This window comes from Arthrobacter sp. Y3223164, from assembly GCF_059091005.1.
The window spans coordinates 1-42760 of record NZ_JBNHGF010000004.1; the positions used below are offsets into that span (position 1 = coordinate 1).

Consider the following 42760-nt stretch of genomic DNA (forward strand, 5'->3'; position numbering starts at 1 on the left):
ACAGTGCCATCGACAGCATGCCGCGGACCGGGCCCAGCGTGCTGCCGACCAGCAGGACGGCCAGGGTCTGGCCGGTGATCGGGACCGGCCACAGCGGTACGGCCAACTGCGCCATGACGGCGGTCAGGCCTGCCCCGCCGACAACCAGCGCGGTGTTGGCCAAGGCGGTGCTGGGGACCAGGGCGTCGGCCAGGACACCCTGTCGCGCAACGGCGGCTGATGCTGTGCTCATGGTTGCTCCTTGTGTTTTCGGAAAATCATCAAGAACCGCGCCCCGGCGGATTGAGCGGTGCCTCCGCTCAAATCCGCGGTATCCCACCTCTGACACTAACTTGATCGACGATTGTTGACAATAAAATAATGTGACGCGCATCATGGGACGCATGGCCTCCCTTAGCCCTCTGTTGAAGCAGGCGACCCCACTGACAGTCGATCACGCCCTGGGCAGTTGGATCTACGCGACCGATGGAAAAACGTACCTTGATTTCACTACCGGCATCGGGGTGACGAGCACGGGTCATTGCCACCCGCGGGTAGTGGAGGCGGCCCGCGGTCAGGTGGGAAAGATCATTCACGCCCAGTACACCACGGTGATGCACAAGCCGTTGCTGGCGTTGACCGAGAAGCTTGGCGAGGTGCTGCCGGAAGGCTTGGACTCGGTGTTTTATGCCAATTCCGGATCGGAGGCGGTGGAGGCTGCGATCCGTTTGGCCAGAATGGCCACGGGCCGGCCAAACCTCGTAGTGTTCCAGGGCGGTTTCCATGGTCGGACGGTTGCGGCGGCTTCGCTGACCACCGCCGGAACGAAGTTCTCCGCAGGGTTCTCCCCGCTGATGTCGGGGGTGCACATGTCCGCCTTCCCCTACGCCTACCGCTACGGCTGGGATGAGGCGGCCGCCGTGGAATTCGCATTAAAGGAACTGGACTACCTGCTGCAAACCCGCACCGCGCCCAACGACACCGCAGCATTCCTGATCGAACCGGCCCTCGGCGAGGGTGGGTATCTGCCCACTCCGGCGGCGTTCCTGGAGGGACTGCGCGAACGTGCCGACCGGCACGGCATCCGGCTGATCTTCGACGAAGTCCAGACAGGCGTAGGCCGCATGGGCAAGTTCTGGGGGCACCAGTACTCCGCCGCCATCCCTGACATCCTCATCACTGCGAAGGGCATCGCCTCCGGATTTCCGATCTCCGCAATCGCCGCTTCCACCGAACTGATGTCCAGGGGCTGGCCCGGGTCCCAGGGCGGGACCTATGGCGGTAATGCGGTCTCTGCCGCCGCCGGCGTCGCCACCCTCGATGTCATTCGTGACGAAGGGTTAGTGGAAAACTCACGGATCCGCGGCGAGCAACTCCAGGCCGGACTAAAGGAAATCCAGGCCCGCGTCCCCGCCATTGGCGACGTCCGCGGCAAGGGCCTGATGCAAGGCATTGAATTCACCACCGAAGCCGGCGGCCCCGACGGCGCCACCGCGGCAGCAGTCCAACAGGCCACGACCCGCCACGGCCTGCTCACCCTCACGTGCGGGCCCGCAGGCAATGTCGTCCGACTGATCCCCGCCCTTATCGTCACCGCCGAAGAAATCGCCACCGGCCTCGAACGCTTCGAAAACGCCGTCGCCACCGTCACCGCGGCCGTTTCCTCGAAATATTGAGCCCACCCATGACGGATGCTGTTCGCTCCCCCGCAGGCCCGGCAACGGGCACCCGCCGAACAGGCGCACCGGATGCAGGCCTCCCCGCGGTGCTTGCACGCCTGGCATCCGCGGGCGTGGCTGCCGACGTCTCGCCACGCCGCGTGGCGGAATACTCCTATGACGCTTCCAACTACCGGGTACCCCCGCTTGCCGTGGTGTTCCCCCGGACGGTCGAGGACGTGCTCGCGGTCGTTGCTGCATGCCGGGAAACGGCAACCCCGCTGATCGGGCGCGGCGGCGGGACGTCCATGGCGGGCAACGCCATGGGCCCAGGCGTGATACTTGACTTTTCCCGCCACATGAACGCGATCCACGAGATCGACGAGGTGGAGGGCACCGTGAGCGTCGAGCCCGGCGTCGTGCTCGCGGTCCTCTCCCACGAGGTGGAGAAAACCACCGGTGACCGGTTCACCTTCGCCCCGGACCCGTCCTCCAAGAACCGTGCCACCGTGGGCGGCTCGCTGGGCAACGATGCGTGCGGCAACCACTCCGTTCGCTACGGCCGGATCTCCGACCACGTCGTGGAGATTGACGTCGTCACTTCGGATGGCGCGCGCCTGACGGCCACGGCCGGCGGGCTGCGTGCCACAGATCCCGGCGACAACGACTCCGCAGCGCGCGCGGGTGCACTGACCGCCTCCTTTAAAGACTTGGCCCGCAGTCACCTGTCCGAGTTCCGCCTGGAACTCGAACGGATCCGACGTCAAGTCTCCGGCTATCATCTGGCGCATCTTCTTCCGGAAAACGGGTTCAATATCGCCCGAGCCCTCGCGGGGTCCGAGGGGACCTGCGCCATCATTGTCGGCGCCCGGATGAAGCTTGTGCCTAAGCCGGCCAGCGCCCTGCTGGTGTGCCTGGGTTATGCGGACATAGTCGACGCGGCTCGGGACGTCATGACCATCCTGGAGTTCTCCCCGGCTGCCGTCGAAGGTATCGATGAGGCGATCGTGGACACCATGCGCTTCCGCCGCGGCAAGGGCTCGGTGACGGGTTTGCCCACAGGCAAAGCCTGGCTGTACGTGGACCTCGACGGCGGGAATCCGCACCAGGTCAGGGCGGAAGCTGACCGACTGCTCGCCCGACTCAGGGAAAACGGCCGCTTGGTGGATGGGCACGCCGTGCCGGACCTGCAGGAGCGAGCCGCTCTTTGGCGTGTCCGCGAGGACGGCGCCGGGCTCTCAGCCCGCCTCTCCACCGGTGGAGAATCCTGGCCAGGATGGGAAGACTCTGCAGTCGCACCCGAGAACCTTGCGGAGTACCTCTCAGACTTCCGCGACCTTCTGGGCCGCTACGACCTGACGGGCGTAATGTACGGACACTTCGGTGCCGGCTGCATGCACATCCGGATCACCTATGACCTGCGCACCCCAGCCGGCCGCCGCGTCTTCCGCGACTTCACACAGGAAGCTGCCCGGCTGGTGGTCCGCCACGGCGGTTCGCTCTCCGGCGAACACGGCGACGGCAGGGCACGATCGGAACTGCTGCCCCTGATGTACTCCCCGCGCCTGCTGGCGGCCTTCGCCACGTACCGGCGCACCTGGGACCCGGCAAGAATCCTCAATCCCGGATCCCTCACCGATCCTGACCCCCTGGACGTCAATCTGGCGCTCCAAGGCATTCCCGAGCGGCATTGGCGCACGAGCTTCGACCTGCGCCCGGTCAGCGCCGGAGGCGGAGCGACCGCCGAAACCGACACCCCCGGGACCTCCACCGGCAGCGGTACAGACCCATGGGTCCACGCGCTTCAAAGCTGCATAGGCGTGGGACGGTGCCGCACGGACGCGGGCGGCGTAATGTGCCCGAGCTACCGCGCCACGAAGGACGAGAAGGACTCCACCCGGGGCCGGTCCCGGGTACTCCAGGACATGGTCCGCGGCGCCCGCACCGTGGAGGAAGGCTGGAAGTCCGAGGAGGTCCGCGAGGCGCTTGATCTCTGTCTTTCCTGCAAGGCCTGCTCCACCGACTGCCCCACGGGCGTCGACATGGCCACCTACAAATCCGAATTCTTCTCGCACTACTACAAGGGCAGACTCCGCCCCATTTCCCACTTCTCCCTGGGCTGGCTGCCCCGCTGGCTTAAGCTCACCGGCCGCTCCGCGCCTCTGGTCAACGCCGTGATGTCCACCCCGCTGGCGAAGGTCGCCTCCGTCCTGGGCGGGCTGACCACCCGGCGTGCGATGCCACGTTTCGCCGGAGCCGGCGAGTGGCGTCGCGAAGTAGCAGCCGCCGGCATCGGTCCGGCAACCGACCACAGCGGCGGCCTTGCTCCGGATGAACACGGCGTGGTGCTTTTCGTGGACACCTTCACCCGCGGCTTCCGGCCGGAGGTGGCCGGTTCCGCTGCCCGCGTTCTGGCCGGCTCGGGCTCCGTGGAATGCTCAGCCGAGTCCTGCTGCGGCCTGACCTGGATTTCCACCGGCCAGCTGGACACCGCAAAAAAGCACATGGCCTCGGCAGCGGAGGTTTTGGATGACGGGACCGATCGGCCCATCGTGGTGGTGGAACCCAGTTGCGCGGCGGCGCTGCGCAAGGACCTGCCCGAGCTGGTCCACACGGAACGGGCCCGCCGGGTTGCCGCCCGGGTGCGAAGCTTTGCGACGTACGTCGACGAGCTGTCCAATGCCGGATGGAAACCAGCGCCGGCCCGCCCCCTTCCAGAACAAGTGGTACTGCAGACGCACTGCCACGAATACTCGGTCTTCGGAGCCGGTGTCCAGCGCTCGGCACTCAGGGCCGCGGGCGTCAAGAGTGTGGTGGATGCGCCCGGCTGCTGCGGCGTGGCCGGAAACTTCGGCTTCGAGAAGGATCACTACGGCATCAGCATGCTGGTTGCCGAGCAAGCGCTGGCCCCGGCCCTGCGTCAGACCGATTCCTCTTCGGTGATCCTTACTGACGGATTCTCCTGCGCCATGCAGGTGAAACAGATCGATGGCTCCCGGCCGGGTCGTCACCTGGCCCAACTATTGGACCCCGGCGAATGAGCAGCATTGATTTCCCAACGCAACGCCGGCCACAACACCTCCAACCAAGAAAAGGATCGCTCATGAGCATTCAGTCAGCCGGCTCCCGAACGTCACAAAAGGCGCTCAACGCCGTCGCAAAGGTCAGCACGAACCTCTACATTGACGGGGAGTGGACCGAAGCATCGTCCGGTGCCCGGTTCGATGTCGTCAATCCTGCCACCGAGGAAGTCATCGCCAGCGTCGCCGACGGGGGCCCCGAAGACGCGCGCCGGGCGATCGAAACCGCCGGCCGGGTCCAGAAACAGTGGGCCAAGACCCCGCCCCGGGAGCGCAGCGAAATCCTGCGCCGCGCGTTCGACCTGATCATGGCCCGCCAAGACGAACTGGCATTGATTATGACCACGGAAATGGGAAAACCCTTGGCCGAGTCAAGAGGCGAGGTGGCGTACGCCGCCGAGTTCTTCCGTTGGTTCTCGGAGGAAGCCGTCCGCATTAGCGGAGATCTGACCACCAGCGGCGACGGCAAGAACCGCATCCTCGTCTCGAAGGAACCCGTTGGACCCTGCGTCTTGGTCACGCCCTGGAACTTTCCACTGGCGATGGGCACCCGGAAGATCGCCCCTGCCATTGCGGCCGGCTGCACCATGGTCTTCAAGCCTGCCAACCTCACTCCACTGTCTTCGCTGGCACTGGCGGACGTCCTGGCAGAGGCTGGCCTGCCCAAGGGTGTGCTGAACCTGGTCACGACCTCCAAAGCCTCCGAGGTGGTCACCCCATGGATGGAAAGCGGCATTGCCCGAAAGGTTAGCTTCACCGGGTCCACCGGCGTGGGCATCCGCTTATTGGAGCAGGCTGCCAAAAACGTCATGCGTTCTTCCATGGAACTGGGCGGGAACGCCCCTCTCATTGTGTTTGATGACGCGGACTTGGACCGCGCCGTTGAGGGAGCTTTCGCCGCAAAGATGCGCAACATGGGTGAAGCCTGCACCGCCGCCAACCGGATCTTCGTGCAGCGCTCCGTGGCCGCTGACTTCTCCGTCCGCCTCGCCCAGCGGCTGAGCGCCTTGAAGGTCGGTGACGGCGCAGTGAGCGGCACGGACGTCGGCCCGCTCGTGGAGGAAAAGGCTCTCAACAAGGTCCAGGAACTTGTGGACGACGCCGTTTCCAAGGGCGCCAAGGTGGTCTGCGGCGGCTCCCGCCCGGAGGGCAGCGGCTACTTCTACTCCCCAACAGTGCTTGCGGACGTCGGCCCCGACGCCGCGCTGATGAACGAAGAAATTTTCGGCCCGGTGGCGCCCGTCATCCCCTTCGACGCCGAAGACGAGGTGGTGCGGTGGGCGAACGACACCCCTTGGGGCCTTGCCAGCTTTGTGTTCACCCAGGACCTGGACCGCGCCTTCCGCGTCGGCGAGGGTCTGGAGTCGGGCATGGTCGGCCTTAACACGGGCATCGTTTCGAATCCGGCGGCGCCGTTCGGCGGCATCAAGGCCTCCGGTCTGGGCCGCGAGGGCGGGCGCGTGGGCTTGGATGAATTTCTGGAGATCAAGTACATGGCCATCCCGCGGGTCTAGGGATTGGCAACCTCGTCCCACGACGCCGCCTCGCGAATGGCTCCCCCACTCATCGGCGGGAAATATGGAAGGTGAGGGAGCACTGGCGCAACCCGAGGGGACGGCTAGGGGATCAGCCGCATCAGTGCGTCCTCCATGTGTTCGGCCATCAGCTTCTCGGCGAGGTCTGAATCTCCCCTGGAGATGGCTTCCGCGATGCGTTTGTGCTCGGCGATGCGCTTGTCGGCGGTAGCGTACGTGCTTTTCAGGGCATTGAGGCACATCCGTGTTTCCGTCAGGAGAGTGTCGTGCATCTTCTTCAGGCGAGGGCTGCCGGCGAGCTCAACCAGGAGGGCATGGAAGCTCATGTCCGCTTCGGTCATGGCTTCGCCGCGGGGGCTTTCCGCCGCATCCTCCATGGCATGCACGGCTTTCATTAGCCGGGCCGCGCTGTCCTCCGGGTTTGTGCTGACCAGGCGGCGGATGGCGGCTGCTTCCACCGCGGTTCGGGCCAGGTAGATGTCCCGAAAATCGTCCTCGTCCATACTGACGACGAAGAGGCCCCTGTTCCGGTAACTGACGAGCAGCCCTTCCTGGGTGAGCCGCTGCATGGCCTCCCGCAGGGGCCCCCGGCTGACCCCCAGTTCTTTGGCAAGCTCGGCTTCACCGAGTTGGAGGCCTGGAGCGAAATCACCTCGGGCGATTGCATCGCGGATACGGCGGGCAATAATGGCCGGCGTAGACTCCTGCACTATCGGGTCGAGCACTCCCCTTTTCATCCTGATTTCCATCCTCGCTGCCATTGAGCCCCACCAACTCGTTCTGGTCGAACCCGAAACCATCGCTGTCCATGTCAGATGTCTTTAGTCGACAATTGCATAGTTTACTCCGTAGCCCTGAGTTGGCCCGGAAAGCCTGCCGGTCGGCGCGAAGAAAGCGCGATTGACAGGGGTCCACCCGGCCGGCCCGGCGAGACCTGAAGCGCTCGCGATAGGTGCGGCAGGTCCAGGCCGTCCTTCAGCACTGAACTTCAAGCGATGCAGAAACAGCGCGAAAAGTGTTGATGTGATCCCCGTCACGGACTATGCTGGCAACACCCGCTGCAGATTGTGTACAAAAGGCAATCGACTTAATCGGCCTCTGCCGGGCGGGCCTTCGGCTATCGGCGCTGGGAGAAACACATGAAGCTAAACAGGAAAGCCAACACCATCGGCGCGCTTGCACTGGCCGCCACCTTGGCGGCAACCGGGTGCGGGGCAATGGGAGGCTCCGGAGACGGGCAGACCGGGGAAGCCACGGGCACCGGTTCCGCGGAGAACTGGACTACGCCCGCCCTCAATACGGCTCTGAACGGCAAGACGACGGAAACCACCTATGAGCCCATTGCAAACGACAAAATTACCAAGCAGTGGAAGATCTGCGTCCTGTTCCCTCACATGAAGGATTCCTACTGGGCCGCCACGAACTACGGGACGCTGATCGAGGCACAGAGGGACAAGGTTGAGTACAGCATGTTCGAGGCTGGAGGCTATACCAACCTCGACAAGCAGCTAAGCCAGATGCAGGACTGCATCAACGGCGGCTACGACGCGATCGTTCTGGGCGCCATCAACGCAACGGGCGTATGCCCCCAGGTGGCCGCCGCGCTGGAAAAGAAAATACCGGTGGTGGACTTCATCAACGGTACGGACTGCCCCGAGTCCAAGGACAATCCCCTCTTCTCCCACGCGCTCGTGAGCTTCCATGATCTGGCAGTGACGACGGCCGAGTACATCATCGATGACACCAAGGGGTCACCCGCCCTGGTGGGTTTCTTCCCCGGGCCGGAAGGCGCCGGATGGTCCGATGCGGCAGTCAAGGGTTTCCAGGACACCATCAAAGGAACCAACGTCAAGATGGCGGAGATGCGGCGCGCCGATCCGGGCCTGGAGATCCAGCAGAACCTCATTGAGGACACCCTCAAGGTCCATCCCGACATCACCCACATCGTGGGAGTTGATATTGCTGCCGAAGCCGGTGTGAATGCGGTGCGGAACGCCAACATGACGGGAAAAGTTGACGTCTACGCCTTCGACATCATCCCGCCCGTGTACGACGCGATCGTGGCCGGCGACGCCGTAGGTTCGCCAACGGACTTCACCACCATCCAGGGACGTATGGCCGTTGACCAAGCCGTCCGCATGCTGGAAGGCGAGAAGCTGGAGGCGCCCACCTCCGGACCGGTGCCCAAGATGATCACCCAGGAGAACGCCGCCGACGTGCCCTACAACGAGATGTTCGCGCCGCGGGACTTCAAGACGGTGACGAGCTGGACACCGAAGAGCTGATTCATCCACGCGGGGCCGGGCCCCGCGTGGGTTCCCGGTTCGTGGGCACTCGCATCTGAAGGGAGTGAAGCTGGCATTGGAACAGCATCCGATCGTTGCACTTGGCAATATCGTCAAGACCTTCGGGCCCGTGAGGGCACTCAAAGGGATGTCCCTCGACCTTTACCCCGGCGAAGTACACATCCTGCTGGGCGAGAACGGCGCGGGAAAATCCACGCTTGTGAACATCCTCCTCGGTAACTACCAGCCGGACAGCGGCACCATTACCGTCCGCGGCTCGGACGTCGCCCACCACTCACCGGCGAATGCCCGGAAACTGGGCATCAACGTCGTCCTGCAGGATTTCAGTTTGGCTCCAACGCTGTCCGTCACCGAGAATCTGTTCCTCGGCCGTGAGGTGAAAACCTTTGGGTTCGTGAACCGCACCAAGATGCGGGCCATTGCCCGGGAGAAGGTCGGCCAGCTTGGGGCAGCCATCGACCCGGACGCTGAGGTTGGGACGCTGCCAAGGGCCGAACAGCAGCTCGTGGAGATCACGAAAGGGCTGCTCGGGACACCGGGCATCCTCCTTCTCGATGAGCCCACGGCTGCCATCAGCGAACGGGAAGCGGACCGGCTTTTCCGGATCATAGACCGGCTCCGGGACGAGGGCTGGGCGCTTCTCTACATCACCCACCGGATGGAGGAGGTCCGGCGCCTGGGCGACCGGGTCACCGTGATGCGGGACGGCACCTTCATTTCGACCCATACCCTCGACCAAGTTTCCGAAGAGCAGTTGATCACCGACATGGTCGGCCGGGAGCTCGCGGCCGTCTATCCGGAAAAGGCCGAAACCAAGGGTGAACCCCTGCTGGAGATCGAGGATGCATCCACGGCCGACGGCAAGGTCGCCCATGCATCCCTTCGGGTGTGTCGGGGTGAGATTGTCGCCGTGGCCGGGCTCGTGGGTTCGGGCAAAAGTGAACTCGCAAAGGCCGTCCTCGGTCTCATCCCCCTGTCCAGCGGTTCCGTCTCGGTCAACGGCAGGAAATTCAGTCGCCCCAACCCCCGCCAGATGATCCAGGCGGGTATCGGCTTCATGCCGGAGGACCGCAGGCGGGAAGCCCTGGCGCTTGACCTCAGCGTTCAGGAGAACATTGCTCTTGAAGTCAACCGGATTAAGAAGTACAGCACGCTGGGGCTTATCCACGGAGCACGGATCCGTTCCCTCGCGCAGGCACTGGCCGAGCGGCTCGATATCCGGCCGCGGTCCGTAACTGCCGAGGCCCGGGCCCTGTCGGGCGGCAATCAACAGAAGGTCGTTCTGGCCCGCGCCCTGACACGGGAACGGAAGGTTTTCGTGGTGGCCGAGCCTACTTCCGGGGTGGATGTCGGGGCCCGCCAGGAGATATATGCCAATCTCCGCAAACTGTGCAGTGACGGTGCCGGCGTCCTCATGGTTTCCTCCGACCTCGAGGAGGTCGTCGGACTTGCCGACCGGGTCTATGTGATGAACGGCGGGCGCGTTCAGGCCGAGCTCGTTGGCAACCAAATCACAAACGAAGCCGTTGTCGCTGGTGCCTTTGGGCATGCAGTAGGCGCATCAGCATAAGGACTGCCATGTCAACAACCGAAGTCAAGGGCCCGGCGACCGCCGTCCGAGGTACCAAGAAACCAAACCGCCAGTTCTGGCTCAGGTTTTTCAGCAGCGTCGGACCGCTGCCGCCGCTGCTGATCGTCATGGTGGTCGTCTTTGCCGTGGCAAACGACCGCTTCTTGCAGCCCGACAACCTGCTATCCGTCTCCCAGCAATCCGTCACGCTCCTACTGATTTCCCTGGGACAGATGCTGGTACTGGTAACGGGCGGATTTGATCTGTCCGTAGGGGCAACCGTCGCGCTGTCTTCCATCGTGTCTGCCACGATGATGCAGAAAGTCTATGGCGGCATACCGGAATTCTCAGGCCAGTCCATGATCATGGGTTTCGTCGTCTGCATCGCAGTCGGACTGGTCGTCGGGATGGCCAACGGCCTCGGCGTGGCTTTCCTGAAGGTCAACCCGTTCATCGTGACACTTGCCACCGCCACCATCGTCACGGGCATCACGCTGGTCTACAGCGGGGGCGCCACCGTGTCCGGCCTGCCGAGGGACTACATAGTCGGCCTCGGGTCAGGTTTCACCCTGGGCATACCCAACCTGGTTCTCGTAGCACTGCCGATCCTGGCAATTGTTTTCGTCGCACTGAAATGGACAACGTTCGGCCGCCACCTGTATGCCATCGGCGGAAATGCCCTGGCAGCAAAAACCGCGGGCATCCAGGTGCGGCGGAACCTGATTGCCACCTACATCATCTGCGCCGTTCTGTCCTCTATCGCGGCCTACCTCCTGACTGCCCGCAGCGGCTCAGGGCAACCGACCTTTGGGGGAGCATTCGCGCTTCAATCCATCACCGCGGCCGTCATCGGCGGCGCCTCGCTCCAGGGCGGCCGCGGCGGCGTCGGCGGCACTGTCCTGGGCGTCATCTTCATCATGCTGCTGGGCAACGGAATGAACTTCATGCGGCTCGATACCAACATGCAGAGCATCGCCCTGGGGTTGGCGCTCGTTCTCGCGGTCCTTGCAGACCGCTTCCGCGCCTCGGCCAAGGCGCGCCTCATCGCCAAAGGAGTCGTCAAATCATGACCACGCCGTTATTTGAATCCCTCTTGGTCACCAACCGCGGCGAGATCGCCCGGCGCATCATCCGCACAGCGAACGCCCTGGGAATCCGGACCATCGCCGTCTGCTCGGATGTGGACACAGAGCTGCCCTTCGTAAAGGAAGCCTCGGAATTTTTCTCCCTGGGTCCGGCCAATCCTGCCGAATCCTACCTGAACGTCGACAAACTGATGGAAGCAGCCCGTACCGTCCGGGCTTCGGCCATCCACCCTGGCTACGGTTTCCTCGCCGAAAATTCCGGCTTCGCCCGGCGGGTTATCGAAAGCGGCATCACGTGGGTGGGACCTTCACCGGACTCCATGGACATGGTGGCGGACAAGATCAACGCCCGCAACCTGATGCAGGCCGCAGGCGTGCCGGTGGCCACAGGATCGGCCGAACCGGTAAGCGACGCCGCTGAGGCAGTAGAGATCGCCAATTCTGTCGGCTACCCGGTCATCGTTAAACCATCCGGAGGCGGCGGTGGCATCGGAATGATAGTCGCCGACAATGACGAAGACCTGCGGGCAGCCTTCGACACTGCACGGTCGCGTGCAGAGCGCTTTTTCGGGGACTCGCGGATCCTCATTGAACAGTTCATTCAACACGCCCGCCACGTCGAGGTCCAGATCCTCGGACTCGCGAGCGGCAAGGTGATAGCGCTCGGAGAGCGGGACTGCTCGGTCCAGCGCCGTCACCAGAAGGTCGCCGAGGAGTCGCCGTCGCCGGGCATCACACCGGAACTAAGATCCCGCATGCTGGACGGCGCGGTAAGAGCGGGGACTGCTGTCGGTTATCGCAATGCCGGTACGGTCGAATGCCTGGTCGATCCAGTGCGGCAGTCTTTTGTTTTCCTGGAGATGAACACCCGGCTGCAAGTGGAGCATCCTGTCACCGAAGCCGTGTTCTCCATCGACCTTGTCGAGGAACAACTCCGCGTAGCCGCCGGCCAGGACGTCAGCTTCGACGCCGGCAACCTCCAACCGACAGGACATGCCATCGAGATGCGGATCTATGCCGAAGATCCGCAACGCTTTCTGCCGTCGCCCGGGCTCATCAGTGAGTGGACGGAACCCGCAGGAGAAGGTGTCCGCATCGACAGCGGCTATGCAGCCGGCAATACCGTGACCACGGCCTACGATCCGCTCCTGGCAAAACTCATCGTTTGGGGGCAGGACCGGGAAGAAGCACTCGCACGTGCCGGATCCGCCGTCGAAGCCTTCCAGGTGGCCGGGCTAAAAACCAACCTTCCATTTTTCCGGATGCTTCTCAACGATCCGGCCTTCAAGTCGGGCCGCTACAGCACCGGCATCGTGACCGAAGTCCAGCACCGGGCCGCCGAATCAAAAGCACGGGGCGAAACAGGTCAGGAGGAGCACGCACGATGAAGCCGCACGAGGTTTCCAAACAGTACATCTCGGAACGCTGGGCAGGAGTTCCGTCCGCACTTTACGAGCGCCGGGCGGCCACCGATGGCAAACCCGCGCTCACGTACCGCCTCGCCGGCGACAGTTACCTCCTCGCCGAGTTCGGTGACATGCATTTTGACCTGAACCTGAACTTCTTTGTCCACAACATCAACACCGAGGTGAACCGGTCCCGCCCACCTGGACTGGTCGAAACATCCCCCGGTTTCCGTTCCATACTGCTCTCCTACAACCCGGCGGAAACAAACGTGGCGAACCTCGTTTCGGCATTGGACGAGGCCTATGACAACGCAGCCGGTACGGAAAACCTGGTCCTTCCCAGCCGACGAGTGAATCTTCCTGCCGCGTTTCACGATTCGACCTCCAAGGAAGCCGTTGCCCGCTATGTGCGCAGCATCCGCTCCGACGCCCCCAACTGCATGAACGATAACAACGTCGATTACACGATCGCCTACAACGGGCTTCGGGACGTCGACGAGCTGGTCGAAGTCGTCACCGGGACCGACCTCTGGGTCGGATTCATCGGGTTCTTCCCCGGGCTGCCCTTCACGTTTCCTTTGGATCCGCGGAAGGTTCTCTTCGCGCCCAAATACAACCCGACCCGTACCTGGACAGCGGAAGGAGCTATCGGCCTGGGCGGACCGTGCTACTCGATCTACCCCGTGGAATCGCCTGGCGGATACCAACTGCTCGGCAGAACCCTGCCCGTGTACGACATCCAACAGCGCAACCCTGCTTTCGCCCAGTCGCCTCTGCTGCTGCGCCCCTGCGACCGGGTCAGATTCCATGCCGTTTCCGAGCAGGAACTGACCGATTCCTTCGAAGCCGTCCACCGGGGCGAATACGTCTACGACATACAGGACGAAGACTTTGACGTCGCCGGCTATAACGCCTGGTGTGCTTCGCTCGTGGCCGAGGCCGCAGACTTCACCGCCAAGCGGGACACCGCTGCCGCCGCAACCGCCGTCCCGTGAGGAGCCACGTATGTCCATTGAAGTTGCGCAACCCGGCATCCAGACAACCGTCCAGGACTGGCCTGGACGAATCGGAATGCTGTCACGCGGTTATTTCCCCGCCGGTCCGATGGATGATTTCGCGTTCCGGCTCGGCAATGTCGCCGTCGGCAACAGCCCCGACGCTGCGGGCCTGGAAATCACACTGGGCAAGACCAAATTCCGGTTCCGGTCCCCCGCCACGGTGGCCGTAACCGGCGCCGCAGGTGAAGTGACCGTCGACGGAAGCCCGGTGCCACAATGGGCTGCCGTTGACGTTCCCGCGGGTGCCGAACTGAAAATCGGTTTGGCGTCATCCGGGTTCAGGTTTTATCTGGCGGTAAGAGGCGGAATCGATGTCCCCCAAATCCTCGGTTCCCGGTCCACCTACACCATGGGTTCACTCGGAGGAGTGGAAGGACGGGCGCTCGTCAAGGGAGACGTCCTGGACATCGGAAGCTCGGATACCTCATCCATAGCGGAACTGCCGCAGGAACGGATCCCCGAGTATCGGCACGACTGGGAACTGGAAGTAGTGCCAGGGCCATTTGCCTCACCCGAGTTCTTCACGGAAACGGACGTACAAAACTTCTTTGCTCGCTCTTGGACGGTTGACCAGAATTCAAACCGTACCGGTATCAGGCTGGACCCGGTGAGGTTGCAGTGGGCCCGGCCCGACGGCGGGATTGCCGGCGGACATCCATCCAACATCCTCGACACCGGCTACCCTGTCGGCGGAATCAACCTCAATGGTGACACTCCCGTGATCCTCGGACCTGACGGGCCCACGTCCGGCGGCTTCGTCGTCTTCGGAGTCGTGCCGAAGGCGAGCCTATGGAAAACCGGCCAGATGCGGCCGGGGACCGACAGGATCCGGTTCAAGCCCATTTCCATCGACGACGCCTATGCATTGGATGAGGAACGTTCGATGCTCATGTCTGCAGCAGGAGGAACCGGAAAATGAACACAGCCATCGAAATCAACTGCGACATGGGAGAAGGTTACGGCCGCTGGCGCTTCGCGCCGGACGAGGAGTTCATGCCCTATATCAGCGCCGCCAACATCGCCTGCGGCTTCCATGCCGGGGACCCAAGAACCATGCGCCGCACCGTCCGGGCGGCGGTCGACCAAGGCCTCCAGATCGGAGCGCACGTCGCGCTGCCGGACCTTCTGGGCTTCGGACGACGACGAATAGCGGTCTCGGCAGAAGAGCTTCAGGACTACACGCTCTATCAGATTGGCGCCCTGAAGGGCTTCGTGGAGGCTGAAGGGGCGAAACTATCGCATGTGAAACCGCACGGGGTCATGTACCTGATGTCGCTGGAGGACGAAGAGCTGGCCGAAGCTGTCATCGCGGCGGTCGCCGAAATAGACAGCTCCCTGCCTCTCTACTGCTTCGACAAGCGCCACACGGAGCTCGCCGCCCGCTACGGCGTCCGGTTGGTCCAGGAAGGATTTGTCGACCTCGGCTATGACGACGCCGGCAACCTCCTTATCGAGCGGGAAAAGCTCGCTTGGGACCCGGCACTCGTCTCCTCACGTGCGATCAGGTTCGTGCGGGAAGGGAAAGTAGCCACCGTCTCCGGGCGGGATCTTGAAATCTCCCCGGAAAGCATTTGCCTGCACGGGGACGCGCCGAACTCAGTGGAGGTTATCCGCACGGTCTGGCAGTCCTTGCAGGATGCCGGCATATCTGTGCGTCCGTTGACGGAAGCCGAAAACGCGGCGCCGGCACCGGACTGATCCCGGTGTGCATCGAGCTGACCGCCGGATAGGTAGGAGCAACGAGTTGAGTGAGCCTGTACTGGAGCCGATCCTCATCGACGGGACGGTGGACACCATTGTCAACCGGCTGCGGGGCGCGATCGAAAAGGGCGCCTACAGGCCCGGCCAACAGCTGCGCGAAACCAGTCTTGCCCGGCAGCTGAACGTCAGCCGTTCGCCGGTGCGCGAAGCAATGCAGCGGCTCATACAGGAAGGCCTCCTGCACCGGGTACGCAACCGCGGGGTTTTTGTCCTGGAACTGTCCGAGGCGGATATGGATGACATATCCGTCGCCCGCCATTCCGTTGAAAAGGCAGCAGCCGAGGAGCTGGCGAAGAATCCAAGGAAACAGATTTTCGATGAACTTCGCAGCATCGTCGTCGACATGAAGGAAGCCTCGGAAAGAGGTCATCCGTGGTCGGATCTGGTCGACTTGGACCTGGCGTTCCACACGGTCTTGGTCGGGAGTCTCGGTAACAAACGCCTCACGGTTTTCTATCAGACCCTCCTCACTGAAACGCGCCTGTCGCTCATGATGCTGGAGAACCTGTATCCCCATCCGGAAGAGATAGCGGCCGAACACCAGGAGCTCTTGGCAAACGTGGAAGGTGGAAACATTGAGGACCTAGACGAGCAGATTAAGAAACACATGGACCACACGGGCCAGCGCCGCCGGTCCACGACGAACACAACACCTTAAAGGCCGGGCTATTCGAGGAGGAACAAAAATTGAGCGAAGTACGGTCGGATCTGGCTGCCAACGTTTGGAAAATCCTCGTGGCGCCGGGAGCGTCTGTTGAGGAAGACGAAACCATCATGATCCTCGAATCCATGAAAATGGAAATTCCGGTTGAAGCGCCCGAATCGGGTGTTGTTGCGGACATCTCCGTGTCCGAAGGAGACGCGGTCACGGAAGGGCAGCTGCTCGCCGTCCTCGATTAACCGGCGCGGCACATGCCGCAACCGGATGTTCAAGTGCAATTTCACCTGAACGAAAGCTGGCTCCGCGCCTGACTCCCGCAACCGATGCAAAATCGGGGGCTGCCGACGAGGTACAGGGCAGTCCGGCGGTGTCTTCTACATGGAATCGCCCCCTATTGGCCTGCCTAGGAGAAAAACAATGGCTACCGACGCAACCGTTCTTGATCCGGCAAACCCTACCAAGCTCGTTGGCGAGTCACTGTGGAGCGCCCAGGCGCACATGCCCTCGGTTCTGCAACGCCGCATCGTCATTACCGAAGGCCACGGCGCATACCTGACCACCTCGGACGGCCAGCGCCTGCTGGATGCCACCGCCGGACTGTGGCACGCAAACATCGGCCACGGCAGGGAATCAGTGGCGAAAGCGGCCTATGACCAGATGTGCAAACTGGAGACTTACCACGTTTTTGGCCGGTTCTCGAACGATGTGGCACTCTCCCTCGCCGACCGGCTCGTGGCCCTGGGGCCGATCCCGGACGCCAAGATAATTTTCAACAGCGGCGGGTCTGACTCCGTCGACTTGGCCTGCAAGATTGCGCGGCGCCATTGGCAGCTTGAGGGCATGCCGGACAAGAAAACCATCCTCAGCCGTACTTACTCGTACCACGGGCTCCACGCCTTTGGCACCAGTATCGCCGGGCTTGATTTTAATAGGGACGGCTACGGGACGGATTCCCTCGTCCCCGAGACGGCCCTCGTTCCGACCAACGATCTGGAAGGCGTACAGGCAGTCGTCGACGACATCGGGCCGGAGAATATTGCCGCCATCTTCACCGAGCCAATCATAGGGACCGGTGGGGTGATTCCGCCTGCCCCCGGTTATCTTGAAGGCCTGCAGCAAATCGCCCGGAAGAACGACATTCTTCTAATCGTCGATGAAGTCATCACCGGATTCGGCCGGGCAGGCTTAATGTTCGCCTCCGAAAGGTTCCATCTCGAGCCCGACATGATTCTGCTGGCCAAAGGAATAACATCCGGCTACGCCCCGCTGGGCGGGGTCCTCATATCCAACCGGATCTGGGGACGGTTCTATCAGGGACAGGACGCCCCCGTATCGAGGCACGGCATGACGTACTCGGGGCACGCCACAGCTTGCGCAGTTGCACACGCCAACCTCGACATCCTCGAGAACGAAAATCTCGTTGCGCGGGCCTTGGAACTGGAATCCGTCCTCGATAAGGCCCTTGCACCTCTTGCCTCGCATCCTCTCGTGCAGGAAATCCGCAGCGGCGTTGGATTTCTCGCCGGCGTCCAGCTCGCAGACCAGGCGGACGCCGAGGCTGTGGCCAACTCATGCATCGACAACGGCGTCGTCGTGCGGCCCCTGCGCGGCAACACCCTCCAAATCAGCCCGCCGTTCGTCGTGAGCGACGAGGACGTTCACTTGATCGCGAAGACCATCGGGCAGGTTCTGGACGCACGCACCAGTACCCGGCCGGCATCACCAGAGCTGTCGGGAACATGATGTTAAACCGATAGTCCTTCGCCGATTGCTGTTCGTCCCGTCCCTGGGCAAAAGCCACGCGACCTCACAAATGCTGGGCACTTATCACTCGAACCTCTTCCACTGTCCTTCGGAAACCACCTCGACGGAGCCGTCGACGACCTTGATCGCTGTCTGTTCGTCGATGGCGTAGGCAGGGGCGCCTATGTCGGCGGCCCACCGCTCTGCGTGGGCCAGGGTGTTGCTCGGGAAAGCGTTCAGGTGCGGAAAGATTGAAAATTCCACCACCCCCAGAGTCCGGTCATCCGGAGCGGACGGCCACTCAACGAAGACTTCCCCGATCCGGGGCGTCATCACCATGCTTCCGGCACTCACTCCCACCCACACCATGTCGGGAAGTGACGGGAGCAGTTCGGCCAGCCCGGACTCCCGCACCCAATGGGACAGGTACGTCGCCTCGCCGCCGTCGACCAAGAGCACGTCGGCCTCCCGAAGCCACGGGACCCACCGATCCGCGCCAATGGTGGGCAGCGCGGTAAGCTCGAGAACCCCGAGCGACGCCCAGCCCAGGCCGGACAAATGACGGAAGTCATTCTCGGCGGCCAGGAGGTTCCGCACCGATGCCGGTCCGCACAGCGGGTGACCCCACTGCGCTGTCGGGATGACCAGGGCGCGGCACTGCGACACCGGCTTGTCGAGAAGCTGCACGAGCGCAGAGTGAATGCTCGGGTTCGTCACGCCGCCAGAAGTCAGCAAGAGCTTCAACGTGCCTCCAGAGTCCCCGCGTGGATGGTGAATGTGCCCGGAGCCGTGGGAACCGGCTGGAACTCACCGACAGATCCGGTAAGAACGCCCGTCTGCTGCCCGGACCTTCAATAGGTACACACCCAGTCAAACTTTGTCCACAGTTCGACGTGGACGCAGACCTCAGGTTGGTCTGTCCATTCATGAAAGCGTTATTGGTCTGTTCGACGCGCGACCCTCTGCGGCTCACACCGCCGTCGAACGGGTGGTTAGGCTGGGTGGATGGCGACAGTCCTCCTCGTGCGGCACGGCCGCACCACAGCCAATGCCACCGGCCTGCTGGCCGGTCGGGCCGGCGGCGTCTGCCTCGACCAGGTCGGGCGGGATCAGGCGGCCCTGACCGGAGACCGGCTCGCGGCGGTGCCCGTAGTCGGGGTGGTGTCGAGCCCTCTGGAGCGTTGTCGGCAGACCGCGCAGTTCATCCTCGACCGCCAGGCTGGCTCGCCGTACGCGCCGGTCGACCTAGACCTCACCGAATGCGATTACGGCGAGTGGCAGGGCCGCACGATCAGTGATCTTGAGACCGAGGAATTGTGGCCGGTCGTGCAGTCGCAACCGTCCGCCGTCGTCTTTCCCGGCGGTGAATCCCTGGCCTCGATGCAGGCTCGGTCGGTGGCAGCGATTCGACGCCACGATGCAGCCTTCGAGACGGAATACGGGCCAGGGGCCGTGTGGGTGGCGGTGAGTCACGGTGACATCATCAAGTCGATCCTCGCCGACGCGCTCGGCATGCACCTTGACCTGTTCCAGCGAATCACTGTGGGCCCGGGGTCCGTATCAATCGTGCGTTACGGCGTTAGTCGGCCAAGCGTCTACGCGACCAACACCGACGCCGGTGATCTGTCGTGGCTGTCGAACGGCATTCGCTCTGCCGATGCGCCGGTGGGCGGCGGTGCAGGGCAGCAGGAGCCATGAACCTCATGTGCCTAAAATACTGACATGCCTGCACGTGTTCACGAGTTCGCCTGGCCCGATCGGGTCGTCGTTGGCACCATAGGCCTTCCGGGGGCGCGTACGTTCTATCTGCAGGTGCGTGCGGGGACGCAGATCGTGAGTATTACCCTGGAGAAACAGCAGTCGGCCCTGCTCGCAGAGAAGATCGACGAAATTCTCGACCAGCTCATGGCCCTCGAAGGCAACCCCTTCAGCGTTCCCGCGAGTACTCCAACTGAGCTCGTTGACAATGATCAGCTTGAGGCAGTTCAGGAGCAGTTTCGCACCGGCTCCATGAGCTTAGGTTGGGACCCGACGACCGCGCAGGTCGTGATAGAGGCCTACCCCATCACCGACGTCGATGCCGACGACGACGAATCGCTTGATGAGGGCGGGGCTCAGGCGGCCGAAATGCTGCTGGTGCGCATGCCGGTCGGCACCGCCCGCGCATTCACCAAGCGCACCCGTGAGATCGTGGGCGCCGGACGTCCGACGTGCCCGCTCTGCGGCTTCCCCATAGACGCCGACGGGCACACCTGTACCCTTCCCGAGGCCTGATGCCGGCGCCGGACCTGGTGACCGCCGAGCTGACGCTCACCGGACGCATCACGACGGCTTCAAACGCTACATTTCTGGGCAGCATCGGCGACGTGGCCGTGGTCTATAAGCCGATAGCGGGGGAAAGTCCGCTGTGGGATTTTCCCCACGGCACCCTGGCTCACCGGGAGGTGGCCGCCTACTTGGTCTCGCAGGCCTTCGGCTGGGACATCGTGCCGCACACCTGGCTGCGCGATGGTCCGTTGGGCGAAGGAATGGTACAGCTCTGGCAGGAGCAAGACCCCGCCCAAAGCGCCGTGGACCTGGTCGCGGCGGACCAGGTGCCGGAGACGGGCTGGAGACACGTTCTCAAGGGTCGAGATGATAACGGACGGATGGTCGCCCTCGTTCACGAAGACTCGCCGGCGCTGAGACGCATGGCGGTGTTCGACATCATCGTCAACAACGCCGACCGCAAAGGCGACCACATTCTTGCCATGACGGACGGACACCGGCACGGCGTGGACCATGGGCTGACCTTTCATCGTGACCACAAGTTGCGCACGGTGCTGTGGGGATGGTTGGGAGACGCTCTAACCGCCGAGGAACGCGACGGCATAGACCGTGTCAGCGAAGGACTGCACGGCGGGCTGGGCCGAAACCTGGCAGACCTGCTCAGCGCCGAAGAAATCACATCGCTCGCCGCGCGCTGCGCCAAGTTGCGCTTGGCAGGGCGGTTTCCGGCTCCGAGCGGTGAGATGTCCGCGGTGCCCTGGCCGCTGTTCTAATTCGTAAATCAGCGAAGCACAAGTGTTGCGTCCACTCGCCGCCAGCCTGGTTGAGACAACGCTGCCTCCGGGGCAAAAGGTTTTAAGGATTCCGCCTAATCTGTCTACTCCCTCACATTAGTTGACACGTCAACCTTCACGGGCCCATGGTAGATGCATACGCATATAAGTTGCGTCTCGGACACTGACGAGGTCACTACCCCACCCGCCTTTGTCCCCGCCTGGTAAATCACCACAAGGAGAAGACAATGTCGCAGCGCGTTCTGGTCACGGCCGGAGCAAACGGAATCGGCCTGGCCATCGCCAAGGCCTTCGCCGCCACAGGTGCACACGTGCACATCGCGGACATTAACGCCGACGCCGTAGCCGCGGTTACCGCGGAGTACTCCAACATCAGCGGTTCGGTGGTCGATGTCAGCGCCCCGGAGGCCGGGAAGGTGCTCGCTCAAGACGTCAACACGAGGCTCGGCGGTTTGGACGTGCTGGTGAACAACGCCGGCATCGCCGGCCCCACCGCCCCTGTCGACAAGTACGATGCGAACGCCTTCGCCGCCGTCGTAGGTGTGAACCTGCAGGGCACGTTCAACGTCACGCAGGCGGTCATCCCGCTGCTCAAGCGGTCGGAGGCCGCCTCGATCATCACAATGTCGTCGCTGGCCGGCCGCTTTGGCTACCCGAACCGGGTTGCCTATTCCACTACCAAGTGGGGCCTGGTCGGTTTCGCCAAGACCCTGGCCTTGGAACTGGGCCAGTTCGGCATTACCTCCAACACCATCCACCCGGGCGCCGTCGACGGCCCGCGCATCATGAGCGTCTTCGAAGGCCGCGCTGCGGTCTCCGGCCGTACCGTGCAGGAGGAGATCGACAGCGCGATGGCCAACCAATCGGTCAAGCAGTTCATCAACCCCGACGACATCGCCCAGCTGGTCCTCTTCCTCGCCGGACCGCACGCCCGCACCATCTCGGGCCAGATGTTCCCCATCGATGGCGACTCCAAGGCGGCCGTCTGATGAGCACCACTTCCCAATCCCAATCCACACAGGCAGCCCCGGTCCGGAAACCCTGGCGGGGGCGGATTCTCTACTTCGTCGGCCTGATCCTCATGGCGTTTTCCCTGCGCCATGCGGTGACCGGCATCTCGCCGATCCTGGGCCGGATCCAGGACGACGTTGCCCTCGGTACCACTGGCGCGACGATCCTCGGCATGCTGCCCACGATCGCCTTCGGCGTCGCCGGTTTCGTGGCCCCGGTCTTCATCCGGCGCCTCGGCCCGGCGAAGATGGCCGTGGTGGCCATGGCCCTGGGCGTCCTCGGCACCGTGCTGCGGGTGATCGGGGATTCGGCCATCGGGTTCCTAGCCTTCGGAGCGATCGCCCTGTTCGGCATGGGCATCGGCAACGTGGTCGGCCCGCCGCTGGTCAAGCGGTACTTCCCGGACCGGCAGGGCACCGCCATGACCGTGCTGACCCTCATGACCCAGGCCGGAGCCACCGTCCCCGCCATGCTCGCGGTCCCCATGTCTAACGCCGCCGGCTGGCGGGCCTCGGTCGCCTCCTATGCCATCCTCATGGTGCTCGCCGCACTCCCGTGGATCCTGGCCGCCGTGCGCTCCGGACGCCAGGACACCGCGACCCAAGGAACCGGCACGGGCCCCGCAGCGCAGAAGGTCGGCATCGCCAAGCTGTTCACCAACCCGATCTCTCTGGGCGGGGCTATCTTCTACGGCATGGCCGCGTTGAACACCTACGCCATGCTCGCGTGGCTGCCCACCATCTTCCAGGCCCAGGGCCTCGATGAGGCGGGCGCGGCCGGAATGTACTCCATCTACACGTTCCTGACCCTGCCGATGGCCCTGATCACCCCGATCATCGCCACCCGCATGAAGAACCCGTTCTGGCTGGGCATCCTCTTCCCCGTGGCCTCCATCATCGGCTACACCGGCATCATGGTTGCTCCCGGCGCGGCCGGGCTATGGGCCGTCATCGCCGGCATCTCCGGCGGCGCGTTCCCGTTCGCGATGGTCATGTTCAACCAGCGCACCCGGACCCCCGAGGGCTCTTCCACCGTCACCGGATTCAGCCTGGGCATCGGCTACGCCTTCGGCACCGTCGGCCCCTTCCTCGGCGGAGTGCTCTCGTCCCTATCCGGAGGGTGGACGCTCCCGCTCCTGGTCTTCATCGCGGCCGCAGTGGTCATGATCGTCGCCGCCAAGATGCTCACGAGCAAGCGGATCTTCGAGGACATCCGGTAGCACCCGGACAAGCAGCCTCACAAACAAGCAGTACCTGAAAGGACAATCACCATGAGCATCACAAGCAACTCCAACCGGACGATCGCCGTCGTTGGAACCGGCGTCATCGGCGCCAGCTGGGCCGCGTACTACCTGGCTCAAGGATTCACGGTCGTCGCCTCTGACCCCGCAGACGGGGCCGAGGACCGACTGCGCCGCTGGGTCGAGGACTTTTGGCCAGCCCTGGAGACCATCGGCCTGGCCGAGGGTGCCACCAAAGACAATCTTCGGTTCACCGCCTCGATCACCGAGGCCGTGAGCGGCGCCGAGTTCATCCAGGAGAATGGACCGGAGCGTCTGGAGGTCAAGCACGCCATGCTGGCCCAGATCGAAGCCGGCGCCAGCGACAAGGCCATCATCGCGACCTCCTCGTCCGGGCTGCTGATCACAGACGTCCAGCAGGGCATGCAGCACCCCGAGCGCATGGTCCTCGGGCACCCGTTCAACCCGCCGCACCTGATCCCGCTGGTCGAAGTGCTCGGCGGTCGGCAGACCTCGCCCGAGACCGTGGACCGGGCCCTGGCCTTCTACACCGAGATCGGCAAGAAGCCCATCCGCATCAACAAGGAAGTGCCCGGCCACGTAGCCAACCGCCTCCAGGTCGCCCTGTGGACCGAGATGTTCCACCTGGTCTCTACCGGGGTGACCAGCGTCGAGGACATCGACACCGCCATCTCCTACGGCCCCGGCCTAAGGTGGGCACTGCTTGGCCCCTTCCTCAACCTGCACGCCTCCGGCGGCGACGGCGGCATCACCCACGTCCTCGAGCACATCGGCCCGGCCCAGCGCGAGTGGGCCAGGACCCTGGGCACCTACCCGGAGACCGACGACTACATCCCCGTCATGGCCGACGGCGTCACGCAGGAGCTCGACGGTTACGACTGGTCACAGACCCTGAACCAGCGCGACCAGCTCCTCATCGACCTCATCGTCGCCAAAAACGCGAAGCCCCAGATCCCCTGACCAAGGGCGGTCCCGGACAGCCAACGCGTTGGCTCCCACCGGCAGCTGCCGATTAAACGGCGATTCAAATTCCGCCTGCTGATCCGGCCCGCACATTGCTGCGGAACGGAAGCCCATGAGCTTCCGTCCCGCAGCAATCTGCTCCCCCAGCTCCCCCATCGACCACGAAGCCGGAGGGCACCGCATCAGTGGCGGCCGCCCACACACCAGGCAAGTAGCAGGTCAGGTCCTTGCCTTGGCGGGAGAAGAACGCGGTGCGTTCCCTGGACCGACGTTAGGCTGCAGAAACCGGGCGTCACAGATATTCGAGGTGGCGGAGCTGATTGTCCGCCGCCTGCTGCCGCTGGCCGCCGACGGACTGGCCGATCTTCGTGTGGGCCCGGATCTGATCGACAGGTACGTGGAGATCCTGCGCGCCCGCGCCTAGACGGAACAGAACGGCGCCAGCTGGCAGATCAAGACCCTGCGGCTGTTTGTAGGAGGCTGGCTGGACCGTCCGGCAGCGCAGGCCGAGATGACGCGGCAGAATTCGCACAACATGCATACCAACGAGGCGGTGCACACCTGGCCGCTGGAGGGTGCGGCGGGTTAGGTCTGCGGTTAGCCCTGCGCGCCTGCCACGGTTGCCTCGGCTTCCGGCCGGCTGCTGTTAGAACCGTCTACCTCTGCTTCCCCTTCCGGTTGGACGGGGAAGACCACGTCCCGCAGATAACGCAGCACCACAATTCCCACCGCTGTTGTTGGTACCGATAGGAAAGCTCCGACGATGCCGAACAGGGTGCCGCCGACTGTTACCGAGGCCAGCACCACGGCCGGGTGGATCTTCAGCTTAGTTCCCACCAGGAACGGCTGCAGCAGGTTGCTCTCCAGTTGCTGGACCACAATCACCACGCCGAGCACGATCAGGGCCGTGACCCAGCCGTGGGAGATCAGGGCGATCAGGGCGGCGAGCAAACCTGTTGCCACCGCACCGACGACGGGGATGAAGGCCGCGATAAAGATCAGGATGGTCAGCGGCAAGGCGAGCGGAATGCCCAGGATGAAAAGGGCGGCGCCGATGAAGACAGCATCGACCAGGGCGACGGCGGCCTGCGCCGCGATGTAGCCGGACAGAGTCTGCCAAGCCCGGGAGGTCACGGCGGCGGCGTGTACGTAGACCTTGGCGTCCGTCCATCGGCTGGTCCAGGCGAGGAAGCGGTCGCCGTCTTTGAGGCAGAAGAACGTGAAGACCAGGACCAGCACAAAGATGATGGTGCCCGAAGTGATGGCCCCCAGTCCGGTGGTGATCCCGGAGGCGATGTCTCCGGCGTGCTCGCGGATCTGGGATACCGCGCTGTCCATCAGGGAATTCAGGTCCGCGTTTTCAAGATTGAACGGTGGCCCGGCCAGGAACTGGGTGATCTGCCCGAGGTTTTCGCGTGCCTTCCCGGCCAGCCCCGCGGTTCCCGAGGCCAGCGACGGAATTACCAGTATCAGCACTCCGACGACGGCAGCCAGCGCAGCGAGCACGGTGACAAAGGCCGCCAGCGCCTTGGGCATGAGGCGGCGGGCCAGGCGGTTCACCGGCCACAGGATGCTGGCCAGCAGCAGGGCCAGGATCGTCGGGAAAACCACCGACCACAGCGAACGGACCAGCCACCAGGCCAGCACTAAACCGATAGCGATGACAACGGCCCGTCCAGTCCACAGAGCCGTGCGGTCAACGCCGGCGGCGAAAATCCCGCGCGGTTCCTGCGGCTTCACTCCGGGTCCGGTGGCGGATTCCACCGCCTCGGGATCAGCCTTGAGAGTGCTCGACACCGAGCGAGCGGTCGATGCCTGACGCTTCGGAATAAATCGCATGCTTCCTATCCTGCCCCACTTGGGCAACTGATCCCGCGCCCACACCACAGGCCATGCCGCAGATTCAACTTGGCAGGCATCGTGCGTGGACCGTTCCGATGGGATGGCTCCGCGGTACTTGAAGATTGCCGGGAAATGGCATGGCCACAACCTACGGGGTGCGTCTCCGGGACTGGGTAGTGCTGTCCCTCTTAGGTAGCGCGCGCCGCCGCAGGAGCACCGACATGGCGACAATAAAGAAAAGGATGTACAGCCATGCGGGGATTAGCCGCGCCCAGACGGGGGCGGATACGAGGATCAGAATCAGATTCGCCACGGTCAGCCCGAGTAGACAGATCGCAAAGGGCCACCACAGGGGGTCCGGCTTCCATGTCGCCATGCCCCGAGCCTAAACCTGAGGAGGAGGGAGGGGTACCTCCTTCGGCCGGCTATGGTCCCGTCCGCCTGCATAGCCATCGCGAAAGCGTGCGGCCACACCCTACAGCACAGGAAACCATGATGACACCGAGGACAATTGCGGCATGCCGGGCAGCCTTCGCCTCGACTGCTGCGCCTGGCCGCTAAGAACACGTGTTCTTAGCGGCTATCGCAAAAGGTCCGAGGGAGATCAGGAACTACACATTGAATCTAAATTCAACCACGTTCCGTAACCGAATAACCTCTTGGAGTGCGGCCTTCGGAAAGTCTTCAGGTGGCTAATGTCCTGCTCGCTCCCCACGGAGTTCGTCAAACTTTGAACGGTCCTCGGGCAGTCCTTTGATCAGACTAGCCGACACCTGGCTCGACGCCTCCAGAACATCATCAGGATCTGTGTCGCGTCGATCTCGGTAGAGGTCTTACCGGGCGTTACCTCCGCTCCGCCGTAATGCAAAGTCTCAGCCAGGTTGCGAGGCTGAGACCGGCGCTTATAGCAGCGGCGCTCTGTGTTAACCCCAGCTCGATACGTCGATCAGTACGAGAGTTCACAGAAGCAGCCTATTGAGTACTCAGTAAGCACTCAATAGGGTGCTTCACGAATTTAGGGTTTGCGCTCTAACATCTGGTGACGGTTTTGTCACAAGAGCCGCCAGCGTCGGGGCTCGTCTCACTGGGCTGGGAGAACGTTCCGTAGCCGAACAACCTTGAGTTCATGCACCCAGTCATGTGCGGAACCTGCCACCGGGACTAGGCTGGTTCCCCCGGTACTGATCACGGAAACCGCGTCGGAACCACAACAGCACTGAGCGAGGTTTAATGCGAACGTGCCATCGACAGGCTCCGGCGATCAAGCAGGCGCACGAGTGGCTCGCGGCGTGGTCGGCTCCGAAGGAAAACGCCGGCGCGACGTGGCCGCATGCGACCAGGGCCCGGCTGACCTGTCTCCTTGCGCGGATCGCCGCGCACTCTCTCAGACGTTGACAATAACGGGCTTACACCGGACCCGACGCGGCCGCCAGAGTCGTCGAGCCGTCTTTTAATCGTAGACCTTTCGCCACAGCCAGGCCGGCCGGACCGGTCTGAGTTTTTTCAGCCGGGACCGGCCTGCCAACTTGATAATCCCTCTCTCACTGCGGAAGTACGAGGCTGATACCTGGTTGCTGGCTGCCGCCGTGCCGGCCACCGCCGATCCGTTGGAGCACCTCGCCAGCCGGCGTCCCGCCGTCGGGGCCCATTCACAGCCGTTTCGCCTCGGCGGCCGTCCGGCTGACCTGGCCTTCGCCGAACTCTGGCAGTTCCCGCTGCCCACTGCACTCCCCTCCCTGCTGCCACAGTCCTACTCCGCCGGGTGAGACGGCGACCGGACAGCACCACGCCGACACGTGCTCATCGACACGGCCGGGCCGTGCAGGTCCTCGTCACTCAGTCCAGGACGGCCGCGACCGCCGCCTGGGGGTCCCGGTCCTGGGCGGCTGGCGCGAGGACGATGTCGAATCGCACCGAGCTCCAGTCTCGGTCGCCGAGCTCCCGCCCGTCTGGGGTGGGAGTGCCGGCCGGTTGGATCACGAAGTCCTTGATCAAGGACTCCTTGACGCCGAACACCGAGTCTTGGTCCAGGTAGTCACAGCCATTGACGAAGATGTGTGTCACCAAGGTCCGGAGGTTCTCAGCGGACACCATGAAATGCAGATGGCTGGTGCGCATCGGCGACCGTCCGACCGATTGCAGCATCTTCCCGACCGGACCGTCATGAGGGATCGGATACGGCGTGGGGGTAATCCCCCAGAACCGGTAGGTGCCGTCAGGTTCGCTGAACAGGTGGGCGCGGGCTGCTGTGCGACCGTCCCCGTACTGCACGTCATAGAAGCCGGCCTCGTCCGCTTCCCAGACCTCGATACGGGCGCCCGGCACCGGGTTTCCGTCAGTGTCTGTCACGCGGCCTTCGACCCAGCACGGCCGGCCATGGGCGCCGAAGGCCATGTCTTCACCGTTTAGGATGAGCGGCGCGCCATCCACGAAGAACGGGCCGAAGACGGTGGCCTCCGTCGCGTCCCCGTGGGCCTCGTTGTTGATGGCAATCGTCTGCATGGACAGGCCCAGAGTGTCCGACAGAAGGACGAACTCCTGGCGCGCGTCCGTGGTAATGTGACCCGCCTCGGTCAGGAACCTTACGGCGGCCTCCCATTCCTCCTCACTCAGGCGGACTTCCCGGGCAAAGGCGTGGAGATGCCGGACTAGCGCCTGCATCAGCTGCCGGAGCCGCGGGGATGGTGTCGATTCGAAGGACGAGACGACTTCATCCACCAGCGCCTGTTCACGCGCGGCTTGCTCGCGGGACACCGATACGGTGCGGCCGCCCTCATCGTTTCCTCCTCGGGAGGGCGAACGGCTTTCTGACGTGTCGGTAGTGGTCTCAGCGGTCATCTCGGTCCTTTCGTCGGCCGGAGCCGGTTCGATCATGGCGGGTCATTAGGAAGCCGGGACAGCGAGGTCCCGGGACTCCCGGTTGAGGACAGGAGTGAACCCTGCCCACGCGGCATAGAGCAAAGAGGCCAGTGACTCCTCAGTGACCCTGACAGGGTTGGAATCAGGCATCGCGGGCAGGCAGCGCGCCACGGCATCGAGCAGGTGGTTTTTGTCCAGCCCCACGGTGGCCAGGCTCCGCGGCGCATCGAGCCGAGTGCGGAGGTCCTCCAGGGCATCCACAGCGGCCTGACCAGGATCATGCCCCACGCTGGCCCCGGTGGAACCCAGTGCAAGGGCCAGCCGGCCAGCCTCTGTGGGAACGGACGGCGCGTTGTGGGCCAGGACGTGGGGCAGCACCGCAGCGTGCATCGGGGCATGGGGCAGTCCGAAGGCCCCGCCGAGCACGTGACAGATCTTGTGGTGCATCCCTGATCCGGCGCCGGCGAAAGCCACGGCCGCAAGGTAAGCCCCGTGCAGACAATGCTCACGCCCCCCGAGATCCTCAGGGTCAGCGGTGACAGCGGACAAGCCAAGTGCCAGCATCCGGGCCCCGTCCAAGGCCATGGCCTGGCTGATGGGATCAGTCCGTGGTGCCCAGAGCGAATCCACGCAGTGGGCGAGCCCGTTGAGTCCCGAGGCCACCGTGAGGCTGACAGGCAATGACATCGTCAGCTCCGCATCGTAGATGACGACGGCAGGCAGGACGCGGGCATGGGTTCCGGTTGTCTTGACGCCGTTGTCCGTCAGGCCCCAGACATGGGTGGCCTCCGAACCGGCATAGGTCGTCGGAACAGCGACGATGTCCACGTCGAGCTCCATGGCGATCGCCTTGGCTAGACCGATGGCAGAACCGCCGCCGACGGCGATCACGAGGTCGATGGCCTCAGCGGCCGCTGCTGCCCGTGCCCGGAGGGCCAGTTCGAGGGGGACGTGCTCCCGCACCTCGTCCCAGCGCAGCACCACTGATTGGCCGGCGGCGATCCTGTCTGCCACCGCGGCCCCCGACTGTCCCGCGATGAGCATGGTCCGCCGACCCCCCAGGCGGTCCGTTTCCTCGGCGACGACGCGGACCGCCTGGCCAGTGCGGAGGACGACGCGTTGCGCGAGGGTGTCATGAGCGTAGGCCAGCCGACCGAGGTCCCGCCTCACCGGTCACACCGACCGTTCTTCACGGACCCAGGCGGCAATGGCCTCCACGGTCTGCAGGCTCGCGGGCAGGACGTTGATGAGACCGAAGAAGGTGTGCATCTGCCCGGACACCGGCCGATGCTCGACCGGTGTGCCGTTCTCCAGCAGCTTAGATGCGAACTCCTCACCCTCGGTGCGCAGGATGTCATGCTCGGCTGTGAAGACGAGCGTCGAAGGAAGACCGGCGAGATCTGCAGTATGCAGTGGAGCGACCCGTGGATCCCTCCGGAGATCCTCGTCGGGAAGATACAGTCGCCAGAACCATTCCATCAGCGACCTGTTGAGGATCGTCTGCTGCTCCGGGTCATGGAACGAGGGACGTGATGTGTCGGAGTCGACCGCGGGCACGACGAGTACCTGCCCGTCGATCTTCGGCGCGCCGGAATCCCGGGCCCGGATCACGGCGCCGGCGGCGAGATTAGCCCCCGCGCTCTCACCGGCAACGACCAGCCTCCTACCCGCGGCACGTTGTCCGGCCCATCGCACGGCGGTCCACGCGTCCTCCGTGGCGGCGGGAAAAGGGTGCTCGGGGGCCTTGCGGTAGTTCACCAGGACGACTTCGGCCCCACTGCGGGCCGCCAACTCACGCCCGAGGGTGTCGTAGCCATCGATGTCATCGAGCACCCACCCTCCGCCGTGGAAGAAGACGACCGTCGCCGTGACCGTCTCGGCGGGACGGAGGACGCGCACCGCGAACCGGGAGGAGTCGTCGTTCTCCAGGCTCAGGTTTTCAACGGCGTGCATCTCCGGCCCGGTGCCCAGTTGTGCACGCCCACTGGAGGCCATGGCACGTGCCTGTTCGACCGGCATTTCCCACAGGGGTGGGGCTCCGGCGGGGATACTGTTCGCCATGGTCCTGAGGAAGGTCTGGGTCGGCTCATCGAGGGCCATCTTGCACTCCAATCTCGGGGGTCAGGTGACTGCGGGGCGCAGTCCTCACGTCAGCGGCGGTCGTCACTCAAGGCGGCTGCCCTCAGACAACCGGTGCCACGAGCGGTTGTGGTAGACGAGGGGGTCCCCGGCGGTGTCATCTCCACGGACATTGGCCTCAAGCACCTCCAGGGCCACGATGATGGAACCGGCAACGTCCATCCGCTCGATGACGTGTCCACGCAACCACGCCGTGGCATCCAGGAGGACCGGCTCTCCCGTGCGGAGCCGCCCCCACCGGGTCGGTGCGGCGAATCGGTCGATGCCGCGGGTGGAGAAGGTCTGGGCCAGCTGCAGGTGCGAGGACTCCATCAGGTGGACTACGAGGGTCTTGGACTCCCTCAATTTCTCCGTCGCCGAGGAGAACGCCGAGAGGGAGAAGACCACCACCGGGGGGTCAGCGGACACGGAGATTACAGAGGTGGCGGTGAGCCCGACCGGCCCGTCACCAGCGTCGCCCGTGATCACCGAGACACCGGCCGGGTAGTGGCGGAAGGCGTTCTTGAAGGCATCGACCGCCTTCGCGGAACGGCTCTTGTCCACATCGACAACGATGGTCATCTCAGGCCTCCTGCCGAGGGTCCGAGAGGGAGAAGAACACCCAGTCCGCCCCCTCTGCCAGACCGGCGAGCTGCTTGCCGACTTGCTGGAGCACGACCGCCCCGGAGCTCACGTGCTGGGTGCCGGCGTGCATGTCGCGGAAGTAGCGCTGCAGGTCTCCTTCGCGGAGCGCGGCTGTGGCCGCCCACTTGTACACCGTCATGCAGACCTCGTGCGCGGTCCACGTGGCGTTGTTGAGTGACAGCCGGGTCAGGCTCTCCTGGTGCGTGGACAGTGCCTCGCCACGGTCGAGCGTTGCTTCATTGTCCGCCCAGGTCTCCAGCAGGAACGCACGGGCTGCCCGCATCTTTGCCTCGGCCTGGGCGTACTCCGCATAGAACTGGTCGGTCGTGGTGCCGTCTCCCGGCCGCTGCGACTTGACCTTCGCCAGCTTGCGCATCTCCTCAAGCAGTCGGGCGCCCATCCCGAGTGCCCAGCCACCATGCTGAATTCCGGACATGTTGGCCAGCCCGACCTCGTAGATGGCCCCGCCATGCAGCGGCTCCTTGGTGGCCACGTGGTAGACGTGGCTCTCGGGCACGAACACATCGTCAATGCTGTAGTCGTCCGAGCTGGTGGCGCGAAGGCCCATCACGTCCCAGTTGTCGATCATCGTGCATTGCGATTTCGGGAGGGTGAAGATCAGGGCCTCGCCCTCGTCACTCATCGCCGCGGTGTGAATGACGTCCGCCAACTGGGAGCCGGACGCGAAGTGCCAGCGACCGCTGAGGCGGTAGCCGCCGTCAACCTTGACCGCTTGACCGAACTTGGTCCCGTGTCCGGCCATGAGCGGGTAATCCGGGTCGGAGAAGTACTCCCGGGCCGCTTCCTCACCGAGATACGCGGCCGTGGTTCCCGTGATCATCTGCACCGCCATGACAACCCAGCCGGTAGCGGCATCCATGGCGGTGATCCGCTCGATGACCCGGATGACCTGCCGCGGTGAGAACTCCATGCCCCCCAATTCCCGGGGAACACCAATGTCGAAGACCCGTGCGTTCTTTAACGCCTCGATCGTGCTGGGCGCGAGCCGTCCATACTTGTCGTGGTCTGCCGCGTTGGCCCGGACCGTTGCCTCGATGCCGTCCAGTCGAGCCATCATCTCGTCGAAGCTCTCGCTGACGTGCAGCCGGCCCGACCGGGCGCCCTGGCCAACCCGGATGTCGTCTGAAACTGCGGTCATGTCACTGCCTTTCTCGTGAACGCCCGGCGGCAGATGCCGTGGACGTTGCTCCAGTAAAGGCCGCGAGTGACGCGTAACACGTTGCGAGCAGATGCGTGTCCGATCTGGCACAGGATCATGTCGCTCTCAGTCAAGCCCGGACCTCGCGGACCGGGCGCCCTCCGGCCACATCTGACCCAATTTGGCCCCTGGCGCCCGGATCAGCCCGCGGGTCGTGTGCGGTAACGGACATACCTCCGGACCCCCTCGGTGTACTGGAGCGGACATCGGCCTTGCCTGTACGAGACGTAGTTAGGGCCTCCGGCCAGCGACCCGACACACCTGAGCATGATGTATGTCACATCTCAGGGCGCTTTTCGCAGCGCCCCGACCACCCGGCGCCTTTGCGGTAGTTCAGGGGTCGCAGCCCCAAAGGAGAGAGTATGACGGAGATCATCCATGCCGACTCGCAAGGTGACCGCGTCCTCGCGCCACCGGCGACCACGTCTGATCAAGCCCGGTCCGATCGGTCCGGCACCAGCAGTCCGGACCGCCCCTCTCGGGGAAAGCGCGGCTCAGGCATCCTGTCCGCCATCGCCAGGCAGGAGTACCTGGGCGTGGCGATCGCCATCGTGGTTCTGATCCTCTTGATCGGTGCGTTCCATCCACGCTTCCTGGCCTTCGACCAGCAGATGTCGATCCTCGGGAATGCAGCGTACATCGGCATCCTGGCGTGTGGCATGGCGTTCCTGCTCGCGATGCGCGAACTCGACCTGTCCGTGGGGTCCATGTTCGCGATGACCGCACTCGGGTGCGCCATTCTCATCCAGTCCGAGGTGAATCCATGGATGGCCGCCGTGCTGGCCCTCGCTTTGGGGTCGGCGCTCGGGTACATCAATGCCCTGCTCATCCGGTACGTCCGGCTGCCGTCGATCGTGGCAACGCTCGCGACCCTGGCTCTCTTCCGCGGCTTCGGCCTCGCCTTCAGCGAGGGCCGCCAGATCCTCGGCGCTCCGCTCGATCACTCCTTCACCCGGATCGTCGGCGGCTCGGTCCTGGGCGTCCCTGTTCCCGGGCTGGTGCTCATCGCCGTCGTGGTGGTGCTGACGCTCGTGCTCCGGGTCACCACGTTCGGCTACCGGGTGCGGGCCATCGGATCGAATCCCGAAGCCGCTGCCTTCAGCGGCATCCCCGTCCACCGTGTCCGGACCCAGGCATTCGTCCTCACCGGATTCCTCGGGGGCCTTGCCGGCGTGCTGAGCGTCGGGTACCTGGGATCAGCCGACCCCAACACCGGCACCGGCTATGAGCTGCAGGCCATTGCAGCGGCGGTGATCGGCGGAACCGCCCTCGCCGGTGGCCGTGCCACGATCGTTGGCGCCTCCCTCGGTGCCATCCTCCTCGGCGTCGTCGCCACTGGACTGGCCTACTTCCGGGTCCCGATCCAGTGGAACCAGTTCGCCCTCGGCGCCGTGATCCTGCTCGCCGTCACGCTCGACGCCTTCGTCCGCAATCGCCGCGCCAGGAGCGCGCGGCCCGCCCTCTGACCCGGCACACCACGTCCACCCATCACCCCACCAGTTCGCCCGGCAGGACCGGATGACATATCACCTGAGGAGAAACCCCATGAACCGCACCACGAAACTCACGGCGCGGCGCGCCCGCTTCGGTACGCTGGCGATCGCCGCAGTGCTCGCCACGACCCTGGCCGCCTGCGGCAGCCAGGCTGCCGGCCACGAGGTCGCCGGCAGCAAGACAGCAGATGAGATCCGACTGGCCTTCATCGGCGCCGACGGGAGCCAGAACTTCACCCAGGAGATGCTCAAGGGGGCGGAGGCCGCGGCCGAGGAATTCGGCGTCGACGTCCAGCTCCTGGCACCCACGTCGCTGGACGGACAGGCTCAGGTGCGCATGATGGAGGACGCCATGCGCACGGCCCCAGACGGCATCGCCATCATGAGCCTGACCCCGGACCTCCTCATCCGCACCCAGGCCACCGCAGTGAAGCAGGGCATCCCGGTCGTGTCCGTCGACGTCCCCGCCCTTGAGGGCAGCAACGTCACCACCCACCTCGGCAACGACAACGTCGCCGCCGGCGAGCTTCTCGCCAAGGAAGCCATCCGCCTGCTCAAGGAAGAGGGCGTCACGAAGGGTAGTGCCGTGGTCGCGAGCCCGATCCCGGGAGTGCCGACGCTTGACCTGCGCGCCCAGGGCATGAAGGACGCCTTCGAGGCCGCCCTGCCGGACTTCACCGTGGTGGGCCCCGTGGCGTCTGCCCCTGACCCGACCGGCAACTCGAGCGCCTGGAAGAACTTGGTCGATGCAAACAAGGACGCCACGGTCTTCATGGACGCCGGTGACGCCGGCCTGGCGTCCCTGGCCCGGATCAATCGTGAGAACGGCGGCAATTTGCTCACCGGCGCCTTCGACCTGAACGACGCCGGTCTGGAAGCCGTAGCCGATGGCACGAACTTCGCCTCGGCGGACCCGCAGCACTTCCTCAAGGGATACATGTCCACGAGGGCCCTGATCGAGAACGCCCTGGGTGAGCGCGAGCTCACGAAGGGCTGGTGGGTCCTTCCCACGCAGGTGATCACCCAAGACAAGGTGTCCGCGGTCATCGAGCGCCAGGCGGGCAGCAACGCGGAGAAGCTGGAGTACTTCCGCCCGCAGATCGAAGACATTGACTCGAACCCTGAGATCCGCGACCTGCCGTAGAGCCGATAGTAAGGAGCGAGGACATGCTGAAGGTAGAGGGAATCCGCAAGAGCTACGGCGGGATTGTGGCCTTGGCCGGCGTCGACCTGTCGGTCGACAGGGGCAGTATCCACGCCCTGCTCGGAGAGAACGGTGCCGGGAAGTCGACTCTCGTGAAGGTGCTCGTCGGTGCGGTGCGGCCAGACGGGGGTACCGTCCGGCTGGACGATAGGGAGAGCAGGCCGGAGGACTCCGCCGATGCCGTGTCGAGCGGGATCGCCGTGGTCTCCCAGGAGCTCAGCCTGTTCCCGGACCTGGATGCACTGGCCAACCTCTTCCCGATGAGGGAGATGCTCCGGTTCGGGATGGTTAACCGACGGGCAATGCGGGCACGCGCCATTCCCGTCCTGGCTGAGCTGGGCCTGGACGTGGATCTCGACGAAGCAGTCGGCGACCTGCCATTGGAACAGCGTCAACTCCTCGAGATCGCACGGGCGCTGTGCACTGATCCCCGGGTGCTGATCCTGGATGAGCCGACGTCGGCCCTGCACGAGTCGGCGACCGACCGGCTGCATCAGGTGCTGCGCCGGCTGGCCGACCGCGGCGTGTCCATCGTCTACGTCTCCCACCACCTGGAAGACGTGCTGGATGTCTGCGACACCGTCACCATCATGCGCGACGGCCGGGTGGCGGCGCCGAGCGTCCCTGCCGCGACCCTGACCGTCGACAAGATCGTGGCGCAGATGCTCGGCGACAAGGCCGCTGCCGCGATGGGCCGAACCGCAGCCCTGGCAAACGTCTCGGCCCACCTACACGAGGGGGCGCTGGAGTTCTCCGGAGTCACAGTGGCCGGGGAAATCGAGGATGTGAGCTTCTCGGCCCGGAGGGGGACGATCATCGGACTCGCGGGAGTGGCCGGCGCCGGGCACCGCACAGTGCTCGGCGTCGCGGCCGGCGTCGTCCGCAAGGATCGCGGAACGGTCAGCCTCCCGGACGGTCGCGCGCTGGGCCAGGGCCTGCGAAACACCATTCGCCAGGGCGTCGCGATTGTCTCGGGTGACCGCAAAAGATACGGCGTCATGCTCGACAAGCCGGTGTGGGAGAATATAGCCCAGGTCGGCTACATTGGACTGGGCCGCCGCGGGACCCTGGTCCAGGCAGGCTCCCTCAGGGAACGGGCGCGGGTCCTCGTGGAACGGCTCGGGATCAAGACAGCCTCGGTGGAGCAGCACGTCGGCACGCTCTCCGGTGGGAATCAGCAGAAGGTCGTCTTCGCGAAATGGCTGGAAGCGGACCCATCCGTGATCCTCCTGGACGACCCCACGCGCGGCATCGATGTCGGTGCCAAGACCGAGATCTACACGGTCATGCTGGAGCAGGCCCGAGCCGGTGCCGTCCAGGTCGTCGTCTCCTCCGATCCCCTGGAACTGTCCGCCATCTGCCACGAGGTCATCGTGTTCCATGCCGGCCGGGTTCGAGGTTCGCTGCGAGGGGACGAGCTCAATGCGCACAACATCCTGGAACTGATGAACTCCAATGAAGAGTTGACGCAGCTCGCTTCGGTATCATTGAGCAATTCCGACATGGACCCGGACAAGGCGGCCCTATGACACACCTGCTCCGCAATCGCAACGTGGATTCCGCCTTGGAGTCGGCATTGTTCATGGATGAGCATGGGGTCCAGACCGTCAGTACCCACCATGTCGCCCCCAACCTGCGCAATGCCGTGTGGGAGGCTCAGAACCGCAATCACCTGATCGGCCTAAAAGCCGGCTCACCCTCCACCACCGGTCTCATGGGGTCCATGCGCAGCGCCGTCGTTAACGGCATGTCGGTGGCAGACATCACCGGCAACGCGCACACCGTGGAGCGTACCCCGGCCATGGCGCAGCGCATGCAGGGCGAATCGTTGATGTTCACCTACGTCCTGTCTGGCGAGTCATTCCACTTCAACGGAACCTCTCCGGTGCTCGTCAAGCAGGGCGAGGTCGCGGTGTACGACTCCGACAGTCCGTTCATGCTGGGGTTTTCCGAGGGGATGCATGCTGTTGTGGCAACGGTCCCCCGATACCTCCTGGCCGACGTCGGGATGGAGGATGCGTTCCGGTCACTCAAGGTCATGCGGCACTCCGGGAGCAGTCTGGAGAGCCAAGCTACTCGCCGTCTCCTGGATGTCCTCCAAGGGGCGTTCGAACCGCCGGCCGGAATAGATCCGCACGATTTCGGCGACCTCTTTGTGGGTGATGCGCTGCGCGCAATGCGCCAGTTGTCCGGCAAGCATCGTGACACTTCGAATGACTACTACAGCGAGGCGATCGCCTATATCGATGACCATCTCGGTGCACCGGACCTGTCCGTGGTCGAGATTGCTGCAGCCCTAAACCTGAGTGCGCGCCATTTGAGCCGCGTCTTCGCCGCCGTTAATTCAACGGTGGCCCAGGAGATCCAGCACCGTCGGTTGAAGTGGGCGTGGTCGATGCTCACGTCACCTGATTGCCGCCTCATGTCGGCCGCCGAGATCGCCGAGCGCTCAGGCTTCACGTCGGCGTCGCACTTTTCCCGGACGTTCCGCCAACGCTTCGATATGAGCCCCACAGAGGCCAGGCGGGAAACCATCGCCTGATGACGGGCACCCCGGGCACCCGTCCGTAACGCGCGGTCATCGTCGTCCAATCCGGTGTCTTGCCGGCATTCCCGCCTCAACTCGCCGGGTTGGACGACGGTGATAAGATGCCCGCGGCCTTGCGGGACTGGACGGTCTCCGGCCAGGCACTGCAGAATGTACAGTTCCCCGTTCTTGCCCCTTTCAATGTCCATAGGCCAGCCGCAGTGGCCCCCGATCGCCACCACGCCGCGTGGCCGTGACCACGCCCGCGATGGCCATGAGAATGAGCGGCACGTCCTGGTGGGCGAAGTCCCGCCGCAGTTTCCCTGTTGCCTTGCGCGGTCCAGCAGTTCACTCAGCGCGTTGGCCGACCGGTCGCGTTCTTCCTCGAAGGCCTTGGCTGTCGGAAAGGTCATGGTCAGGACATCTGCGAAGCTGCGATCGTTCGCCTGCATCCGGCAGACACGCTCAATGTAGGTGCAGAAGCCTTCCCACGGTTCGGGGTTTGCGAGGGCTTCGTCGATCGCTTTGGAGTAGGCATGCATCTTTTCTGTGAAGGCGGCCGCCACCAGATCATCCCGCGTCGGGAAGCGTCGGAACAGGGTAGCGACACCCACGCCGGACCGCCGGGCGATCTCATTGGTTGAGACATCCCAGTTGCGCGTTGGGGGGCGTATTTGCCGTAGATGCGCGCGATAGCCTGTCCCCATCGCGATACTCCCCCACCGATACCCCGACAGCCGTTCAACCAGGAGGCAGTGACGGGCTGTGACAGCGAAACAAGCCCGGCGCGCCCTGTCTGTCTCATCAAACGGGTCAACCTCGACCGAATCGAGGTTGAGATCGTCTCAAAGCGCGGATCCGCGGTCTTGATGTCGAAGGACGAGAAGTGTCGACTCAGGGCATAACCGGCATCCGGTGCGACGGATCGAGCGTTTCAGCTCAAGGAGGCGGACCCCCACGGCCAACGCGGCTGGCCCGCCCACTCAACCGCGTTCAATCTAGCGCCGCTGTCACTGTCATACCTTTCTGCAAAGCTATGACACTGGCAGCGGAGGTGGTTTACCAAAAGCGTCGTCGGTGGGCAGGTCATTTTCGATCTCACGCTGAACGTCCCTCTCGGTTGACTTCGCCATATCGGCGTAGAAGCCTCTTTCGGTGAACCCAGCCTGCAAGTCCTTCGCGATAGCTCGCGACCAACGAGGCAAGGCCGCGGGGACACGATGAGCTTGCTTCCTCCATCCCCTTGAAAATGACGACCAAAGTAGCTCATTATTGCGCTTCACAGTGGAACGACCGGCCCATCAGCAGGCAAAGCGAGGAAAACGGTGAAGCAGTGTCATATCTCCGACGACGGCGCCGCGACCCGTCAACGCAGTTTAGATCCCAGCGATTCTCCCGGGACTCTTACGATCGACCAATTGCTACTTGAGAGCCGCATCGGGCTTGAGCGTGTTCACGCTTCGGATCTGGAGCGGGAGGTGGCAGCAGGCGCCCTTGTCGTTGACACACGACCGGTCGACCAGCGAGACCGCGACGGTGATCTTCCGGGAGCGGTCGTTATTGACCGAAACGTTCTCGAGTGGCGGCTCGATCCTTCCAGCCCCCACCGGCTCGCGACCGCTGACGACCCCGCTCGGCGGATCGTCGTCGTCTGCAATGAGGGCTACAGTTCCAGCCTCGCTGCACACCCTGCAGCGGCTGGGACTGACCCGTGCGACCGACCTTATCGGCGGTTTCCAAGCCTGGGCAGTACTGCGCAAGCAGCCCGACTAAAAAGCGTGTCAGGGCGGCGGACCGTTTCCTCGCCAAAGGTTGGCCGGCGCCGAGGCCCGGCCGCAGATAGCGCAGTTGACGACGCATCGACTGGTTCCGATGATCCAATTGTGGACAGGCCCGTCGACGACGAAACCTTGGTCCATTGTGAATGGCCGCGGGTCAGAGGACCTTTTTCACCACGCTGGACTTCAGTTGCATCCGCCCAAAGCCGGGAACGGTCGCATCAATGTCGTGATCGCCCACGCCATCCTCAATGAGTCTGATGCCGCGCACCTTCGTGCCGACCTTCACCACACCGCCACCGGCGCCCTTGACCTTGAGGTCCTTGACGATCGTGACCGTGTCACCATCGGCGAGCACATTGCCAACAGCATCCTTGATCGAAGCGGCCTCGGGCGTGGTCTCGGCCGTGGCCTCCTCCGAGTCTTTTGGCCACTCGTGCCCGCACATCGGGCAAACCAGCAATGCGCCCTGCTCGTAGGTGAACGCCTCGTGGCACTCCGGGCAAGCCGGCAGAGCGTCAGACATTGAAGCGGAACTCAACCACGTCGCCGTCGACCATCACGTAGTCCTTGCCTTCGATCCGCACCTTGCCGCGGGCCTTGGCCTCGGCCATCGACCCCGCCTCCACCAGATCGGCAAACGAAACCACCTCTGCCTTGATGAAACCGCGCTGGAAGTCCGAGTGGATCACGCCGGCCGCCTGCGGCGCGGTGTCGCCGCGGTTAATGGTCCAGGCGCGCGCTTCCTTCGGCCCGGCCGTCAGATAGGTCTGCAGGCCCAGCGTGTGGAAGCCCACCCGCGCCAGCTGGTCCAGCCCGGACTCGTCCTGGCCGTTCATCTCGAGCATCTCGCGGGCCTCTTCCTCGTCCAGCTCCACGAGGTCAGCTTCGAGCTTGGCATCCAGGAACACGCAGTCGGCGGGTGCTACCAGCCCGCGCAGCTCGGCCTGCCGCTCGGGGCTGCCGAGCACGGCGTCGTCGACGTTGAACACATAGATGAACGGCTTGGCGGTCAGCAGGCTCAGTTCCCGGAGGTTCTCCATGTCCAGTTTGTCGCTCTCGACGGAGGAAAAGACGGTGTCGCCGCGCTCCAGGACTTTCTGCGCCGCCTGCAGGGCGGCCAGCTCCGCAGCGTCGCGCTTCTTGATCTTGACTTCCTTCTCCACCCGCGGGAGGGCCTTCTCCAAGGTCTGCAGGTCGGCCAGGATCAGCTCGGTGTTGATGGTTTCCATGTCCGAACGCGGGTCGACCTTGCCGTCCACGTGGACCACGTCGGGGTCGTCGAAAACACGGATGACTTGGGCGATCGCCTGCGCTTCGCGGATGTTCGCCAGGAACTGGTTGCCCAGCCCCTCACCCTCGGAAGCCCCCTTGACGATGCCGGCAATGTCCACGAAGGACACGGTCGCGGGCAGGATCCGCTGCGACCCGAAGATCTCCGCCAGCTTCTCCAGCCGCGGATCCGGCAGCGAGACCACGCCGACGTTCGGCTCGATGGTGGCGAACGGGTAGTTTGCCGCGAGCACGCTGTTGCGGGTCAGTGCGTTGAAGAGGGTTGATTTGCCGACGTTGGGCAGTCCGACGATGCCAATAGTTAGAGCCACGGTAGTCAAGGATACCGTGGCCCGGACACATCGGTCCGCGTGCCGGATTTTGTCCGAGGCGGCTGGCATGGTGAAGGTATGGATGCATCGCATGTACTTCTCGCCCTTCTGGCCCTGTTCGTGGGCGCCGCCGCCGGCGCCGCGGCCGTGGCCGTCCTTCTCCGCCGCCGGCTGGCGGATCTGCAGGACGCCGCGAAGGACGACGGCGACCGGCTGGCAGAGCTCTCGGCCCGCCTCGCCGGGGTGGAGGCGGAGCGCCGGATGCTCGCCGAGCAGAATACACAGCTCTACGCCCAGGACGAGCAGGAGAACACCGTGCTGCGCGCCCTGATCCCGGTCGGTGAGAAGCTCAAGCTCGTCCAGCAGCAGGTCAGCCTGCTGGAACGGGACCGGGTGGAGCAGTTCGGCCAGTTGGCCGAACAATTGCGTGCAGCCCAGCGCAGCGACGAGGCGCTGATGCGTTCCACGCAGACGCTCGCCTCCGCGCTGCAGTCGAATTCCGCCCGCGGCCAGTGGGGCGAGGTGCAGCTGCGCCGGGTGGTGGAAGCTGCCGGCATGCTCGCCCGGGTGGACTTTGACGAGCAGGTGCACCTCGCCGGCGCGGACCGGACCGGCCGTCCGGACATGATCATCCGGCTGCCGGGTGGAAAGTCCATCGTCGCGGATGCCAAGGTCCCGCTGCGCGCCTACCTGCAGGCCCAGGAAATTCCGGCGGCCGCATCGGCTGCCGAACAGCAGCAACGGGTGGATCTGCTGAACGCCCATGCCAAGGCGGTGCGCGCGCACGTGGACGCCCTGGCGGGGCGGAAGTATTGGGAGAACCTGCAGGCTTCCCCGGAGTTGGTGCTCTGTTTCCTGCCCTCGGAGGCGGTGCTCTCCGCCGCCCTGCATGCCGATCCCGGCCTGCTTGACCACGCCTTTGCCCGCAGCGTTGCGTTGGTCTCCCCCGTCTCGCTGCTGGCCACGCTGAAGTCGGTGGCCTTTACCTGGCGGCAGGAAGTGCTCAAGGACAACGCACGCGAGATCTTCGACCTGTCGCGCCAGCTCTACGAGCGGCTCGGAACGCTGGGCGATCATGTCACCCGGCTGGGCTCGTCGCTCAAGAGCTCGGTCGAGCGCTACAACTCGTTTGTGGGGACGCTGGAATCAAGGGTGTTGCCGACGGCGCGGAAGATCTACGCCTTCGACGGCACGTCCTTGGAGGAGCCCGCCGCCCCGGCGGCCCTGGAGAACACGCCCCGGCTGCTCTCGGCCCCCGAACTGATTGAAGGCCGGGACCCGGCCGCGTAACAGGGCGGGCAGCGCCAGGCCAGTGACGCTGCGGCCGGCGCC

At 64.2% G+C, this 42760-nt stretch carries 36 protein-coding genes and 2 pseudogenes; 26 read left to right on the top strand and 12 right to left on the bottom strand.

What is annotated here, in order from left to right; genetic code table 11:
- A partial coding sequence (locus AC5RUJ_RS00690) for a biotin transporter BioY (RefSeq protein ID WP_494155546.1) occupies window positions 1–232 on the bottom strand: 232 nt, incomplete at its 3' end.
- Between the two features lie 151 nt (window positions 233–383).
- Here AC5RUJ_RS00690 and AC5RUJ_RS00695 point away from each other — a divergent pair.
- The 3 genes from AC5RUJ_RS00695 to AC5RUJ_RS00705 all read left to right on the top strand — a co-directional run bounded on the left by AC5RUJ_RS00695 (window position 384) and on the right by AC5RUJ_RS00705 (window position 6231).
- Window positions 384–1655: an aspartate aminotransferase family protein gene (locus tag AC5RUJ_RS00695; protein WP_494128438.1), complete on the top strand. Its 1272-nt coding sequence runs from the start codon at window positions 384–386 to the stop codon at window positions 1653–1655.
- Window positions 1656–1663: 8 nt separating this feature from the next.
- Window positions 1664–4678 (top strand): FAD-binding and (Fe-S)-binding domain-containing protein, encoded by a 3015-nt coding sequence (locus AC5RUJ_RS00700; protein ID WP_494128413.1) that lies wholly within the window; start codon window positions 1664–1666, stop codon window positions 4676–4678.
- A 62-nt stretch (window positions 4679–4740) separates the two neighbouring features.
- Complete coding sequence (locus tag AC5RUJ_RS00705) at window positions 4741–6231, top strand: NAD-dependent succinate-semialdehyde dehydrogenase (RefSeq protein WP_494128414.1); 1491 nt, start codon at window positions 4741–4743, stop codon at window positions 6229–6231.
- Between the two features lie 104 nt (window positions 6232–6335).
- Here AC5RUJ_RS00705 and AC5RUJ_RS00710 read toward each other — a convergent pair whose 3' ends face one another.
- Window positions 6336–6989 (bottom strand): GntR family transcriptional regulator, encoded by a 654-nt coding sequence (locus AC5RUJ_RS00710; protein WP_494128439.1) that lies wholly within the window; start codon window positions 6987–6989, stop codon window positions 6336–6338.
- A 402-nt stretch (window positions 6990–7391) separates the two neighbouring features.
- Between AC5RUJ_RS00710 and torT the strand changes: the two genes are divergently transcribed.
- The 10 genes from torT (at window position 7392) to AC5RUJ_RS00760 (ending at window position 17842) form a co-directional block, all read left to right on the top strand.
- Window positions 7392–8537 (top strand): TMAO reductase system periplasmic protein TorT, encoded by a 1146-nt coding sequence (gene torT, locus AC5RUJ_RS00715; protein WP_494000338.1) that lies wholly within the window; start codon window positions 7392–7394, stop codon window positions 8535–8537.
- Window positions 8538–8601: 64 nt separating this feature from the next.
- Entirely contained in the window at window positions 8602–10128 is a 1527-nt protein-coding gene (locus tag AC5RUJ_RS00720) for a sugar ABC transporter ATP-binding protein (protein WP_494014828.1), read from the top strand.
- An 8-nt stretch (window positions 10129–10136) separates the two neighbouring features.
- Entirely contained in the window at window positions 10137–11198 is a 1062-nt protein-coding gene (locus tag AC5RUJ_RS00725) for an ABC transporter permease (RefSeq protein WP_494000340.1), read from the top strand.
- Window positions 11195–12601, top strand: a complete 1407-nt coding sequence (locus AC5RUJ_RS00730) for an acetyl-CoA carboxylase biotin carboxylase subunit (RefSeq protein WP_494075577.1) — start codon at window positions 11195–11197, stop codon at window positions 12599–12601. Before AC5RUJ_RS00725 ends, AC5RUJ_RS00730 begins: the two co-directional genes overlap by 4 nt.
- Complete coding sequence (locus AC5RUJ_RS00735; protein WP_494000342.1) at window positions 12598–13614, top strand: carboxyltransferase domain-containing protein; 1017 nt, start codon at window positions 12598–12600, stop codon at window positions 13612–13614. Before AC5RUJ_RS00730 ends, AC5RUJ_RS00735 begins: the two co-directional genes overlap by 4 nt.
- A 10-nt stretch (window positions 13615–13624) precedes the next feature.
- Entirely contained in the window at window positions 13625–14596 is a 972-nt protein-coding gene (locus tag AC5RUJ_RS00740; protein WP_494128416.1) for a 5-oxoprolinase/urea amidolyase family protein, read from the top strand.
- Entirely contained in the window at window positions 14593–15375 is a 783-nt protein-coding gene (locus AC5RUJ_RS00745) for a LamB/YcsF family protein (protein WP_494074131.1), read from the top strand. Before AC5RUJ_RS00740 ends, AC5RUJ_RS00745 begins: the two co-directional genes overlap by 4 nt.
- Window positions 15376–15421: 46 nt before the next feature.
- On the top strand, window positions 15422–16096 hold the full coding sequence (locus tag AC5RUJ_RS00750) for a GntR family transcriptional regulator (protein WP_494022597.1): 675 nt from the start codon (window positions 15422–15424) through the stop codon (window positions 16094–16096).
- Between the two features lie 29 nt (window positions 16097–16125).
- A complete protein-coding gene (locus tag AC5RUJ_RS00755) occupies window positions 16126–16338 on the top strand; it encodes a biotin/lipoyl-binding carrier protein (RefSeq protein WP_494000346.1) in 213 nt (70 codons plus the stop codon).
- A gap of 178 nt (window positions 16339–16516) precedes the next feature.
- Entirely contained in the window at window positions 16517–17842 is a 1326-nt protein-coding gene (locus AC5RUJ_RS00760; RefSeq protein ID WP_494000347.1) for an aminotransferase family protein, read from the top strand.
- Between the two features lie 84 nt (window positions 17843–17926).
- Here AC5RUJ_RS00760 and AC5RUJ_RS00765 read toward each other — a convergent pair whose 3' ends face one another.
- A complete protein-coding gene (locus tag AC5RUJ_RS00765) occupies window positions 17927–18586 on the bottom strand; it encodes a Type 1 glutamine amidotransferase-like domain-containing protein (protein WP_494000348.1) in 660 nt (219 codons plus the stop codon).
- Window positions 18587–18847: 261 nt separating this feature from the next.
- Here AC5RUJ_RS00765 and AC5RUJ_RS00770 point away from each other — a divergent pair, with 261 nt between their 5' ends.
- From AC5RUJ_RS00770 to AC5RUJ_RS00795, 6 genes are all read left to right on the top strand, one after another.
- Window positions 18848–19540, top strand: a complete 693-nt coding sequence (locus AC5RUJ_RS00770) for an MSMEG_4193 family putative phosphomutase (RefSeq protein WP_494128417.1) — start codon at window positions 18848–18850, stop codon at window positions 19538–19540.
- Between the two features lie 24 nt (window positions 19541–19564).
- Window positions 19565–20116: a DUF3090 domain-containing protein gene (locus AC5RUJ_RS00775; RefSeq protein ID WP_494128418.1), complete on the top strand. Its 552-nt coding sequence runs from the start codon at window positions 19565–19567 to the stop codon at window positions 20114–20116.
- Complete coding sequence (locus AC5RUJ_RS00780) at window positions 20116–20883, top strand: SCO1664 family protein (protein WP_494128419.1); 768 nt, start codon at window positions 20116–20118, stop codon at window positions 20881–20883. Before AC5RUJ_RS00775 ends, AC5RUJ_RS00780 begins: the two co-directional genes overlap by 1 nt.
- 248 nt (window positions 20884–21131) lie before the next feature.
- On the top strand, window positions 21132–21893 hold the full coding sequence (gene fabG, locus AC5RUJ_RS00785) for a 3-oxoacyl-ACP reductase FabG (protein ID WP_494128420.1): 762 nt from the start codon (window positions 21132–21134) through the stop codon (window positions 21891–21893).
- A complete protein-coding gene (locus AC5RUJ_RS00790; RefSeq protein WP_494128421.1) occupies window positions 21893–23134 on the top strand; it encodes an MFS transporter in 1242 nt (413 codons plus the stop codon). The genes fabG and AC5RUJ_RS00790 overlap by 1 nt, the downstream gene beginning before the upstream one ends.
- A 51-nt stretch (window positions 23135–23185) precedes the next feature.
- A complete protein-coding gene (locus tag AC5RUJ_RS00795) occupies window positions 23186–24136 on the top strand; it encodes a 3-hydroxyacyl-CoA dehydrogenase NAD-binding domain-containing protein (RefSeq protein ID WP_494128422.1) in 951 nt (316 codons plus the stop codon).
- Window positions 24137–24736: 600 nt separating this feature from the next.
- Here AC5RUJ_RS00795 and AC5RUJ_RS00800 read toward each other — a convergent pair.
- Complete coding sequence (locus AC5RUJ_RS00800; protein ID WP_494155547.1) at window positions 24737–25936, bottom strand: AI-2E family transporter; 1200 nt, start codon at window positions 25934–25936, stop codon at window positions 24737–24739.
- A 1571-nt stretch (window positions 25937–27507) separates the two neighbouring features.
- Here AC5RUJ_RS00800 and AC5RUJ_RS00805 point away from each other — a divergent pair.
- Entirely contained in the window at window positions 27508–27747 is a 240-nt protein-coding gene (locus tag AC5RUJ_RS00805) for a hypothetical protein (RefSeq protein WP_494128423.1), read from the top strand.
- Between the two features lie 70 nt (window positions 27748–27817).
- Here the strand turns inward: AC5RUJ_RS00805 and AC5RUJ_RS00810 are convergent, their stop codons facing one another.
- The 5 genes from AC5RUJ_RS00810 to AC5RUJ_RS00830 form a co-directional block, all read right to left on the bottom strand.
- Window positions 27818–28819 (bottom strand): dioxygenase family protein, encoded by a 1002-nt coding sequence (locus tag AC5RUJ_RS00810; protein ID WP_494155548.1) that lies wholly within the window; start codon window positions 28817–28819, stop codon window positions 27818–27820.
- A gap of 45 nt (window positions 28820–28864) precedes the next feature.
- A complete protein-coding gene (locus AC5RUJ_RS00815; RefSeq protein WP_494128425.1) occupies window positions 28865–30010 on the bottom strand; it encodes a maleylacetate reductase in 1146 nt (381 codons plus the stop codon).
- 3 nt (window positions 30011–30013) lie between these two features.
- Entirely contained in the window at window positions 30014–30940 is a 927-nt protein-coding gene (locus AC5RUJ_RS00820; protein WP_494128426.1) for an alpha/beta hydrolase, read from the bottom strand.
- A 63-nt stretch (window positions 30941–31003) separates the two neighbouring features.
- Window positions 31004–31540 (bottom strand): flavin reductase family protein, encoded by a 537-nt coding sequence (locus AC5RUJ_RS00825; RefSeq protein WP_494128427.1) that lies wholly within the window; start codon window positions 31538–31540, stop codon window positions 31004–31006.
- Window position 31541: 1 nt separating this feature from the next.
- On the bottom strand, window positions 31542–32762 hold the full coding sequence (locus tag AC5RUJ_RS00830; protein ID WP_494128428.1) for an acyl-CoA dehydrogenase family protein: 1221 nt from the start codon (window positions 32760–32762) through the stop codon (window positions 31542–31544).
- A gap of 422 nt (window positions 32763–33184) precedes the next feature.
- On the opposite strand from AC5RUJ_RS00830, the gene AC5RUJ_RS00835 reads away from it, so the two are divergent.
- From AC5RUJ_RS00835 to AC5RUJ_RS00850, 4 genes are all read left to right on the top strand, one after another.
- A complete protein-coding gene (locus tag AC5RUJ_RS00835) occupies window positions 33185–34288 on the top strand; it encodes an ABC transporter permease (RefSeq protein ID WP_494128429.1) in 1104 nt (367 codons plus the stop codon).
- 79 nt (window positions 34289–34367) lie between these two features.
- A complete protein-coding gene (locus AC5RUJ_RS00840) occupies window positions 34368–35459 on the top strand; it encodes a sugar ABC transporter substrate-binding protein (RefSeq protein ID WP_494128430.1) in 1092 nt (363 codons plus the stop codon).
- Between the two features lie 23 nt (window positions 35460–35482).
- Window positions 35483–37048 carry a sugar ABC transporter ATP-binding protein gene (locus tag AC5RUJ_RS00845; RefSeq protein WP_494128431.1) on the top strand — a complete coding sequence of 522 codons (1566 nt, stop codon included), beginning with the start codon at window positions 35483–35485 and terminating at the stop codon, window positions 37046–37048.
- The gene (locus tag AC5RUJ_RS00850; RefSeq protein ID WP_494128432.1) at window positions 37045–38061 is read left to right on the top strand and encodes a helix-turn-helix domain-containing protein; all 1017 of its coding nucleotides are present in this window, start codon (window positions 37045–37047) and stop codon (window positions 38059–38061) included. Before AC5RUJ_RS00845 ends, AC5RUJ_RS00850 begins: the two co-directional genes overlap by 4 nt.
- 551 nt (window positions 38062–38612) lie before the next feature.
- On the opposite strand, the pseudogene AC5RUJ_RS00855 reads toward AC5RUJ_RS00850, so the two are convergent.
- A pseudogene (locus AC5RUJ_RS00855) lies at window positions 38613–38753 on the bottom strand (helix-turn-helix domain-containing protein); the annotation flags it as partial.
- A gap of 771 nt (window positions 38754–39524) precedes the next feature.
- On the opposite strand from AC5RUJ_RS00855, the pseudogene AC5RUJ_RS00860 reads away from it, so the two are divergent.
- A pseudogene (locus tag AC5RUJ_RS00860) lies at window positions 39525–39689 on the top strand (rhodanese-like domain-containing protein); the annotation flags it as partial.
- 292 nt (window positions 39690–39981) lie between these two features.
- On the opposite strand, the gene AC5RUJ_RS00865 reads toward AC5RUJ_RS00860, so the two are convergent.
- Together AC5RUJ_RS00865 and ychF are read right to left on the bottom strand one after the other, a co-directional pair.
- A complete protein-coding gene (locus AC5RUJ_RS00865) occupies window positions 39982–40350 on the bottom strand; it encodes a zinc ribbon domain-containing protein YjdM (RefSeq protein WP_494128433.1) in 369 nt (122 codons plus the stop codon).
- Complete coding sequence (gene ychF, locus AC5RUJ_RS00870) at window positions 40343–41428, bottom strand: redox-regulated ATPase YchF (RefSeq protein ID WP_494000361.1); 1086 nt, start codon at window positions 41426–41428, stop codon at window positions 40343–40345. The genes AC5RUJ_RS00865 and ychF overlap by 8 nt, the downstream gene beginning before the upstream one ends.
- Window positions 41429–41506: 78 nt before the next feature.
- Here ychF and AC5RUJ_RS00875 point away from each other — a divergent pair, with 78 nt between their 5' ends.
- Window positions 41507–42718: a DNA recombination protein RmuC gene (locus AC5RUJ_RS00875; RefSeq protein ID WP_494128434.1), complete on the top strand. Its 1212-nt coding sequence runs from the start codon at window positions 41507–41509 to the stop codon at window positions 42716–42718.
- Window positions 42719–42760 lie beyond the last annotated feature (42 nt).

Excerpts from the sequence above, each read along its gene's own strand:
- AC5RUJ_RS00695 (WP_494128438.1), top strand. The coding sequence starts at position 384 with ATGGCCTCCCTTAGCCCTCTGTTGAAGCAGGCGACCCCACTGACAGTC.
- AC5RUJ_RS00700 (WP_494128413.1), top strand. The coding sequence starts at position 1,664 with ATGACGGATGCTGTTCGCTCCCCCGCAGGCCCGGCAACGGGCACCCGC.
- AC5RUJ_RS00705 (WP_494128414.1), top strand. The coding sequence starts at position 4,741 with ATGAGCATTCAGTCAGCCGGCTCCCGAACGTCACAAAAGGCGCTCAAC.
- AC5RUJ_RS00710 (WP_494128439.1), bottom strand. The coding sequence starts at position 6,989 with ATGAAAAGGGGAGTGCTCGACCCGATAGTGCAGGAGTCTACGCCGGCC.
- torT (WP_494000338.1), top strand. The coding sequence starts at position 7,392 with ATGAAGCTAAACAGGAAAGCCAACACCATCGGCGCGCTTGCACTGGCC.
- AC5RUJ_RS00725 (WP_494000340.1), top strand. The coding sequence starts at position 10,137 with ATGTCAACAACCGAAGTCAAGGGCCCGGCGACCGCCGTCCGAGGTACC.
- AC5RUJ_RS00730 (WP_494075577.1), top strand. The coding sequence starts at position 11,195 with ATGACCACGCCGTTATTTGAATCCCTCTTGGTCACCAACCGCGGCGAG.
- AC5RUJ_RS00735 (WP_494000342.1), top strand. The coding sequence starts at position 12,598 with ATGAAGCCGCACGAGGTTTCCAAACAGTACATCTCGGAACGCTGGGCA.
- AC5RUJ_RS00740 (WP_494128416.1), top strand. The coding sequence starts at position 13,625 with ATGTCCATTGAAGTTGCGCAACCCGGCATCCAGACAACCGTCCAGGAC.
- AC5RUJ_RS00745 (WP_494074131.1), top strand. The coding sequence starts at position 14,593 with ATGAACACAGCCATCGAAATCAACTGCGACATGGGAGAAGGTTACGGC.
- AC5RUJ_RS00760 (WP_494000347.1), top strand. The coding sequence starts at position 16,517 with ATGGCTACCGACGCAACCGTTCTTGATCCGGCAAACCCTACCAAGCTC.
- AC5RUJ_RS00770 (WP_494128417.1), top strand. The coding sequence starts at position 18,848 with ATGGCGACAGTCCTCCTCGTGCGGCACGGCCGCACCACAGCCAATGCC.
- AC5RUJ_RS00775 (WP_494128418.1), top strand. The coding sequence starts at position 19,565 with ATGCCTGCACGTGTTCACGAGTTCGCCTGGCCCGATCGGGTCGTCGTT.
- AC5RUJ_RS00780 (WP_494128419.1), top strand. The coding sequence starts at position 20,116 with ATGCCGGCGCCGGACCTGGTGACCGCCGAGCTGACGCTCACCGGACGC.
- fabG (WP_494128420.1), top strand. The coding sequence starts at position 21,132 with ATGTCGCAGCGCGTTCTGGTCACGGCCGGAGCAAACGGAATCGGCCTG.
- AC5RUJ_RS00790 (WP_494128421.1), top strand. The coding sequence starts at position 21,893 with ATGAGCACCACTTCCCAATCCCAATCCACACAGGCAGCCCCGGTCCGG.
- AC5RUJ_RS00795 (WP_494128422.1), top strand. The coding sequence starts at position 23,186 with ATGAGCATCACAAGCAACTCCAACCGGACGATCGCCGTCGTTGGAACC.
- AC5RUJ_RS00810 (WP_494155548.1), bottom strand. The coding sequence starts at position 28,819 with ATGACCGCTGAGACCACTACCGACACGTCAGAAAGCCGTTCGCCCTCC.
- AC5RUJ_RS00820 (WP_494128426.1), bottom strand. The coding sequence starts at position 30,940 with ATGGCCCTCGATGAGCCGACCCAGACCTTCCTCAGGACCATGGCGAAC.
- AC5RUJ_RS00825 (WP_494128427.1), bottom strand. The coding sequence starts at position 31,540 with ATGACCATCGTTGTCGATGTGGACAAGAGCCGTTCCGCGAAGGCGGTC.
- AC5RUJ_RS00830 (WP_494128428.1), bottom strand. The coding sequence starts at position 32,762 with ATGACCGCAGTTTCAGACGACATCCGGGTTGGCCAGGGCGCCCGGTCG.
- AC5RUJ_RS00835 (WP_494128429.1), top strand. The coding sequence starts at position 33,185 with ATGACGGAGATCATCCATGCCGACTCGCAAGGTGACCGCGTCCTCGCG.
- AC5RUJ_RS00840 (WP_494128430.1), top strand. The coding sequence starts at position 34,368 with ATGAACCGCACCACGAAACTCACGGCGCGGCGCGCCCGCTTCGGTACG.
- AC5RUJ_RS00845 (WP_494128431.1), top strand. The coding sequence starts at position 35,483 with ATGCTGAAGGTAGAGGGAATCCGCAAGAGCTACGGCGGGATTGTGGCC.
- AC5RUJ_RS00850 (WP_494128432.1), top strand. The coding sequence starts at position 37,045 with ATGACACACCTGCTCCGCAATCGCAACGTGGATTCCGCCTTGGAGTCG.
- AC5RUJ_RS00865 (WP_494128433.1), bottom strand. The coding sequence starts at position 40,350 with ATGTCTGACGCTCTGCCGGCTTGCCCGGAGTGCCACGAGGCGTTCACC.
- AC5RUJ_RS00875 (WP_494128434.1), top strand. The coding sequence starts at position 41,507 with ATGGATGCATCGCATGTACTTCTCGCCCTTCTGGCCCTGTTCGTGGGC.